Source organism: Streptomyces phaeolivaceus (assembly GCF_009184865.1).
Lineage (GTDB): Bacteria > Actinomycetota > Actinomycetes > Streptomycetales > Streptomycetaceae > Streptomyces > Streptomyces phaeolivaceus.
The window spans coordinates 6,365,379-6,421,747 of record NZ_CP045096.1 but is presented as its reverse complement, the minus strand read 5'-3'; the positions used below and the strand labels follow the sequence as shown (position 1 = coordinate 6,421,747).

Here is a 56,369-nt window from a genome sequence, read left to right as displayed (position 1 = left end):
GACGCGGCGACCGTCTTCCCGCTGCCCGAGGGCGTCGGCCTGCGGACGGGCGCCACGCTGCCGACCGTGCTGCCGACGGCGTACGCGCTCGTGCACACGGTGGGGCGGCTGCGGGCCGGTGAGACCGTGCTCGTGCAGGGCGCGGCGGGCGGGATCGCCACCGTGGTGGGGCAGTTGGCGAAGGCGGCGGGCGCGGGGGCGGGCCTGCTGCACACCTGTCTCACCCGGCTCATGTGTCCGACGGGCGACACGGGGGCGGCGCCGCGCACGTGAGCACGGCGTGTCGCGGGCAGAGTGGGGCCATGGACGACGTCACGGACGAGGTCATGGACCAGGCACGGGCGCGGGCGTGGCTCGCCGTCGCCGTGGAGGAGGCGCGGGCCGGGCTCGCGGAGGGCGGGGTCCCCATCGGGGCCGCGCTCTACGCGGCGGACGGGACGCTGCTCGGGCGCGGGCGCAACCGCCGGGTGCAGGACGGCGATCCGTCCACGCACGCGGAGACGGCGGCGTTCCGCGCGGCGGGGCGGCAGCGGACGTTTCGCGGTACGACGATGGTGACGACGCTCTCGCCGTGCTGGTACTGCTCCGGGCTGGTGCGGCAGTTCGGGATCTCGCGGGTGGTGATCGGGGAGGCCACGACCTTCCACGGCGGGCACGACTGGCTGGCCGAGCACGGTGTGGAGGTCCTGGTGCTGGACGACCCGGAGTGCGTGGCCCTGATGCGCGACTTCGTCGCCCACCACCCGGCCCTGTGGAACGAGGACATCGGAGACCCCAGTGACAGCGGAGACGCCCGTGACAGCGGAGATCCCAGTGACGACGGAGACGCCAGTGACAGCGAGCAGTAGGCCCCCTATCCCCACCATCGACCTGCGGCCCTGGGCCGACGGTGGGCCCGAGGAGCGTGCGCGGATCGCCCGGACCGTGGACGAGGCGCTCCAGACCGCCGGTTTCCTTCTCGTCACCGGTCATGGGGTCGATCCGGGGCTCCGGACGCGTATCCGGGAGGCCGCCCGCGCCTTCTTCGTGCTGCCGGTCGAGGCCAAGCAGGCGTACGAGGTGAAGGTCGGCGGGCGCGGCTGGCTCGGGCCGGGGGCCGAGGCGAACGGGTACTCGGAGGGTACGGAGACGCCGCCGGACCTGAAGGAGTCGCTGACGTTCGCGACACACGAGCCGTTCGACGACCCGGTGGTGAACGCGGAGTGGTACCGGCCGAACGTCTGGCCGAGCGAGGTGCCGGAGCTGCGGGCGCTGTGCGAGGAGTACCTCGCGCGGATGGGCGAGCTGGAGAACCTGCTGCTCTCGCTCCTCGGTGAGGCACTGGGCCTGGAACCGGACTTCTTCTCCCGGCACATGAGCCATCCCACCTACGGCTTCAACATCAACTGGTATCCGGGCACGGAGGTCGTCGGGGACCCGGCGCCGGGCCAGTTCCGGATCGGCCCGCACACCGACTTCGGCACGGTCACGATCCTGGACCGGCAGGCGGGCAAGGGCGGGCTCCAGGTGTTCACGGACGAGGGCGGCTGGGAGGACGCCCCCTACGACCCGGACGCCTTCACCATCAACATCGGTGATCTGATGTCCCGTTGGACGGGCGACCGCTGGCGTTCCGGTCGCCATCGCGTGCTGCCGCCGCCGGCCGACGAGCCCGCCGAGGAGCTGATGTCGCTGGTCTACTTCGGCGAGTGCACCCCGGGCACGATCGTCGAGTCCGTGCCCGCGCCGGTCGGCCGGGTGGCGCACCCGCCGGTCGACTCCCATGTGTATCTGCGGGCGCAGCTGGACTCGATCACCGTCGACTGACCGTTTCCGCCCCATCTTGTATCGAGGGTTTGACACAAGATGCCGCCCACGGCATCTTGTACTCGCTTGTACTGACCGCTTGATACAAGATGATCCGGGGGGATCTCCGTATGCTCGACACCGCCCCGCTCCAGCACCGGTTGCTCGACCACGCCGACCACTACGCCCGCTGGTCCGGGCTGGCCATCGGTCTCGTCGTCGCGCAGGCGCTGTCCACGCTGGGGCACGTCGAGTTCGAGCAGCGCGTCGTGTTCTGCCTCACCGCCTTCGGCCTGTGCGCGGTGGCCGGTGTCCTGCTCGCCGACGCGCTCACCCTGCGCCCCCAGGAGGCGGTCCGCACCGCGAGTCTCGCCCCGCGCCTGGTCAGAGACCACGTGCCACCGCACATGGGCCCCCTGATCGTCCTTCAGGGGGTCTCCCTCGCCGCCCTGCTGGTGATCACGGCCGCCACGGCGACCGTCGACCCCGACCGGATCCTGAGCACCGGGAAGGTCGTCGCCGTCACCTGCAACGGGATGCGCGCGACCCTCGGCCCCTGGCCCGGCCTGTACTACAGCCTCCCGATGTTCGGCGCGCTCGCCATAGCCACCCCGACCTGTGTCTGGGCGCTGCGCCGCATCGCCCACGGGCCGGGCGAGGAACAGCAGCGCCGTGACCGCGCCTGGGCGGTCACCGGGGCCTGGGGGCTGCTGGTGTCGAGCCAGCAGCTGTACGCCGTGCTGATGATCTCCGTCTCGCTGACGGAGACGGGCTGCGCCGGTGTGCTGGGCGCGCTCACCTTCTGGGTGTTCTACCCGCTGGCCCTGCTGAACCTGTTCACCGTCGTCTGGTCACTGGTCACCGTGGTGGCCCCCCGCGCGGTCGAGGTCGAGCCCGAGCCGGCCGAGGGCGAGACGGCGGCGGCGGCGGACGAGACCATCGAGGGCGGGGCACGCCGACGATGAGCGACCCCGCCGTCCGCGTGGACACCACCAGCCAGGTCCCGCCGTACGAGCAGATCCGCGCGCAGCTCGCCGCGCTGATCGTCACCGGCCGCCTGGGGGAGGGCGAACGGCTGCCGACGGTACGGCAGTTGGCGACCGACCTCGGGCTGTCCCCCGGGACGGTGGCCCGTGCCTACCGCGCGCTGGAGGCCACGGCCCTGATCCGCACCCGACGCGGCGCGGGCACCCGCGTGGCGGCCCCACCGGCCCGGCCGCCCAGCCCCGACACCCACCAACTCACCACGCTGGCCCGCGACTTCACCTCCTCGGCCCGCGCCCTGGGCGCGGCCCCGGAGGCGATCCTCACCGCCGTACTGGACGCGTTGGGGCCGGAACGGCCGCGCCCCTGACAGGTGTCGGCCCGCGGTCGGGGACCACGGGCCGACAGTGAGGCACGGATGCGGTCAGCAGCCGTTGCGGAGGCGGTTCCAGGTGATGGGGCCGATGACGCCGTCGACGCCTATGCCGCAGGCGGCCTGGAAGTCACGGGTGGCCGATCGGGTGTAGCTCCCGAAGTCACCGTCGACACCGGTCGGGCCGATGTAGAAGCCCCAGTACTGGAGCAGACACTGGGCCTCGCGCACGGCGCCTGCGCGTCACTCCATGCGAACGATCGCGGGCGCAACTCCACCAGGGGCGACGGCCGTACCGGAATGTCTGATACCCCGAACAGTCGTCACAGTGGCACCTCCTCCAGCGGCTCCAGCACCGAGTAGTCCCCGAAGCTCCGCCGGTAGCGCGGATGCCGGGTCTCCTGGGTGTGTACGCGCTGCCACTCCTCCACGGCCGCCGGATCACTCCGTACGCCCGACTCCGCGCCGCACTCCGTCTCGTCGCCCGACACACACCGCGCCTCGTACTCCGGCTCCGCCGTCGCGTCCTGCGCGATGACGTACGGCACGTACCGGAACACGCGGCGCGGGCGGACCGGCCCGACCGCGTGCTCGCGCCGCTGATGGTGACGCAGCAGCACGTTCGCGTCCGTCTCCGCGCTCCCGTCGTACCGCGCCCGCGCCTCGTCCCGCCGTACGGCCAACTCCGCGCACGCGGTACAACCCGTCACCGGAACGGGGGGCGGACCCAGGGGCTCAAGTTGACGCAACGTCACACCCTCCTCTTCGTACGGCGGTTGGCCGCGGCCACCTGCGCGCCGATCCGCTCCGCCGGAGTCACCGGCCGCAGCGCCGCCGGATCCGCCTCCCACTCCGTGCCACCGCCCACCGGACGCAGCAACGCGTACGGTCCGACTCTGTCCCGGTACTCACCCACGCGCCGCGTCCGCGGATCGTAGACAAGCTGCCCTTCTGGTTCCACGCGCACTCCACAGCCCTGTCTGTCACTCTGGGTGTACTCAGCGTTGCCGAAGGGAACGGTCGCAATCAACGCGGGACGTGTGGCACTGGGCTTTGGCACGCGCCGGACGCAAGGGGGACGTGACGATGAGGCGGAACGCGGAGGGGGCTGGCGGAGCCAGCAACGCCGCGCTGTTCGGCGAGGTGCTGCGCCACTACCGCGAGGCCGCGCTGCTGACGCAGGAGGCGTTGGCGAGGCAGATCCCGTGCGATCGGTCGCAGGTCGCGAAGATCGAGGCGGGCACGAGGGTGCCGAGCGATCAGTTCGCGAAACGGTGCGATGAAGTCTTGGAGACGGGTGGGGTGTTGGCCCGGATCTGGGCCAAGGTCGACTGGTATCCGCAGGTCGTGTATCCGGATTGGTTCGAGCGCCGGGTGCAGATGGACAACGAGGCCACCTCCATCCTGCAGTACCTGAACAACGTCGTGCCGGGTCTGATGCAGACCGAGGAGTACATGTACGAGTTGTTCAAAGGCGCCATCGGCGACACCGTGTCGGTCGAGGAACGAGTCAGGGCACGGCTCAGCCGACAACAGCGCATCCTGTCCCCGGACGGCCCGCTCTATGTCGCGGTGTTGGACGAGAGCTGTCTGCGCCGCGTGGTGGGCAGCCCCAGCGTCATGCGGAACCAGCTCGCCCACCTGCTGGCCGTCGGTCGACGTCCCAACATCCGCGTCCAGGTCCTCCCGTTCGACTCACCCGGGGTCGCCCGGCCCGCCACGCCCATGACGCTGATCAAGCTGCCTGACGGGCACGAGTGGTTGTACTCCGAATCCCTGGATCTCGGCCATTTCAGCGATGAGCCGGCCATCCTCGCTCGGCACCGGCGAACCTATGATGTGCTCAGGGCTGACACGCTGTCGGCCCGAGAATCAGCCGCCCTGATCAGCGACTTGATGGAAGGGTTCGACGACGGTGAACAGTCTGGATCTGAGCGCAGCAGTCTGGATCAAGAGCAGCCGCAGCGAAGTCAACTCCGGCGACTGCGTCGAAATCGCCCCCGCTATCCCCGGACTCGTCCCCGTCCGTGACAGCAAAGTCCCCCACGGCCCCGTACTGCTCATCAACCGTTTCGCCTGGCTCTCCTTCATAGGCCTGGTTCGGTCGGAGTCGTAAGCGAACGGGCAGAGTTCATCGCACTCCGAAACAACCGCCCCTCGCTCCCCCGCTGTTGATAACCACAGCAGCTATGACAACGGCAACAACACCGGCCCCCTTCATCGTGCTGGCCGGGACCCCCGGCCCCGGCCAGAGCATGGCGTTGCGGAAGCTGCGCGAGGCTCACCAGGGGCGTACACCCGCCGCGTTGATCGACGGTGCGGAGGCACAGTTCGACCGGCCACCGCCGCACCGGACGACGGAGTCTTGGTCGCCCGCGTACCAGGCGCTGCTGGTGATCGCGGAGCAGTTCGCCGAGCGCGCCGCGTTCCCGAGGCTCGCGTCGGGACTGCTCGCCGCCGCGGCCGGGGCGGAGGCGGAGCGTGTCCTGCGGCTGTGCGGACGGGCGACCGGGCGGCTGGCCGGGCTGATAGCGGACCGGGGGCCCGCCGCCGGGGCGATCGTGGAGGCGGTGGTGGAGGGCGCGGCGGAGGGGCTGTCGCCGTCGTGCCGCCGGCTGCGCAGAGGCGCGGCGTGGTACCGCGACTACCCGAACGCGCGCGGCAACCCGATGCGCGGGCTCACCCTGCTGTCGGAGCAGTTCCGGGCGGACGGCAACGCCCGTACGCACGCCGAGCGTCACCTCGTACGCGCGCTGCTGGCGGACCTCGACGCGCGCCGGGCGGGGCGGCGGCGGCCGGTCGTGCTGATCGACAACGTGCAGGAGACAGCCGGGCGGCGGCTGATGGAGTCGGTGCTGCGGGACCGGGCCGAGGGGATCGCGGACCAGGTGGTGTTCTACGCGGCGCTGCGGGGCGAGAGCCATCCGGCGCTGCGGAACGCGGCCCGCCGGACGGTCCTGCCCGAGCTGACGGGCGAGCGCGGTGAGGGCGGCTGGGCGCCGGGGGGCACCCCGTCGTCGTACGCGATGCTGGTGGCTCTCTCTCCCTGAACGGTGAACGCGCGGACACGCGGACACGCGGACACGCGGGCGTCCGGGGTTCGGTGACAGCGGTCACGGAACGCTCGTACGATCCCGAACGTTGTGGCGGGCGTGACATCAGAACACCGCCGTCTCAGCCCCGCCTTCCGGCTCTACTGGACGGCGCGCACCGTTTCCCTCACCGGTGACGGGCTGGTCAATGTCGCGCTCGTCTTCGCGGTCGTGGAACTGGGCGGGTCGGCGGCGGACATCGGGACCGTGCTGGGAGTGTCCGTCGTCGCCCGGGTCGCCCTGATGCTCGTCGGCGGAGTCCTGGCGGACCGGCTGCCCCGGCGCCGGATGCTGCTGGTGAGCGAACTGGTGCAGGCGGCCGTGCAGTTCGCCGTGGGGTTCCTGCTCCTCGTCGGCGCCGCGCGGATGTGGATGCTGCTCGCCGCGTCCCTCGTCTACGGCGCCGCGTCGGCGCTGTCCCGGCCCGCGCTCACGGGGATCGTGCCGGACATCGTCGGCACGGGCGGGGCGGACGCACTCCGGCGGGCCAACGCGATGCTGGGCGTCTCGCAGAGCGCGTCCCGCGTGGCCGGGCCGCTGATCGCCGGAGTACTGGTCGCCGTGGCCGGGCCCGGCTGGGTGTACGCGATCGACGGAGCCACCTTCCTGGTCAGCGCCGTACTGCTGGCCCTGGTGCGGCTGCCGCCGACCCGGACCGGCAACCGCGGCCTCGGCTCCCTGCGCACCGACCTCGCGGTGGGCTGGCGGGAGGTCAGGTCGAGGCGCTGGTACATGACCGGGCTGCTGGTGCAGTCGGCCTACAACCTGGTCACGGCGCCGTTGTACGTGCTGGGCCCGCTGCTGGTGGGCGGGGCGTCCGCGTGGGGCACGGTGTCGGCGGCCGGGGCGGTCGGCGCGGTGGCCGGAGCGGTGCTGGCGACCCGCTGGACGCCGGGCAGACCACTGACGGCCGGCTTTCTGCTGATGGTCCTCGGCGCCGCACCGCTGCTGGCCCTCGCGGCGGGTGCGGGAACCGCGGTCGTCGGGGCCGCCGCGGGGCTCGGGATGGTGAGCGCGGCGTACGTCAACACGGTGTGGGTGACCACCGTGCAGGGCCTGATACCCCGGGACAAGCTGTCCCGGGTCAGCTCCTACGGCCTGATGTCCACCCTGCTGACGCTGTCCGTCGGTTACGCGCTCGCCGGGGCCCTGGAAGAGCCGCTGGGCGCCGGGAACGTCCTGGCCGGCTCCGCCGTCCTGTTGGTCCTGGTGGTCGTACCGGGGGCGTTCCTGCCCTCCGTACGGACCGTGGGACAGCCGGTCAGCGGGTCGGAGCGAGCGCCTCGGCGCGGCTGACGCGCTGGAAGTAGTCCCGGAAGTAGCCGATCTTGGCGTCCCGGTCCGCCGCCCAGTTCAGCAGTCCCAGAAGATCGGGAGCGAGCCCGAAGTCGATGCCGAGGTCGTCGTAGGTCTCCCGGGTGCGCGTCCGGTACTGCCGCTCCAGGACCTCGGACACCTCCGAATAGGCCGGTGATCGTCCGGAGCTCTCGTAGAACTGGGACACCAGGTGCAGGGCGAGTTCATCGATCGCGTCCTCCCGGCTCATCGTCCTGATCGGCTGCCGCAGCGGGACGAAGGGGTGGTCACCGAGGACTCCGGCACCGCCGAGCATGAGGTCCGCCATATGCCGTGCCAGCAGGGGCGAGCAGTGGAAACCGTCCCGGTGGGTTCCCGACAGCACCCACAGGTTGTCCTGCCAGACCCTCCCGACGAGCGGGAAACCGTCGACACTCACCGGCCTGTTACCCACATGCCAGCGGATGATCTCGCTGCGGAAGAGGCGCTTGTCGAACTGCTCCATCATGCTGATCAGAAAGCGCACGGAACCGACGGTCTGGGACTCGTCGGGCTCCAGCGCCAGATCACCGGTCGCGCCCAGATAGACCGTTCCGTCGCTGCCCGGGACCATGTGCAGACCGCAGCCGCCCGCGCGGTTCGGTGTGCGGACCACGTGCTCGGCGCCCGAACCCGTGCCCCGGACGGTCACCGCGACGCCCTTGCCCGCGAGAACGGGCTGTAGCGGCATCGCGGCACCCTCCGCCGACTCGGCGGACTCGTTCAGCTCGGTCAGCAGCGAGTGGCTCGCCGCGCCGGCGGCCACCAGGAAGTTGTCCGCCTGGATCTCGGCCCCGGACTCGGTGACGACGGAGCCGATCCGGTCGCCGTTCCGCTTCCAGCCGGCCACGGTGTCGTCCAGGAAGACCACTCCGGCGCGTCGCGCCACGGACACGACCGCGTCGAGAACCTGACGCGCGTCTATGGACCCTTCGTCGGGAAGGTAGACGGCGCTCAGGGGGCGGGCGTCCACGCCCGGCTTCAGGTGCGGCACATCGCCCGACGGCACATGCTCGAATCGCTGCCGGTACCGCGTGGCCGCGTCCACGATGGCGTGGTAGTTGAGACTGTCCAACCGCCCCGCCCTGGCGTTCAGGATGACGTAGGTACCGTTGCGGATGGCGAGCCGGCGGTCCGGCGGCAGCTCAGCGTTGATCGCGTCCAGCCAGTCCGGCCATGCCTCCAGGGCCCGGATCGACAGGTCGAGCTTCGCTTGTCCGGCCGCCGTGGACAGTGTCCGGTGATTGACCTCCGCGACGCAGTTGAGCATCGCTCCCGCCGCCGTGGTGGCGGCTCCGGCGCGAGCCTCCGGGCCGACGACCGCGACCCTGAGGCCGCCGTCCCTGCGGACCAGCTCCAGGGCGGTGGCGCATCCGAGGATTCCGTTTCCCACGATGACCATGTCGTAGCTGGTCACACTTCTCCCTTTGATCATGGATGCGGGTGCGGCCGGCCTGTCTGTCTGCCTGTCTATCTGGCTGTCTGCCAGGACGGCCGCACCGGAGGCGTTCGCAGAGCGCGCGGGCCCTCGCCCTACATGGTGTAGATGTAGAGCGACACGCTCTCGGTCGTGAGACCCTCCAGCGCCGCGGCGAACTCGGCGCTCTCGAAAAGGATGTCGTCCGTGGTGTGCGCGGTGCCCGTGGTGTCCATGCCCATGGTGCCCATGGCGACGGTGCTCTCGGAGACCGGGCGAATCAGGGTGGCGTTCATGATGGGTTCCTCTCGGTTCGTGGTGCTGTCTCTGGTGTCACTTCTGGTGGTGCGTTTCTGTGGTGCGTTTCTGTGGTGCGTTTCTGTGGTGCGTTTCTGTGGTGCGTTTCTGTGGTGCTTTCCTTACTGCGGGCCGTCGGCGCGCAGGGGTCTGTGGGCGGCTTCACTCATAGCCGTACAGCGGCAGGAGGTAGCCGTAGCGCCGCTCGAACAGCGCGTGGTGTTCCGGTGTGAACTGCTTGTGCCAGGAGCCCGTCCGGCCGCTGCGGAACGTGTAGGAGTCCCGGTTGAACACCCGGCGGCCGAGGGCCTCGCGGTCGGCGGCGTCCATGTCGTCGGCCAGGCCCAGGAAGTCGGTGATCTTCTCGATCTCCGCCGCCTGGACGGCCGTGGAGCCGCCCCCGTCCGGGCCGACCAGGGCCTCGAACGTCACCTTGCACACCCTCGGATGACGGAGCAGCCACAGGGCGCGCTCGAAGGAGTCGCCGCCCGGGAAGCCGGGGTCCGTGAGCGCGATGCCGATGCGTTCCCGTACGTCCGGGACCTGCTTGAGGATGTCGCCGTAGACGACGTGGTCCGGGAATCCGCCGAGCCGTCCGGCGTCCTTCTCGGTCAGGAAGTTGACCATGGACAGCAGGACGTCGCGGGGGTCACGGTAGTTGAGGATGATCTTCGGGCTGTCGGCGCGCGACCACTCCAGCAGGAAGTTCTCGTCCACCCCGGTCAGATCCAGATCGTGGGTGAACCAGCACACGCCGCCCGGGAGGTCGTCGAAGCGGTAACCGGACGGCCGGGCCAGCTCCCTGGCGGTCAGCAGGTCGGTCATCGGATCACCGCCGGGCGCCGCCGCCGTACGCGGCATCCCGAGCCGCTGCCACCAGGCCCGGTTGAGCGCGGTGACGGCCCGGCCCACGCCACGGTCGATCTCCCCGCGGTCACGGGACCGCTTCAGCCCGGCGATCTCCTCCGACGTGTACACGGCGTCGAGGACACGCAGGGCCGCCGGCCTGCCGAGCGGGCGGGGTCCGGCATCCGCCGACGACACCGCGCCGTTCAGGGCATAACCGAGTCCCGACACCACCTCCTTGAGGAGGTGTGTCCCCGACTTGCGCAACGAGACGACGAGTACGTGTTCTGCTCTCACACCCGGAAAACGTTCGGGTCCGTACGTTCGTTCCCGGAATCCGGGCACCACTTCCGTGACTACGGTCACAGCGCCAACACGTTTGGCGCCGCGCGACTTTGACGGCGACTCAGGGCGGGCTCGGGACGGGCTCAGGGACGGCTCGGGACGGGCTCAGGGCGAGCCCGTCCGCCGTCTCTGACCGGGCGTCAGCGCAGCAGGGCCAGGCCCACGTCCGCGTAGGAGTGCTTGCCGCTGACGAAGATGTTGACGCCGTAGTAGTTGAACAGCCAGCAGGCGAACGCGGCGATGGCGATGTACGCGGCCTTGCGGCCCTTCCAGCCGGCCGTGGCACGGGCGTGCAGATAGGCGGCGTAGCAGACCCAGGTGATGAACGACCAGGTCTCCTTGGGGTCCCAGCCCCAGTAACGGCCCCACGCGTCGCCCGCCCAGATCGCGCCCGCGATGATCGTGAACGTCCACAGCGGGAAGACGGCGGCGTTGACCCGGTACGAGAACTTGTCGAGGGAGGCCGACGCGGGCAGCCGCTCCATCACGGACGTCGCGAACCGGCCGGGCCGGCCGCCGCTCGCGAGCTTGCTCTCGTACGAGTCCTTGAACAGGTACAGGATCGTGCCGACCGCGCCCACGTAGAAGACCGCGCCGCAGAAGATCGCGGTGGAGACGTGGATGTAGAGCCAGTACGAGTGCAGGGCGGGGACGAGCTGGTCGCTGGCGGTGTACAGGACCGTGACGGCGAGACCGAGGTCGAGCAGGACCGTCGTGATCAGCGGAAGCCCGAGCCAGCGGATGTTCTTCCGCAGCGCGAGCAGCGACAGATACACCCCGACGGCCACGGTCGAGAAGGTGATGTTGAACTCGTACATGTTGCCCCACGGCGCCCGCTGCACCGAGAGCGCCCGCGTGAGCACCCCGCCGAACTCCACGAGGAAGGCGAGCACGGTCAGGGACACGGCGATACGGCCGTAGAGGTCGCCCTGCTCGTCCCCGCCATGGGCACCGGGCCCGTCCGGCACGTCCCGGGCACCGGCGGCGGCCCGCACGACCACCTTCGGCCGCTCCAGCACACCGGTCCCACCGGCCGACTTCACCGTCACCGCGGGCGCGTCCGCCTTCGCGGCGCCCTTGGTGTCCTTCGACCCGGCGGTCAGCGCGGCGGCCGTCCGGCCCACCTTGCTCCGGCTCCCGAAGAGCCATTCGGCGATGTACGCGAAGAAGGCCAGGGTGTACACGGCCATCGCGGAGTAGATCAGCGTGTTGCTGATGTTCGCGAGGTTCTCATTGGTGGCGGCGGCGAGAGTCACTTCTCAGCCCCTTCGGAAGGTACGGCTGGGGTTTGGGGGGAGGGGGAATTCGAGCCCGCGTTCTCTGCGGGCAATCGTGCCGCTGGAGCGGCACGGGCAATCTCAACGACAGTAGGAGCCTCGTCATGCACGGCCGCAGCAAGGTCGCCCAGTTCCTCCGGCACCTTCGCCGACTCACTGCGCCCGAGGCCCGCCATCTCCACGACGGTCACCCCGTCCGGCCCGGCCACGGCGCGCACCCACACCCGGCGCCGCTGGATGAACAACGACCCGGCGAGACCGAGGATCGCGGTGATCGCCCCACCGAGCGCCCACCCGCTGCCGGGCTGCTGGGTGACCTGGAACCCGGCCCACTCCTTCACCCCGTCGAAGGTGACCGTCCCGTTCCCCCCGGGCAGCTTCATCGTCTCCCCGGGCTTCAGGTTCTCCCGTACCGTCGCGCCCTCGGAGTCCTTGTACGCCTTCAGCTTCCGCTTCTCCAGCCGGTACACGCTCTGCGGCACACCCGAGTCGACCCCGAGATCACCGTGGTACGGCTCCAGGTTGAGCACGGGGTTCAGGAGCGCGGGGAACTGCGAGACCACCGCCGTGTTCTTCCCGCCGTACGAAGGAAGGAAGAACGCCTGGAAGCCGAGCTGTTCCCGCTTCCCCTGGGCGTTGGTGTAGCCGTCCATGACCTTGATCGCGCCGGAGGAGGTGACATTGGAGTCCAGCGGCAGCAGCGGCGCGGCGTCACTGAAGACGACCTTGCCCTTGGCGTCCCGGACGGTGATCACGGGCGCGTAGCCGTGGCTGACGAGATAGACCTTGGAGTCGCCGATCTCCAGCGGCTTGTTGACCTCGATCTTGGTCGAGCGCTCCTTGCCGTCGGCGCCGACCGCGTAGTCGATGTACGCCTCGTAGATCCGGGGGGTGCCCTTGTTCGGCCCGCTGGTCTCGTACGTGCCCCGGAAGTTCTTGAGGTCGAAGCTGAAGGGGTTGAGGTCCTCGGCGGTGAAGAGGTTGCCGGACTTGAAGTCGTCGTACTGCGTGAGGGTGTTGGCGAAACCGTCGCCCTCGACGATCAGTTTGTTGCCCTCGGAGCGGTAGAGCTGGCCCCAGGCGAAGGCGATGAGCATCACGATCAGGGCGACGTGGAAGGCGAGGTTGCCCGCCTCCCGGAGATAGCCCTTCTCGGCGGCGACCGCGTCCCCGACGAGATGCGCGCGGAACCGGCGCTTGCGCAGCGCCTTCAGCGCGACCTCGCGCACCTCCTCCGGCGGGGCCGTCGTGCGCCAGGTCGCGTACGCGGGCAGCCGGGTCAGCCGCTTGGGCGCGCCCGGCGGACGGCCGCGCAGCTGGCCGACGAACTGCCAGGTGCGGGGCACGATGCAGCCGATGAGCGAGACGAAGAGCAGGATGTAGATCGCCGAGAACCACACCGAGCCGTAGACGTGGAACAGTCCGAGCTTCTCGTAGACGGGCCCCAGGGTGTCGTGCCGCTCCATGAAGTCGGCGACCTTGGTCTCGTCCTGCCCGGACTGCGGGATCAGCGAGCCGGGGATCGCCGCGAGCGACAGCATGAACAGCAGAAGCAGCGCGATCCGCATGGACGTCAGCTGCCGCCAGAACCAGCGGGCCCACCCGATGACGCCCAGCGAGGGCAGATGGGGCGCGTCCTCCTGCGGCGCGGTGGACAGCTGCGACCCGGCTGCGCCGAGGTCGTTGTCGGCGGCGGTGTCGGAATCGGAGGTGGGACCGGAGGCGGAGGAGCGGTCGGCGGTGGCAGCCGAAGCGGAATCCCGATCGGCGGCGGTGGCGCCGGGCGGCCCGCTCCGGTCCGTGGACCGGGCCGCGTCGGCCGGGCGGCCCTTGCCGCTGCCGGTGCGCTCGGCGGTGTTCTCTCGCTCGCCGGAGGCCTCGCGGCCGGAGTCGGTCGTCGTCATCGCTCAGATCCCAGGGGTGAAGCCGACGGACCAGACCTGCATCTCCTGAATGATGCGGTCCCAGGCGCCGGTCAGCATGAGCAGTCCGATCGTGATCATCATTCCGCCGCCGATGCGCAGCACCCACGCGTAGTGCCGCTTGACCCAGGCGAAGGCGCCGAGCGCCTTGCGGAAGGCCACCGCGGCGAGCACGAAGGGCAGGCCCAGCCCCAGACAGTACGCCACCATCAACAGCGCCCCGCGCCCGGCGCTGGCCTGTTCGAGGGCGAGCGCGTTGACCGAGGCGAGCGTCGGGCCGATACAGGGCACCCAGCCGATACCGAACAGCGCGCCCAGTATCGGGGCGCCCACCAGACCGGTGGCGGGCTTGGTGTGGAAGCGGAACTCGCGCTGGGTGAACCAGGGCATCAGCCCCATGAAGAACAGCCCCATGGCGATCATGAGCCCGCCGAGCACCTTGGTCAGGACGCCCTGGTGCTCCAGCAGGGTCTGCCCGAAGTACCCGAAGAGCGCGCCGCCGGAGACGAACACGAAGGTGAACCCGAGCACGAACAGCACGGCCCCGGCCGCCATCCGTCCCTTGCGGGCGTCGGCCAGATCGGTGCCGCCGACACCGGTGACGTACGACAGATAGCCGGGCACCAGCGGCAGGACGCAGGGGGAGAAGAAGGAGACGAGCCCGCCGAGCATGGCGATCGGCAGGGCCAGCAGCAGGGCACCGCTGAACACGGTCTCGTTCAGCTCGGCGGCGGTCGTGGTGAGCGCGGACATTCCCGACACCTTCACGTCACTTCTCCGCGAGGATCGGCTTGAGCATCTTGCGCAGCTTCTCCTCGCTCAGCGCCTGCTGGGTGCGCGCCGCGAGCTTGCCCTCCCGGTCGACGACCAGAGTGGAGGGGATCAGCTGCGGATTGAGCGAGCCCTTCTCGAAGCGCAGCAGCAGCTTGCCCGTGGGGTCGTACAGGCTCGGATACTCGACCTTGTACTGCTCCTCGAAGGCGACCGCCGGCCGGGTGCTGGTGTCACGGGTGTTGATGCCGACGAACTGCACGCCCTGGTCGGCGAGATCCTCGGAGACCTTCGCCAGATTGGGGGCCTCGGCACGGCAGGGCGCGCACCAGGAGCCCCACACGTTCAGGACGATGATCTTGCCCTTGAAGGTGGAGAGGTCCAGCTGTTCGCCGTCGATGGTCTTCCCGGAGAGGTCGGGCGCGGTGTCCCGGTCCCCCTTCTTCACCGTCGCGATCCCGTCGGAGCCGGTGATGAACCCGGTCTGACCGCCGCCGCCCTCGATGCCCCCGCCCGCGCAGGCGGACAGCGTCAGCGCCAGGGCGGCGGCCCCGGCGGAGAGCAAAGCGGCACGACTGCGGCTCGTACGGACACTCATGTGAAAAGTTTCGCATGCCCGTTTCGGGGGCTTACGGCGGGGTCGCCGACCCCTTGATGAGCACGTCAGGCCGCTGATCCGGCGCCCAGGAACTCCTTCCAGCTCCCCGTCGGCCGCTGTCCCACCCCGAGGGTCCGGAGCTTGGCGAGGACATCCGGTGTCTGCGCGTCCATCCAGTCCACGAACTGCCGGAAGGACACGATCCGTATCTCCCCGTCCGGCGCCTTCTCCTTGGCCCGCGCGATGTGCTTCAGCGCCTCCTCGACGGCGTCCATGTAGACCCCGCCGTTCCACTCCTCGAAGTGGTTCCCTATGAACAGGGGCGCCCGGTTCGTCTCGTAGGCGCGCTGGAACCCGGCGACGTACGCGCCGGTCGCCTGGGTGCGGTAGGCCGGGTAGTTGGCGGGCGGCGCCTGGGTGGAGTTCTGCGACTGGTTGAACATGATGTTGTAGTCCATCGACAGCACCTCGAAGCTGCGGCCCGGGAACGGCACGGACTGCAGCGGCAGATCCCAGATGCCCTCCTTCTTGTCGGGCCAGACCTGGAGACCGCCGGGCGAGGAGGAGTCGTAGCGCCAGCCCAGCTCGCGCGCGGTGGGCAGCAGGTTCTCCTGCCCCAGCAGACACGGCGTACGGCCGCCGATCAGCTCCTTGTCGTAGTCGAACGGCAGCGGTTCGACGTCCGTCCAGCCGCTGTTGGTCCTCCACTCCTTGACGAACGACTTCGCCTGGTCGATCTCGCTGCGCCACTGCTTCGGCGTCCAGTTGCCGACCGAGCCGCTGCCGCCGCAGAAGTGGCCGTTGAAATGGGTGCCTATCTCGTGACCGTCGAGCCACGCCGTCCGCACATGCCCCAGCGTCGACTTGATGTGTTCGTCCGTCAGATAACCGATGTCGGAGGCGCCCGGCGCGTTGTTCGGCGGAAGGTAGACGCGCTTTTTCGACTCCGGGAGGAGATAGATCCCGGAGAGGAAGAACGTCATATGGGCGCCGTGGTCCCGCCCGGCCTTCAGAAAGCGCTCGAAGAGACCGTTCCCGACGTCCCCGGCGCCGTCCCAGGAGAACACCACGAACTGCGGCGGTGTCTCGCCCGGCGCCAACGCCCGCGGCTTCTCCGGCTGGTTGGGCTGCTTCCCCGCGTACGAGGTCGACCCGTCACCCAGCGGCTTCGCGGTCTTCCCCGGCTTCTTCTTCCCGTTCGTCCCGGGCTTCCCGCCGCCCCCGGACCCACCGGCCCCGCCCGGCTCGCCCCCGAGCCCCGTGCCGCACCCGGTCAGCCCCAGGCCCGCCACCGCGCCCGCGCCGACAGCGAGCATTCCCCTTCGCGATACTTCGGGCATTACATCCCCCTTGGTCAGCTCACGCACCGGTTCACGTGAAGCACACCGTTTTAGAGGGATGAGAGGACGCGACGGTTCCTTTTGATCTCCGGGAAACGCGGACGCCTTTAGGGGCGCGGGGAACCGCGCGAGCAACCACAACAGACCCGCGGTTCCCCAACCACCTTATGCGCCAAAGGCCTTGTCCTTGCCCTTTACCGGCTTGGCGCCCGCCAGCAGATGCGGCGGCACCAGATCCCGCGCGGGCTCGCTGTACCCCACGGACACGATCTTGTCGCCCTGGTACGTGAACGTCGTCAGCGAGGCGAGCGTGCACTGCCGCCGCCGCGGATCGTGCCACAGCCGCCGCTTCTCGACGTACGACCGCACGATCCAGATCGGCAGCTGATGCGAGACGAGCACCGCCTCGTGCCCGCGCGCCGCGTCCTTCGCCGCGTCCAGCGCGCCCATCATCCGCACGACCTGGTCGACGTACGGCTCGCCCCACGACGGCTTGAAGGGGTTGACCAGATGCTTCCAGTTCTCCGGCCGCTTCAGCGCGCCGTCGCCGACGCCGAAGGTCTTGCCCTGGAAGACGTTGTCCGCCTCGATGAGCCGCCCGTCGGTGGCGAGATCGAGCCCGTGCGCCTTGGCGATCGGCGTCGCCGTCTCCTGCGCCCGCTCCAGCGGGGAGGCCACGACGTACGTCACGTCCCGGGGCGCCAGATGCTCGGCGACCCGGTCGGCCATCCGCCGCCCGAGGTCGGACAGGTGGTACCCGGCGAGCCGCCCGTAGAGAATCCCGTCCGGGTTGGCGACCTCGCCGTGCCGCATCAGGTGGACGACCGTGATGTCACTCATGCTGCCGAAGCCTCCGCCGCTGCCCGCGCCGCCGCCGGAAGGGCGTCGGCGATCCGCTGAACCGCCCGCTCGTCGTGCGCGGTCGACACGAACCACGACTCGAACGACGACGGCGGCAAGTAGACGCCCTGCGACAGCATCGAGTGGAAGAAGGCGTTGAAGCGGAACGACTCCTGCGCCTTGGCCTCCTCGTAGTTCCGCACGGGCGTGTCCGTGAAGAACACGGAGAACATGTTGGAGGCGCGCTGGAGCGTGTGCGCGACGCCTTCCTTGGTGAGCGCGTCGGTGACGAGCCCCTGGATCCGCTCGGACACCGCGTCGACGACGCCGTACGCCGCCTCGTCCAGCAGGCGCAGCTGCGCGAGCCCGGCGGCCGTCGCGACCGGGTTCCCGGAGAGCGTGCCGGCCTGGTAGACGGGCCCGGCGGGCGCGAGGCGGGCCATGACGTCGGCACGGCCGCCGAAGGCCGCGGCCGGGAAGCCGCCGCCCATCACCTTGCCGAAGGTCATCAGGTCCGGCTCGACCCCGTCGATCCCGAACCATCCGGCCCGGCTGGTCCGGAACCCGGTCATGACCTCGTCGGAGACGTAGAGGGCGCCGTTCTCCGCGCAGGCGTCCTTGAGGCCCTGGTTGAAGCCCGGCAGCGGCGGTACGACGCCCATGTTGCCCGGGGAGGCCTCGGTGATCACACAGGCGATCTCGCCGGGGTGGGCGGCGAAGGCGGCGCGTACGGCGTCGAGGTCGTTGTAGGGCAGCACGATCGTGTCGGCGGCCTGGGCGCCGGTGACGCCCGGGGTGTCGGGGAGCGCGAAGGTGGCGACGCCGGACCCGGCGGCGGCGAGCAGCGAGTCGACGTGACCGTGGTAACACCCGGCGAACTTCACCACCTTGGTGCGGCCGGTGAAACCGCGGGCCAGCCGGATCGCGGACATGGTGGCCTCCGTGCCGCTGGACACGAGCCGCACCTGCTCCAGCGGTCCGACGCGGTCCACCATCTCCTCGGCGAGCGCGACCTCGCCCTCGCCGGGCGTACCGAAGGAGGTGCCGCGCGAGACGGCGTCCTGGACGGCGGCGATGACCTCGGGACGGGAGTGCCCGAGGATCATCGGACCCCACGAACACACAAGATCCACATACTCACGGCCATCGGCGTCGGTGAGATAGGGACCGGTGCCGGAGACCATGAACCGGGGCGTACCGCCCACGGCGCGGAAGGCGCGCACCGGAGAGTTCACGCCGCCCGGCGTGACGGCCGCCGCACGCTCGAAAAGAGTCTGCGAGACCGGGGCTTCGTATGCGTAAGGTCGCTGGGGCATGACCTGCTCTCTCTCCAACTTCTCCGACTCCGTGGCTCGTGACGCCCTCAGCGTAGGCCAGCGTTCTCCGGCCACCGCGCGGAGGATCTCGGCCACTGATCAGCGGCGGCCCACTACCGGGACGATGCCCGCACCTCAGCCTTCGGCGGTCTGAGAGACTGGGGCTTCGTACGGATAGCTCACACAGGCCATGGTGTCAGAGGCTCCGAAGATCCTGCGGACTGGTGTTTCCGCGCACGTTTCGGCGGGCGGTCGCGGGGGAGGTCACTGACACGATGATCGGGTTGCGCGGCGGGGGTCACGCGGCCCAGAAATGCGTTCGGGTGGAGATATGCATCGCGGTGGCGGACTGGGCGAGGGGACCGGTGACCTCGGTCCCCGTCGTGCCCGGCGGGGCAGGCACCGGCGCGAGGCGGAGGAGGCCGCGGAGACACGGCAGGAGCGGGGCGGATCGAGCGACCGGGGCGGGCCCCCGGAGCGCGGCGCGTCCGCGGAGCGGAGCGCACCGGGCGAGCTGAGCGGATCGGCCGGGCCGGGCGCGGGTGCGTCGCCGGGCCCGCAGGGGTCCCTGCCGCCGCCACCGCCCGCGCCCCCCACACCGCCCGTGCCACCGGCGCCGGCCGTACCCCCCATCGTGGGGTCGCCGGGGTCACAGCCCCCGTACCCCCCGCAGGGTCGGCCGGGCGTGTACGGTCCGCAGAGTGCACACGGCACACACGACTCACACGGCGCGCGGGGCGACGGCGACCGTGCCGATCGCGCTGACCGAGCCGATCGATCCGACCGAGCCGCCCCGTCCGGTCGGACCGACGACCGATCCGACCGAAATGACCGATCCGGTCGTCCCGGCCGAGCCGACCGGACGAACAGGACGGACAGGATGGACAGGGCGGACAGAGCCGACCGGGCAGACCAGGCAGACCAGGCAGACCAGGCAGACCGAAATGACCGCTCGGAAGCGGGTGACGGCCGGGCCGAGACCGGTGGTGACCGCCTCCAGAGCGGTTCCGACCGGGTCCCGTCAGCTGGTTCCGACCGGATCCAGAGCGGTGGACCTGAGCGGATCGGGCGGCGCAGCCGTATGGACGGTATGGACCGTATGGATCGCGCCGATCATGTGGATCGTGTCAATCGTGTGGACGGAATGGATCAGACGGACCGGATGGACCGGCCTGACCTCGTGGATCGCAGGACTCGCGCGGAACGCAGGAGCCGCGCGGACCGCAAGGACCGTACGGACCGCGTGGAGAGCGCGGACCGTGTGGACGGCCTGGACCACGTGGTCAACCGGCTCCGGGCGGGGAGCGGGAATGGTGGTCGGGTGGGGGTGACGTACAAATACTTCGGCGCGCCCGACGGCGCGACCGCCGCCCGTGTCCCGATCTCGATGCGCCCCGAGGAACTCGGCGGTGACGAGCTGGGCATGAACGGCATGTTCACCAAGATCAAGCCGGAGACCATGGCCGCGATGGTGCTGACCGGCATCGAAGGCGTCCCCCTGCACAAGGTGCCCCCGCTCGAACTGGTCGTCCTCCACCCCGACTACGCCGTCGTGAAGCTCCCGATGACCGTCGTCGACCCGCTCAGAGGCATCGGCGAGGAAGCGGTCGGCGCGGCGGCCTTCATCTGGTCGACGGTCCCGGACCGCGGCGGCCCCCGCGACGCGTTCAACGTCTACCAACTCCTTCACGAATGGCAGGACTTCAGCCACCGCCTGCACGAGGCGGGACATCAGCCGTACTGCCTGGTGTGGCCCTGAGCCGGTAACTCATCCTGTGCGGGCGGAGCTTTCGGGCTCCGCCCTCGTCATGTGCGGGGAGGTGCCGGGTCGTCAGGCGGTGCGAGCGCGCAACCCGAGCCCTCGTGGAGCGGCGACGACACCGGCGACTCCGGCCCCGCAGACCACGATCTGCGGGAACGGCTTTTCGTGTGGGTCACTCACGCGGGCGCACCCTTGCCGGTGGCTGAAGTGATGCAGTTCGGGCAGGGCCGGGCGCTCCTGACATGCGTATTCGTCCGTACGTCTCATAATGCCCCGTCTGCCATAATCCCTTTCTCTGCCGACGGACCGGAAGACAGGGGGATACGCGGAGATGGGCGTGTTACGGGCGCTTCTGATCGCCGTGCCGGTGCCGGGCCTGGAGTTCGTCCGCGAAGATGTGAAGCACATCAAGGAGTCGCTGCTTCGGTCCGGTTACGCCGAGGCGGACGTGACCGTGCTGAACACCCTGGACGCCACACGGCGCGGGGAGATCTACGCCGCCCTTCGCAGGTTCTTCGCGAAGTGTCGGGACGGAGACTTCGCTCTGGTCCACTTCTCCGGCCACGGGGTACGGATCGGCGACCGTGAGTTCCTGGTTCCGGGGCACGTGAACGCCGACGCGGGGCGAGAAGGCCTCGTCGAGGTCGTGCCCGACGTGTTCTTCGAGCAACTCGACTCGCAGGCCACCGTGTTGATGTGCCTCGACTCGTGTCGTGACGAGGTGTCCGGGGACGGGGAGTTCAAGCCTCCGGCGGCCGTCCCGGCATCCTCGCGCTCACGCGAGAACGTGTTCATCATGCACGCATGTGCTCCGGGGCAGGCCGCGCTCGGCACGGCGGCGGGCAGCTTCATGAGCCGGGCACTGGCGGAGGCTCTCGCACCCGAGTCCACACCGAGAACCGTCAGGGACGTCATCACCTACGTACGGCGTCGCACCGGGGAGATCGCCCAGGACCACGGAGGCAACCGCCGCCACCAGCCCTACGATCGCTGGCTCGGACGGGACGACACGGCGAAGACACCCGCCGAGCACGACGAGCGCGTCATCTGCAAGAGCGGGCCGGGCACACAGAAGTGGGCCAGAGTCGTCCACGATTCGGCGCTGTGGGACAGGATCGCCGATCCGGGTGTGGACAAAGGCCGGTTGAAGGATTCCCTCGGCTTGCTGATCAACAAGGTCGTCGCCATCCGCCGCGATGCCGAGCTGCCGAACAGGGCGGGTCCTGACCCCTGGGACGACGCCGAGTTCCCCGAGCGGGTCGTCGCACGCCTCGACAGTCTGATCCCCGCCACGCCCGAGGGGCGGCTGAGCGCGCTGGAAGTGGTCGCGCTGCTGGCGACACCGTTCTTCCGGGAGGCAGCCGTGGCATGCGGCCGCCGGGCCCTCGCGGAGCTGTACCTCCGCGAAGCTCCTGGGAAAGAGGACAAGACAGGTCGTCAGACGCGTTCGTCGGACCGGGGAGACGACGTCAGGCCGCTGCTGCGCGAGGACATGGTGGATGTCCGCAGGGCGTACAAGAACATCGAGGCCAAGCGTCAACGGCTCCTCGAAGCCGGATCGCACTCCGCCGCCGAAGCCGTCGAGAGCTGGCTCCGCCACCGGCTGCTGGCCGACTGGGACCAGCTCTGGACCGCGGTCGCCGGTCCGGGGCCGGTCGTCGGCGCCCTGGACAGCCTGCGCGGCGTCATGGAACAGCTCCTGGAAGCAGCCGAGTCCGCCGCCGCCCTTGGGCCGCGGCCACCTGTGAGAAGCCGGGACCATCTGCGGTCGGCCCTCCTGCAGGTCATCTCGCAGATGCGCACCCCGCCTGCGGTCAGTGCACCGAACGGCGAGGAATGGCAGGGCGGACTTGACACCTTCCTGGGCCTGCGGCGCAGAAAGTGGTGGCGCCCCCGGGAACTGGCGGGCCTTGTGCACATCGCCGAGCTCCTGGCGATCGACCCCCGGGCACTGGACGGCATCGTCGTGGACCACCTCGGGGAGCTGCACCTCGGGGTGAACCCGAAGGAATTGATCGCACAGGTCCGTGGGAGCGAGTTCCACCCGGTGAACTACGCGGTGGGCCACGAAACCCCGCCGCCCTCCGGAACACCGGCACCGGACCAGCGCGTCGACTGGAGCCTGCACTCCGAATGCGGCAGTGCCGCCCTGCACGTGGCGCTGGAACGCCAGGCCCACGCCGCCGCGGCGGCCGCCCGCAACCTGTTCAAGTCCATGCCGAACGAGGCACTGTTCGACGCCCTGCCCAGACACGTCAACACGGATGCCCTGTTGACCGACGGGAACAGGAACTATGAGGCGCCCCCGCCACGCTTCCAACTCTCCGAGGACGGGGTCAAACCTCTCATCATGGGCACCCAGCTGTACGGCGACCGCATGCTAGCCGTCCGCGAGCTGTACCAGAACGCGCTCGACGCGTGCCGTCGCCGCTGGGCCCGCCAGAGGTACGCCCAGCAGACCGGGCTGAGCGATTTCGGAGGCTCAGGGGTCAAGCCGCTGGCCGAGCACACCATCGAGTTCACCGTCGGGCGGGACGACGACCAGCGGCTCTACATCGAGTGCGTGGACCACGGCATCGGCATGACCGAGGAGGAGCTGCGCGACCTCTTCGCGCGGGCCGGACGCCGCTACGAACAGTCCCCCACGCGAGTCCGGGAGCTGCGCCGCTGGCGCCGCGCGGGTATCGACCCCGAGCTGAACAGCCGCTTCGGAATCGGCGTCTTCAGCTATTTCATGCTGGCCGAGCAGATCACCGTCGTCACTCGGCCGGCCAACGAGTCCGGGCGCACCGCCGACGGTCGCGCCCACCGCGTCGACGTCGTGGCGGACTCGGGGCTCATGCACATCACGAAGGCCGAACTCGGGGACGCGGGCACCGTGGTCCGGCTGTATCTGCGGCCCGAGGCCTCCGCACGGCTCCGCTCGCTGATCAAGTTCCTTCGGAAGCAGGTCTGGCACTGTCCCACGACCCTTGTCGTCAATGAGTGCCTCGACAATCCCCGGGACGACCGTTGGGAACCGAACGAACTGAAGCCCGATGTCACGCTCGCGGTGCCCCAGGCAACGACGCCCGACGGCATCTGGTGGGTGCACGATCAGGGCGCACGCCTCGTGGACGGGATCTTCGTCGACGAGAACGACAGCCCCCACGGATATGTCATCAACCTGCGGCGCAGACACGCGCCCGACCTCAGCGCCAATCGCAACAAGTTGCAACACTTCGACAAGGACCTCGCGTACCAGGAACTGAGCGCGGCCGTGGACGCGTTGACGCAGTGGGATCCGATGCCTCTGAAGTGGCTGTGGGAACTCGTCCACAACGACCACCGACTGGGCGAGATCGTCCTGGAACGTCTGTTGGCCACCGACATCAAGGTTTCCGTGGACGAGTGGCACAGCAGCGGCACGCCAGCCATACACGACTCCCTGGCACGGCTCGGTTGCCTTCCTTACGACAGGTCCGCAGGGCGCTACAGCGGAGCATCGGGCTCCGGATTCCAGTTTTTCCAGACGTGGCGGGCGCAACTGTTGAGCGACGGCCTCAGACACAGAAGGGATGCACGATGGGTCATCGGGCAACCGGAAGGGTTCCCCGGACCCACCGCGCTTGACGCGCTGTTGTTCCGCGAAGAGGGCCATCTGGAACGCCCTTTGACGGCGGTCCTCCATATGTCCCGGGGTGGTGGACACGACCTGCGGACGGCATTGCGTACCCTGCGGCGGTACGCTGTCACCGGTATGGCCGTGCCCGAGGTGAACGACCTGCGGAAACTCGACGGGATGGAGGCTGACCCGCTCCATCCCGACCTGTACGGCGCATATGCGCTCAGTAGGGGAGGCCCCTTCCGTTCGGACGGCCTCGACGCGCCCCTTCATCTCCCGATTCTCCGCACCGCAGGCCAGTCGGGCAGACCCCTGGGGGAAATCGCCGAGCTCGTCCATGGGCTCCGAGTCCTCGATCCCGGGATTCCGGAACCCCCGGAACTCGGGGAGCTCGCAAGACACATACCCGACCGGGACGAAACGCGTGTTCTCCTCGGGGGCTCAGGATTGGGCGGACTTCCCGCTCTGGTGACCCCGGCCGTCGCCGCCTACGTCGCGGCGAACGCCGGCTTGCAAGTGTCCGACGTGCTGAACACCGCCCGCACCTTCGCACCGTTCGGATTCCGTATCACGGGGAAAGCGGGAACGAAAGACGAACTCGGCACGGTGAACGCCATACAGCCGGAGCTCAACGAATCCTTCCTATGGCCACGCCGTCTGAACGGGCCCCTCACTCTTCTGGGACTCGCCCGTCTCTCGGCGAGGCGGGACGACCCGGATGTCGGCACCACGGCCGAGTACCTGCGGGGGATCACCGGGTCACTGGGCCTGGGTGACGTCTCACCAGGCCCTCTCGAAGGGGTCAAGGCGTCAGCGTGGTGGACAAGCCTCCCCATGGTCGCGGAGCGGAACCATCAGCCGCTTAGTACGTGGACGACCCTGCGCACCATGGCGAACGCCTCCGCGAGCGAATCCCCGGAGAGCATGGTCAGGTCCGTCGAAGCCCTGGCCGCCGCGGGGGTGGTGGACGGCGCCGCCGTCGATGCCGTCCGCAGGTGGGTGGACATCCCGCGGGGTAATCGTCCGCATCTCCTCACGGATGACGAACGAAATCTTCGCTTCCGGGACCAGTCCTGGTCGTTTGGGATCGAATACGACCCCACCTCGAACCGCGTCGACCACCTGTTCCTCGTGGCACTCGCGGCCGAACGCCATGGCACCCTCGGTGACACCGCCGAAGCGGTGCGCGCGGAGGCCGAGCCCTACCGCATCGACGTCGCCGAAGTGCCCCCCGAGGCCCAGCATCTGGAACCGACCCTGATCGAGGTCGAAGCACTGAGCTCGGTGGAGACTTCTCACTGGAAGACCGAGATCACCTTTGCGGACATCGTCCCGTACGCGCACGCCCACGGCATCAGCGTGCCGGAGGCGATGGCGCGGCTGCGCGAGTACGAGCCCCTCGGTGCGCCTCCGGTGCCCCGCGCGGCGCCTCGCCCGGACGGACAGTGGGAGGAGCCGGACGAGCGGGCCGCCCTGGCCGTGGAGAGCCTGCTGTCGTACGAACCCCTGAATCGGGGGATCGTGACACCCCTGGCGCTGACCGTGACCGCGGTGCGGATGGGCCTGGGGCTGCGGTCGACCTTCCAGGCGCTCGTCCCGTACACAGCGTGCGGCGTCGTCGTCGAGTGCCCTGTGCCCGCGGACGACGACCACGCTCCCGACTGGCGCGACGTCATCGTCCTCACCCGTCGGCTCAGCGGCAGCGAGCCCGCTCTGGCGGGTGAAGTGCCGGACGAGCACATCCTGTTGGCGTCGGAGGAGACCGATCTGTCATGCGGTGAGGTGCGGGACCGCCTCGCCTACTACGCCCCCCTGTTCGCGTTCCGGCTGCCGCCGGAGAACTCCGGAGTCCCGGAGGAGAGGAGCACGCATGCAGCCCGTCCATGACGATGTCGCGTACAAGGAGCAGGAGGTCCAGCCGCCGCCGGACATCGACTCCCGTACGGACGCGGCCGGGCATCTGGTGTTCACGGGCACCTGTCCCGTATGCCACGGCTGGAACGAGTACACCCTGGTCGACGTCCGGCCCGGCACCATCCCGAAGGGGCTGCCGTGGCGGCGCAAGGCCACCGGCCAGGACCTCGAACGGCAGATGGACTGCTCCTGCCCGATCACCCACCCCGGGAACGACGATGAGTTCTCCGGCTGTGGCGCGTGGTGGCCCGTGCTGATTCCCGCCCAGGGAACTAGCTGATGCCCCCCGTCCGGCGCCGGACGGCCCGCTCGCTGCGGATGGAGGCGCAGGAGCGGCTCCACGGCATGCTGCAGTCGCAGTTGGAGATCGCTCGCCATCACGCGGAAGGCTGGCGCAACTTCCTGGCCACGGCCACCGCGCTCCTGGCAGCGGTGCTCGTGCTCAAGGGTCGTGAGAACGTGGCGGAACTGACGTCGGGTTACCGCCTGGGCGTCGTCCTGGCCATGGCGGCCGGGCTGCTGGCCCTGCTGACGTCGGCTTTCGCTGCCGCCTCGGCCGCACATGGACGTCCGGGCGCCGCGTTGACGCGCGCCGACGGTGCCCGGCTCCTGAAGTGGGAAGCCACTGAGACCCGACGAGTCGCGAAGTTGATCAACTGCGCCCGGTGGCTCGCCGTGGCAGGTGTTCTCGCGACGGCCACCGGGGTGATGGTGACCTGGCTGGCGCCTGCGGCCGACAAGGAGGCCATGTCCGTCACCGTGCACACGCGCGACGGGAGCGTGTGCGGGAAGCTCGTCGAACTCGACGACAAGGGGGTCACGCTGCAACTGAAGTCCGGCGGTGCCTCGGGCAAGGACTCGAAGGACACCCTGCGTAGGTTCGACTGGGGGTCCCAGGCCGTGAGCGCGAGCACCGGAGCGGCTTGCTGAACCGAACCGCGCGCGCACGCGGCGCTCGGGCAGCCCGTATGCGTCACCCCTGGTGGCTTCGTCCTGGTCACGTGACCTCGCGGGCGAGGGCGTTCCAGTGGTGGTCGACCTCGATGCGTACGGGGTAGCGCTGATCAGGATGGCCGCGAACTCGACGTCGATACCGACCTGTTGGGCCAGCATGAATCCGCGCTGCCGACCCGGGCGCCCATGCCGGGGACCGGCCCCGCGACCACACTGGCCGCCGAACCACCGCTGACGATGCTGGTGTTGACGATCCGCCCCCGGTGAGAACTCCGACGTCCCGGGTGGGGTGAGGGAAACCGGTGTTGCGGTGGTGACGTCCTCAGAGGCGGACAGAGATCACGACCGGACAGGGAGAAGACCTTGGAAACCACGGGATCACGGCCGGGCCGTCGTACGGTGCTCGGCCTCGGCGGGCTGACGGGGCTGGGCGCGACGGGTGCCCTGGGGGCGCTCGGGACACTCGGAACGGTGGGAACGCTGGGGACGCTGGGTGCCGGAACGGCGTACGCCTCCGCCCCCGGCGACGCGGGGCTGTCCCCCCGGCTGGCGGAACTGGAGCGCGAACACGCCGCCCGGGTGGGGGTGTTCGCCCATGACACGGCCACGGGGCGGACGGTGGCGTACCGCGCGGACGAGCTGTTCCCCATCTGCTCGGTGTTCAAGACGCTCGGCGCGGCGGTGGTGTTACGGGACCTCGACCGCGACGGCGAGTACCTCGCGAAGCGGATCCACTACACGAAGGAGTACGTCGAGGCGGCGGGCTACTGCCCCGTCACCAGTCGGCCCGCGAACGTCGAGGCCGGTATGACCGTCGCGGAACTGTGCGCCGCGAGCGTCTCGCACAGCGACAACGGGGCGGCCAATCTGCTGCTGCGCGAGGTGGGCGGGCCGACCGCGATCACCCGCTTCAGCCGTTCGCTCGGGGACCGGACGACCCGTCTCGACCGCTGGGAGCCCGCGCTGAACTCGGCGGAGCCGTGGCGGAAGACGGACACCACGACGCCCCGGGCCATCGGCGGGACGTATGCGCGGCTCCTCCTCGGCCGGGCTCTGCCGGACGCGGACCGGGAGCTGCTGACCGGCTGGCTGATCGCCAACTCGACCAACGTCGAGCGCTTCCTCGCGGGCCTTCCGGCCGACTGGACGCTCGCCGACAAGACCGGCGGCGGGTCCTCCTACGGCGTCGCCAACGACGTCGGCGTCGTCTGGCCGCCCCACCGCCCGCCCCTCGTCCTGTCCGTCCTCACCACCAAGCACGCCCCCGAGGGCCCCTCGGACAACCCGCTGGTGGCCGAGGTGGCGGGCCTGATCGCCGAAACGCTCACGCCGTAGGGAACACGGCAGGGCACACGGCAGGGCACACAGCGCCGCGGCGTGCGCCGCGGCGTACGCAAGGTCAGGGTGGTGAGTGTGGTGGCGTTCGAGGGCGACTGGGCGCGGGTCCATCACGCGTACGGGCGGGCGGGGGACGTCCCCGGGCAGCTGGCCGGGCTGGTCGCCGGCGATCCCGAGACGCGGCGGGCGGCGGTGTCGTTCCTGACCGGCAGCGTGTATCACCAGGGCACCCGGTGGCCCGCCAGCGCGCGGGTGGTCGGTCCGCTCGTGGCGCTGGTCGGCGCTCCCAAGACGCCCGACCGGGCCACCGTCCTGCACATCCTGCGCGCCGTGGCCCTCGGTGACGCGCGTGACGACGAACTGCCCTTCGATCCCGTACGGGCCTTCGCCGACGCGGAGCGGGTACGCCCGGCCGACGAGGCCGCGGTGCTGCGGGTGCTGTTCGAGGAGGACGACCCGGACGTCGACGGTGTGGCCGACATCGCCGACGCGGTGGCACTGCGCTGGGCCGCCGACGCCTACCGCGCGGCCCGGCGGCACACCGCCGCCTACCTGGACTGGCTGCGCGACCCCGACCCGGCCGTGGCGGCGCTCGCGGCGGGGCTGGTGGTCTGGTTCCCCGGCGTCCCGGGGGTCGGCGAGGCGCTCGCGGCGGTGGCGGGTGGTGCCGGCCCCGGCGGGCCGCGGGCCTCGGCGAATCTCGGACTGGCGCATCTGGACGGGCCCCTCGGGGAACGTGAACTCGGCGCCCTGACCAGGGGCTTGGGCTCCACCGACGAAGCCGTACGGGTCACCGCGGCCGTCGCCCTGGCCCGCCGCCTACCGGCCGCGCCGCCCGAGGCGGCCCTGACCGTACTCATCGACGCCGACGACCGGAACGTCCCCGGCGTCGTACCCGGCTGGGACCGCCCCCTAAGGGGCCACGTCTCGATCGCACTCCGACGACTCGGCCTGTGACCGGCGGCCGGTGACCCGGCAGCCTGCGCCCCGGCGGCCGGTGACCCGAGGGCGTGCGACCCGACCGCCTGCAACCCGACGGCCAGTGACCCGAGGGCGTGCGACCCGACGGCCTGCAACCCGACGGCCGGTGACCGGGCGGCCGGTGACCCGACGACCCGCGCCCCGACGGCCAGTGACCCGACGACCCGCGCCCCGACGGCCAGTGACCCGACCGCCTGCAACCCGACGGCCGGTGACCGGGCGGCCGGTGACCCGACCGCCAGTGACCCGACGACCTGCAACCCGACGGCCGGTGACCGGGCGGCCGGTGACCCGACCGCCAGTGACCCGACGACCTGCAACCCGACGGCCAGTGACCGGGCGGCCCGCGCCCCGGCCGCCGGTGGGCACCGCCCTGTCCGAACCCCGGTCGCCGCTGGCCCCCGGTCCCCTCCGCGCCGCAGCATGGGCGGCATGAGCGACACAAACAGCGACGCGAGCGCCAGGGGCACCACGAGCACCAGGGGAGCGAGGGGCACCAGTGGCGGAGAAAGCAGGGAGGGCGGCGAGGGCGGCGGCGTCGCCGGCGTGCGCGTCTCGCGCCGTGCCCAGGCCGTCGCCCCCTTCTACGCCATGGAGTTCGCCAAGCAGGCCGCCGCGCTGGCCGCCGAGGGCCGGGACGTCGTCCGGCTCAGCCTCGGCGAGCCGGACTTCGGCGCTCCCCCGGCCGTCGTGGAGGCGATGCGGGAGGTGATGGACGGGCGGCCGATGACATACACGGCGGCGCTCGGACTGCCCGCCCTGCGGGAGGCCATCGCCGGGTTCTACGGCGACCGGCACGGCGTCGAGGTCGATCCGGGCCGGGTCGTCGTCACGGCCGGTGCCTCGGCCGCGCTGGTGCTGGCCACCGCCGCGCTCGTCGACCCCGGTGACGAGGTGCTCATCGGCGACCCCTCCTACCCCTGCAACCGGCAGATCGTGGAGAGCTTCGGCGCCGACGTCACCCTCGTCCCCACCACCGCCGCGACCCGTTTCCAGCTGGACACGGCGGCGGTCCGGGCGCACTGGACGGACCGTACGCGCGGGCTCATGGTCGCCACCCCCTCCAACCCGACCGGCACCTCGGTCCCCGCCGCCGAGCTGGCCGCCCTCTGCGATCTCGCCCGCGAGCGCGACGCCTGGCGCCTGGTCGACGAGATCTACCTCGACCTCGGCGACCACGACGAGCGGGGCCGCCCGCCGCGCAGCGCGCTGTCGTACGACCCCGGGGCCGTGGTCGTCAACAGCTTCTCCAAGTACTTCGGGATGACCGGCTGGCGGCTCGGCTGGTGCGTCGTCCCCGAGCCCCTCGTACCGGCCCTGGAACGCCTCGCCCAGAACTACTTCCTCTGCGCCTCCGCCCCCGCCCAGCACGCGGCCCTCGCCTGTTTCACCCCCGAGTCACTCGCGGTCTGCGAGGCACGCCGGGTGGAGTTCGGCGAGCGGCGCGCGCTCGTGCTGGACGGGCTGGCGCGGATCGGGCTGCCGGTCCCGGTGCCGCCGGACGGGGCGTTCTACGTCTACTTCGACGTCGCCGGCACCGGCCTCACCTCCTGGCAGTTCTGCGAACGCGCGCTGCGGGAGGCCCAGGTCGCCCTCACCCCCGGCCGGGACTTCGGCAGCCACACCGCCGACACCCACGTCCGCCTCTCCTACGCGGCCTCGGCGGACGACCTGCGCGAGGGCATCGCCCGGCTGGGCAAGTTCCTGACCGCGCTGCGGGCAAGTTCCTGACCAGCCCGCGCCGAGCCGCGGCGTCCCGGCGCTTCAGGAGGACGCGACCCAGTACGTACGCGCGTTCGTGAACTCCCGGATGCCCGCGGCGGCCGGCTCACGGCCGTACCCGCTCCGCCTGGTGCCGCCGAAGGAAAGGCGCGGGTCGGAGGCGACGATCGCGTTGACGAAGGCGGCGCCGCTGGTGACGCGGCGGGCCAGGGCGACCCCCCGGCCGAGGTCGGCGGTCCAGACGCTCAGCCCGAGTCCGTACACGGTGGCGTCGGCGAGCCGTACGGCATCGTCGTCGTCGCGGACGACGGCGAGGGCGGCGAGCGGGCCGAAGGTCTCCTCGCCGAAGGCGGGCATTCCGGGGCCGGTGCCGGCGAGGACGGTCGGCCGGAAGAAGGCGCCGTAGCCCGGCAGCGGCCCGCCGCCCGGTTGCTTCCGGTGAGGGTGACGGCGGCGATCCGGTCGTCCTCGACGAGCCGGGCGGTCACATCGGGCACGTCCGCGTCGGCGATCACGAGGGCGGTCACCAGATGCTCGGGGAAGCCCGCCTCGCGGAGACGCGGAGCGGGCAGCGGGCCCGCCGCGCCGACCTGGCCGAACTCCTCGACCGGCCGCTCCTCGCCACGCTCGGTCTCGTCGACGCCGACGCCCTGCGCCACGCCTGCCTCGGCGTGCTCCCGCCCCGCCTCTCCCCCGTGACCCTCGAAGCGACCCTCGCCGTCGAGACCTGGCTCCGCGCGCAAACGGGCGGCACGGCGACCGCCCCGCCTCTCGGCAACGAGGCGGCGGCATGAGGCCGGTCGGAAGGAGCGACGGGAGCGGGCGTGGAAGCGGAAGTGGGCGTAGACGTGCGCATGGGCGTGGGCGTGCGCATGGGCGTGGGCGTGCGCATGGGCGTGGGCGTGCGCATGGGCGTGGGCGTGCGCATGGGCGTGGGCGTGCGCATGGGCGTGCGCATGGGCGTGGGCGTGCGCATGGGCGTGCGCATGGGCGTGGGCGTGCGCATGGGCGTGCGCATGGGCGTGCGCATGGGCGTGGGCGTGCGCATGGGCGTGGGCGTGCGCATGGGCGTGGGCGTGCGCATGGGCGTGGGCGTGCGCATGGGCGTGCGCATGGGCGTGCGCATGGGCGTGGGAGCGGCGTCGGTGGGACGGCTCTGGGGCGGCACGTCTCCGTGTCCGACGCGGTCCGGGTGCTGAGGGCGCGGTACGCGGTGTCCGAGGAACGGGCGGCGGCCGATGTCGCCGCGCCGACCGCCGAGTTGGCCGGGAACGGGCCGGTGGTGGCATGAGCGTCCCCTCCGCCGTTCAGCGACGCCGCCTGCCCCCGCACCGGCGGCCCCTCCCGCTGCTCGCCGTGGGCGCCGCCCATCTCATCGGCCGGCTCTCCCCGCAGCGCATCCGGCGCGTCCTGACCGCCTGCTCACGCGGCGGCCGGCCCGCCACGTACGCCGAGGCCGCCCGTGCCCGCGCCGAGATCGTCGCGGTCAGCGTGCGCTGCGCCGGGCAGGGCTGTCTGCCCCGGTCCATCGCCACCGCCCTGCTCTGCCGCGCCCGGGGCGCCTGGCCCACCTGGCGCACGGGGATGCGTACGGTCCCGACGGTCGCCCACGCGTGGGTGGAGGCGGAGGGGCGCCCGGTCGACGAGCTGCCGCTCACCCCGGGCATCCCCCCGATCATGACCATCGGGCCCTGGACACGCGTCTGACGGCCCCCGACGGGCGGGATGCCGTCGTCGGGGCGCGCCGACGCGTCTCGGGGTCGGCCCGCATATCTTGGCGCCCATGCAGTCCTACACGATCGGTCAGGCCGCCCGGCTGCTCGGGGTCAGCCCCGACACCGCGCGGCGATGGGCGGACGCGGGCCGGGTGGCGACGCGGCGCGACGAGAACGGGCGCCGGCTCATCGACGGGAAGGATCTCGCGGCCTTCTCGGTGGAGCTGGCCTCGGACACCTCCGACGAGGCCGACACGGCCCCCTACACATCGGCGCGCAACGCCTTCCCCGGCATCGTCACCGCCGTGAAGCTGGGCGACGTGGCGGCCCAGGTCGAGATCCAGGCGGGCCCGCACCGCCTGGTCTCCCTGCTCACCCGGGAGGCCGTGGAGGAACTGGGCCTGGAGGTCGGCATGGAGGCCACGGCCCGGGTCAAGTCCACGAACGTCCACATCGACCGCACATGAACACCCCCACACCCGACCTGTGACCACTCGACCACTCCCGCCCGTCAGGGGCCCCTGCCCCATGGGCACTCCCGACCGTCACCACTCGGAGGCGAGCGCCTCCGCCAAGCGGGAGGCGGCCACCGGATCCGGCAGCCTCCCCATCAGCCCCACCACCTGCCCGCCGGCGAACTCCCGCTGCGCGGCGGTCACTTCCGGATCGACCGCGCACTCGGCCTGCACCCGCACGTAGTTCAGCTCGGTCGCGAAGAGCATGGAGAACGACTCCACGCCCTCGACGACCCCGGGCCCGCCGGCGTCCACGTATCCCCGTACCAACCGCCGCGCGGAATCGGCGCGGAAGTCGTTGCCGCCGGCCCACACATGGACGGCTCGGGCGAGTTCCCGTCCCGCCGACACGGGCCCGGCGTTGTCCCAGTCGAGCAGGGCGGGCCCGGCCGGTCCCACGAGCACGTTCTGCGGTCGCATGTCGAGATGCGAGGTCACCACGTCCCCGCCGCCCCCGGACGGAGTGACGAACCCCGCCAACTCCACGGCCTCCGCGGCCGCGAACCGCTCCAACGCCGCCGCCCACGGCACCCCGGCCCGGCGGACCCGCTCGCACAGCTCCGCCCACTCCCCCGCCCCGGGACACCGCTCGTACCAGTCGTCCGGTGTCTCCGCGGTCCCCTCCCCGGCCCGGTGCAGCAGCGCGAGCGTCCGCCCGCACCAGTCGAGAAGCGCCGGATCGCCGGGATCCGCCTCGCTCCCCTCCACCCAGTCGTACAACTTCACATGCCCCCCGCCGATCGACTCCGGCAGCCGCGACACATACGCCCCGTCCCGGTCCGCGAAGAACCGGGGCGCCGAGATCCCCAACCCCTCCGCCGCGTCCCGCAACCCGGCCTCCCGCCCCACCTGCCCCTCGTCGCACCCGAACAACAACTCCTTGACCGCCCACACCCCACCGCCCCCCGACAGCCTCCAGACCTGCCCCAAGGCCCCCCGAGCAACAGGCACCATCTCCCACGCCCCACCGTCGAGCCCATACACATTCGCGATAAACCCGGCCCTGCTCCGCATGCGTTCACCCTCCGGTCGACCCACGGCAAGTAGTAACGGCATGTAATACGCGGGCACCGACGGACACAAACAGATTTGCGAACCAGCCTCACCTGGCCAGGGACACGCGCGGTGCCGCCAGGTCGAACCAGACCGCCTTGCCGTCGGGGTGGACGGGGCCGCCGCCGTCGGGGAGGGCGGCGGCGGTGCCCCAGCGGCCCTCGGTGAGGGCGTCCACGAGGTAGAGGCCTCGGCCGCCCTCCTCCCAGCCGCCCGGGGTCAGCTCCCTTATGACCGGCGGGTTCTCGTCACCGTCGTAAACGATCACTCTCACCCGCCAGGACTCCACCGCCAGCCAGAGAACCGATCCTCCACCCTTGGCGTGCACACAGGCGTTCGTGACCAGTTCGGACGTGCAGAGCGCCGCCGCGTCGACGAGGGTGTCCAGCCCGAGCGCGCGCAGGACACTGGTGACGAAGTCACGGGCGATGTGCGGGGAACTGTCCAGGGGCGGACAGAAGAGCGTGTACGTCGTCGCCGCGGGCGAGAGCCAGGGGGTGCCGCCCGGGATGGGGGCGGGGACTTGGGCGGGGCGGCTACCGGCGGTTTCGGTCATCGGTGATCAACTCCGTTGCGGCGAGAAGGGATTGCTCGGGTCCCTACCGCGTCGGTGGCTCCTCCTCGGATATCGACGGCGAAACGCGGGCGCAGGAGAGAGAGGAAGGGGGAAGAGGAGAGGGAGAGAGGGAGAGAGGGCGATCAAGGTGGGACGCAGGCGGCCGAACACCTTTGAGTAATCAAGCGTGCACTCTCCGTGAGCGCAGGAATGACCGTAGTCGGCGTGTTCGCGCCGCCGCAATGGGGTCGGGGGAAGTACTACGAAAGCACGTCGCCGGCGGCCCGGCAGCCCCGGCCCGACCCTCACCCTGAGTGGCCCGCGGCCCGGCCGGTCCGTCGTGTGATGATGGGCCGAAGGCGCCCGCGGGGAACGGGCGGCGTTCCCACGGGGCGCGGGGACGCACACGGATCAGAACGGGTACGGGGACGGAACTGCCATGACCAGTCGGCTGCTCATGTCGTACAACGCGCAGGTCAAACGGGCCGGTGCGCCTGCCAGTGAGCCGTCCTGCGTGGTCGGGTCCACGCGGGCCACGGCGATCCTGGACCACGACGACCCCCGGGTCGGGGCGGTCGCACGCCGGGCGCAGAGCGAGGCGACCCCGCGTGACGCGCTGCGCACCGCGCACCGGATCGTCGCGCGGAGCGTCCGCCCGGTGTACTCGGTCGAGGACGGCCGCCGGGTGTCGCTGACCCTTCGGCTGGGGCGCGGCTCGTGCAGCCAGCGGATGGCGGCACTGGAGGCGGTGGCGCGGGCCGTACGCGTACGGACGCGGGTGCGCGGGCTGCTCGTGGACGGGACGTACTGGTATCCGCGCTTCCCCCGGCTGAAGCCGTTCGTGCCGGAGCAGGTCCTGCTGGCCTGGCCGGAGTTCAGGATCAGCGAGGCATGGGTCCCGATCGGCGAACTCTTCGACACACCCGCGTCCACGTCCACGTCCACGTCCGCATTCACGCCCGCACCCGCCCCCACGTCGGCGTCCGCGCCCGCCTCCGGTCGTGGTGGTGACGGCTTCGTCAACAAGGGCGGCGAGACCCTCTTCGACGCGATCGCCCGTACCGGCGTCCGCTGGGACTCCTGCGGGACCGCTTCGGCCGCCGCCTGCGATCTCTCCGCCCAGGTCGTCGCCGACCTCGGCCACTTCGACGACCGCGACGACCTCTTCGCCCGCCGCGGCCAGACCCTCTGCCGCACGGCCCGCACCCTCACCGAACCGGTACTCGGCCGCTGGAGCGCGGGCGCGACCCGCTCGACCGCCTGACCGCCCGACCGCCCGACCCCCTTGGGGAGCCCCTGACCGGTCACACGGTCACAGAATGGCCACCCCTCTCACACTCCCCCCACATCGGGCCCCGCCGGGCACTACGGTCACTCCACCCGTAACACCCAGGGGGGACGAGATGACCAACCCGTACACCGGCCCGACGCCACCGCCACCACCCGTGCCCCGCCCGCCCGACACCCGCCCCCCGCACAAGCGGGTCCTCGTATGGATCGGCGGCGCGGGCCTGCTCATAGCCGGCTCGGTGATCGGTTCGGCCGGGAACGACGGGCAGGAGGCCGTCCAGACCACCGCCAAGCCCCGGACGACCGTCACCGCGACCGTGACGGCCACGCCCGAGCCCGGTCCGACCGTCACCGAGACCGTCGAGGCCGAGGCGAAGCCGCGCCCCACCGTCACGGTCACCAAGACCGCCACCGCGAAGTCGGCCGACAGCGCCGCCGACGGCCAGGACGACACCGGCACAGACGCAGGCACGGACACCGGCACCTGCTCGATCGTCTCCAACTCCGGCAACTGCTACTCGGCGGGACAGTTCTGCCGGAACAGCGACCACGGGGCCGTCACCACCACCGAGGACGGTACGGAGATCAAGTGCGCCTACAGTTCGAACGCCTGGCGCTGGACCTACGTCTGACCACCGCCCCTAGGGCCCTTCTGATGGATCTCCTAGCCCCGCCTACCCGTCCACCCCGCGCACCGTGAACCCGGTCACCAACCCCCCGCCCTCCCGCCGGAAGGCGAAGGGCGCCCCTCCGTGCGCGGCGGCCACAGCCCGGACGATCGACAGACCGAGCCCGGAGCCGGGCAGGCTGCGGGCGTCCGGGGCGCGATAGAAGCGGTCGAAGATACGTTCGAGGTCGCAGTCGGGGACGCCGGGCCCCCGGTCGAGGACCTCGACGCGGACCACGTCGGGGTCGTCACCGGGTTCGCCCGGCCGGGCGGACCCGCCGAAGTCGCCGGGATCCCCCAACTCTTCGTGCGCGCCCAGCCCTTCGAGTGCGCCCAGTTCGCCGAGGGCCCCCGCCGACCCGCGCGCCACGACGACCACGATCGCCCCCGACCCGCCGCGGTCGAACTTCGCCGCGTTCTCCACCAGGTTGGAGATGGCCCGCTGGAGCGCGCCCGCCCGCCCCTCGACGGTCGTGTCACCGGCCACCCGCACCACGACCTCCCGCCCGGTGCGCCGGCGCGCGGTCCCCGCGACCTCCTCCGCGAGGTCCGCCAACTGCACCCGCCGCACCGGCTCGGTGCTCGACTGCCCGGCCGCGAGATCCACCAACTCATTGACCAGGTCGGTCAGTTCGAGCGCCTCCTGGGAGAGGTCGTCGACGAGTTCCGCCCGCACCCGGGGCGGCAGCTCGTCGATGCGCCGGAGCAGGGAGATGTTCGTACGGAGGGAGGTGAGCGGGGTGCGCAGCTCGTGGCCCGCGTCCTGGACCAGCCGCCGCTGGTCCTCCTCCGACTGCGCGAGCCGGACCAGCATGCGGTCGAACGAACGGCCGAGCCGCCCCACCTCGTCCCGGCCCGCGACCGGCACCTGGATGCCGAGGTGCCCGGTCCGGGCCACGTCCTCCGCCGCCCCCGCCAACTGCACCAGCCGCCGTGTCTGCCGCCGGGCCAGCCACCAGCCGAACAGCCCGGCCGAGATCACGATCCCGGACACGAACAGCAGGGTCCGCTGCTGCAGTTCGCGCAGCAGATCCTCCGTGTCGCTGAACTCCTGCGCGACCTGCACCGCGCCCCGCCCGCCGCCGAGCGCCACGGTCACCACCCGGTAGCGGTCGCTGCCGACCTCGACCTCACCGTGCTCGACCGTCACCCCCGCCAGGGCCGCGTCGGCCGTACGCCGGTCCGCCTCGCGTACGGGCAGACCGGGGGCGCCCTTGTCGAGGATCTCCCCGTTGGGGCCGAGCACCTGGACGTCCGTACGGCCGGAGCGGATCAGGTCGTCGCGCGGGCCGCCGGTGTCGCCGGTCGCGAAGTCCTCCGGGGTCAGCGGGTCCTGCTCCACCAACTCCCGCAGATCACGCACGACCTCGGCGAACACGGTCTGCTCATCGACCCGCACCAGCCGCGCCGCCGCGCTGTAGCTGAGGATGCCGACAAGGACGGTGACGACACACGCCACCGCCACGAACGACACCGTGAAGGTCGCCCGCAGCGAGGGGACGGGCTTCAGCCGGGAGAGCCGGGACAGCAGCCGGGGCAGCAGCCGGGGCAGTGCCCGGACCGGGCGGGCCGGCGGCACGGCGCGCCGCCTCAGTCTTCCCGCAGCGCGTACCCGACGCCCCGCACGGTGTGGATCAGCGCGGGCGCCCCGGGCTCGTCGAGCTTGCGGCGCAGATAACCGACGTAGACGGCGAGGTTCTTGGAGCCCGGCCCGAAGTCGTAGCCCCAGATGCGGTCGTAGATCGTCGCGTGGTCGAGGACGATGCCCGCGTTGCGGACGAGCAGTTCGAGCAGGTCGAACTCGGTCCGGGTCAGCTCCAGTTCACGCGCGCCGCGCCATGCCCGCCGCGCCTGTGCGTCCATCCGCAGCCCGGCGGCCGTCAGCAGCCCACCGGCCTCCGGGGACGCGGCGCCGTTCGACGGCGGGGCGGCGGCCGACGACCGGGGCGGGGCGGTCGCGAACCCGTCCGCGCCGCCCGTGCGCCGCAGCAGCGCCCGCAGCCGCGCGAACACCTCCTCGACGTCGAACGGCTTGACGACGTAGTCGTCCGCGCCCGCGTCGAGACCGGCGATCCGGTCGGCGGTCTCCACGAGCGCGGTGAGCATCAGGATCGGCGTCCGGTCACCCTCCGCGCGCAGCACCCGGCAGACCTGGAGGCCGTCTATGCCGGGCATCATCACATCGAGTACGAGCACGTCGGGCCGGTGGCGATGGGCCTGGGCGAGCGCCTCGACGCCGTCGGCGACCGCCGTGACCTCGTACCCCTCCAGCGTCAGCGCGCGTTCCAGGGCATGGCGGATGGCACGGTCGTCCTCGGCGAGCAGCACGTTCTGGGGCACCCCACCAGTCTGCCAAGGTCACCGGCGCCCACCACCTCGTCAGAAGCACCGGGCGGCCCTTCTTACCGGCCTCTCACCCCGCCCGCGCGTCGGGCTTACCCCTCCGGAGCAGCGTGTCCGTGTGACACCCGCCCGCACGGGAACCCGGGCAGAGCGAGCAGATGGAGTACAAAGGGTCGCAACCATCCAAACCACCACCACCATGTACACCATCGGACAAGCAAGTCACCGCCAGACAACCGCGACCGCAATCAGACAACCGCGACCGCAACCGCATCGCTCACGCCGTCGGAAAGGCAGGGCCTTGAGCCGCCGCATGAAGATCGTGTTCCTGCTCCACAACGCGTACGCCATCGGCGGCACCGTGCGTACGACGCTGAACCTGGCGGCGGCGCTCGCGGACCACCACGACGTGGAGATCGCGTCGATGGCCCGCCACCTGGACGAACCCCGCTTCACGGTCGACCCCAGGGTCACGCTCGTCCCCCTCGTCGACATCCGCCCCTACAGCCCCGACCTGCGCGATCCGGCCCAGCTGAGCCCGGCCACGGACTTCCCGGCCGAGGACCGACGGCACCGCCAGTACAGCCGCCTCACCGACCTGAGGGTCCGCGCCTATCTGGCCCGCTGCGACGCGGACGTCGTCATCGGCACCCGCCCCGGCATCAACGTCTACGTCTCCCGCTTCGCCCCCCGCCGCGCCCTGCGCATCGCCCAGGAGCATCTGCGGCACGACGCCCACTCCAAACAGCTCCGCAAGGTCCTCGCCCGCCACTACCGCACCCTGGACGCGCTCGTCACGACCACGGCGGCGGACGCGGCGGTGTACCGCGCACGGATGAAACTGCCGGGCGTACGGGTGATGTCGGTGCCCAACATCGTCCCGCCGGCCGGGGTCGCCCCGTCGGACGGCACGGCCCCCGTCATCGCCGCCGCCGGCCGGCTCTCCCGGGGCAAACGCTTCGACCTCCTCCTGGAGGCGTTCGCGAAGGTCGCCGCGAAGGAACCGGAGTGGCAGCTGCGGATCTACGGCGGCGGCAAGCAGCACGACCGCCTGGAGACCCTGATCCAGGAGCTGCGCCTCACCGACCGGGCCCATCTGATGGGCCCGCACACCCCGATCGAGGAGGAGTTCGCGCGGGCCTCGATCGTCGTCAGCGCCTCGGAGGCCGAGTCCTTCGGCATGACCCTCGTCGAGGCCATGCGCTGCGGTGTCCCGGTGGTCAGCACCGACTGCCCGCTCGGCCCCGCCGAGATCATCACCGACGGCACCGACGGCCGCCTCGTCCCGGTCGACGACCCCGACGCCCTCGCCGAGGCCGTCCTCGACCTCACCGCCGACCCCGCCCTGCGCCGCGCGATGGGCCGCGCCGCCCTGGAGAGCGCCCGCCGCTACGACCCGGCCCCGATCATCGCCCGCTACGAACACCTCTTCGCCGACCTGCAAGAGACCAGGCTCCAGCGCACCTGGGAACGGGGATCGACACGGGCGAGGACCTGGCTGCGGCGAAGGGTGCGTTCATGGAAGAGGGCCACAGCAACTCCGGCAAGGGGCGCGGGGAACTGCGCGAGCAACCACAACCAGCCGGCAGCCTGACGACATCCGCACCCCTACGGCGGCGCCCCTCACCCCTTCAACGCCGCCAACTGCTCAGCGAAGGGAACAACAACAAACCCCTCCCGCTCAACCGGCGGAGCCACCCCCATCAGCCCGGCCAACTCCCCCGCCGCCCGCTCGATCCGCCCCGCGAGCCCCTCCGCACCCCAGTCCTCGGACGCGGCGTAGACACCCGTCGGCACCACGACGGCCCGCAGATGGGCGAACAACGGCCGCATCGCGTGCTCCAGCACCAGCGAGTGCCGGGCCGACCCCCCGGTCGCGGCGATCAGCACCGGCTTCCCGCCCAGCGCGTCCCGGTCGAGCACATCGAAGAAGGACTTGAACAGCCCGCTGTACGAGGCGGAGAACACCGGCGTCACCACGACCAGCCCGTCGGCCCCCGCCACCGCGTCCAGCGCGGCGGCGAGCTTCCGGCCGGGGAACCCGTTGGTGAGGTGGTGCGCGATCTCGACCGCGAGGTCCCGCAGTTCGACGACCCGCACCTCGACCGACGCGTCCCGCCCGACCACGGCGGCGGCGAGCCGATCCCCCAGCAACCGCGTGGACGACGGCACACTCAGCCCCGCCGACACGACGACGAGCTTCACGACACACTCTCCTTCTTCGCGCCCTTCTCCACGTCCTTCTCCGCGCCCTTCTTCGCGTCCTTCTCCGCGTCCTTCTTCGCGTCCTTCTCCGCGTCCTTCTCCGCGGCGGCCAGCAGGGACCCGTGGGTCGGCGCGTCCGGCACATCAGCCGGCCGCCCCTTCGCGAACTCCTCCCGCAGCACCGGCACGACCTCCTCGCCGAGCATGTCGAGCTGCTCCAGCACGGTCTTCAGGGGCAGTCCCGCGTGGTCCACGAGGAACAACTGCCGCTGGTAGTCACCGGCGTACTCACGGAACGCCAGCGTCTTCTCGATCACCTGCTGCGGCGACCCGACGGTCAGCGGGGTCTGGTCGGTGAAGTCCTCCAGGGAGGGCCCGTTGCCGTAGACCGGCGCGACATCGAAGTACGGCCGGAACTCCCGTACCGCGTCCTGCGAGTTCTTCCGCATGAACACCTGCCCGCCGAGCCCGACGATCGCCTGCTCGGGCGTGCCGTGCCCGTAGTGCGCGTACCGCTGCCGGTACAGCTCGACCATCCGCTTGGTGTGGTCGGCCGGCCAGAAGATGTTGTTGTGGAAGAAGCCGTCGCCGTAGTACGCGGCCTGCTCGGCGATCTCGGGCGAGCGGATGGAGCCGTGCCAGACGAACGGCGGTACGTCGTCCAGCGGGCGGGGCGTGGAGGTGAAGCCCTGGAGCGGCGAGCGGAACTTGCCCTCCCAGTTCACGACGTCCTCGCGCCACAGGCGGTGCAGCAGGGCGTAGTTCTCGACGGCGAGGTTGATGCCCTGCCGGATGTCCTGCCCGAACCACGGGTAGACGGGCCCGGTGTTGCCGCGCCCCATCATCAGGTCCACCCTCCCGTCGGCCAGGTGCTGGAGCATCGCGAAGTCCTCGGCGATCTTCACCGGGTCGTTCGTGGTGATGAGGGTGGTGGAGGTCGAGAGGATGAGCTTCTCGGTCCGCGCGGCGACATAGCCGAGCATCGTGGTCGGCGACGACGGCACGAACGGCGGGTTGTGGTGCTCACCGGTGGCGAAGACGTCGAGCCCGACCTCCTCCGCCTTCAGCGCGATCGCGACCATCGCCTTGATGCGCTCGCGCTCGGTCGGCGTCCGGCCCGTGGTGGGGTCCGGCGTCACATCACCGACGCTGAAGATCCCGAACTGCATCATCGCTGCCACCCTCCAGGTTGTTTACGATTCAACTATACCTGTGAACGAGGGCCCCGCTCCCCCTATTCCTCGTTCCTCCGGTGTCGCGGACGGGCCGTCGTCAGTGGTCGTTGTCAGTGGTCGTTGTCAGTGGTCGTTGTCAGTGGTCGTCCTTACGATCGCCTCATGTCCGCTCCACGCCGTGACACCCGGGGCATCGTCGACGCCTCGGAGCTCTTCGCCCGGGTCCGCTTCCGCCGCCGCGCACCCGCCGGGCCGCTGCGCCCGTATCTGGAGCACTACTGGCTGATCGACTGGGACCTGCCCGAGCCGTACGTCACCCAGGTCGTCCCGCACCCCTCGGTGAACATCGTCTTCCAGCGCTTCGAGGGCCGGGAGCCCTTCGTCGAGATCTCCGGCATCGGCCTCGGCCTCTTCACCCAGAGACTGGAGGGCAGGGGCCGGGTCTGCGGCGTCCAGTTCCGCCCCGGCGGCTTCCGCCCCTTCACCCCGGCCCACCCCGCGACCCACTGGACCGGCCGGCGGGTACGCGGCCCCGAGGCGTTCGCGGAGGCGTTCCCGGACCCGACGGTGGGCCCCGCCCCGGACCCGGCCGCGATCCTCGACCCGGACGACGAGGACGCCCGCGTCACCGCGCTCGACGCGTTCCTGACCGGGCTCGCCCCACGCCCCGACCCGCAGGCCGACCTCGCCATGGCCCTCGTCGACCGCATCCGCGCCGACCGCGCCATCCGCCGCGTCACCGACTTCGCCCGCGCCGAGGGCCTGTCCGTACGGCTCCTGCAGCGCCTGTTCTCCGCGTACGTGGGCGTCGGCCCGAAGTGGGTCATCCTGCGCTACCGCATCCACGAGGCCCTGGAACGCGCCGAGACCGACCGGGCCGTCGACTGGGCCGCCCTCGCCGCCGACCTCGGCTACGCGGACCAGGCCCACCTCGTCCGCGACTTCACGGCGACGGTCGGGGTGCCGCCGACGGCGTACGCGGAGGCCGTGGCGGCGCTCACCGCCGCTACTCCGCGTGCGTGACCGCGTAGATCATCACGAAGGCCACGATGTGGATGCCGAAGAGGAAGTAGGCGAGGTACCACCACACATACCGCTCGTTCCGCTTCTCCTCGGCGAGCCGGCGCTGCTCGGCGGTCGCCTCGCTCCCGGAGGTCGTCACAGCTCCCGGTGGACCTTCGTGTTGGAGGCCTGGGCGCGGGGGCGCAGGACGAGCAGGTCGACGTTGACGTGGCTGGGCCGGGTGACCGCCCAGGTGATCGTGTCGGCGACGTCGTCCGCGGTCAGGGGCTCGGCGACGCCCTCGTAGACGCTCGCCGCCTTCGCCGCGTCGCCGCCGAAGCGGGTCAGCGCGAACTCGTCCGTCTTCACCATGCCGGGCGCGACCTCGATGACCCGGACGGGGGTGCCCACGATCTCCAGCCGCAGCGTCTCGGCGAGGACGTGCGCGCCGTGCTTGGCGGCGACATAACCGGCGCCGCCCTCGTACGTCCCGAGCCCGGCCGTCGACGACACCACGACGACGGTGCCGTCACCGCTGGCGGTCAGCGCGGGCAGCAGGGCCTGGGTGATGTGGAGGGTGCCGATGACGTTCGTCTCGTACATGGTGCGCCAGTCGGCCGGATCACCGGTGGCCACCGGGTCGGCGCCGAGCGCGCCGCCCGCGTTGTTGACCAGCACACCGATCTTCTTGAACGCGGTCGCGAACTCGTCGACGGCCGCGCGGTCCGTGATGTCCAGGGTGTACGCCGTGGCCTGCCCGCCGGCGCCGTTGATCTCCTCGGCCAGCGCCTCGATCCGGTCCTTGCGGCGCGCGGTGAGGACGACGCGGTACCCCGCCGCGGCGAGCTGCCGGGCCGTGGCGGCGCCGATCCCGCCGCTCGCACCGGTGACGACGGCGATGCGGGAGGCGGCGGACGGTACGGCGGTGGCCATGAGCTGCTCCTGAGACGGTACGTATCAAGCACTACGGATCAAGCACTACGGATCGAGCACTACGGATCGAGCACTGCACAGATCAAACACGACGGTTCAAGCACAACGGAATCGAACACGTTCCGCCCGGCCAGGATAGGCGGGCGGTGGGACAATGGGATGGGTGATCCCCTGCACAGGAGGTGGATCATGGGACAGGCGCGCGAGCTGATGGACCAGCTCACCGAGGCTCTCACCACACACCAGGACCCCAAGACCGTCGCGAACCTCTTCGCGGAGGACGCGGTCGCCCACACCCCCGACGGCGGCGAGCTGCACGGCCGGGACGACATCGCCGAGTACTGGCGCCAGATGACGGACGCCGTGCCCGACGCGACCTATGAATCACTCGCCTCGTTCGAGGTCGGCGACACGGCCATCGACGAGGGCGTCTTCAGCGGCCGGAACACGGGCCCGCTGGCGTTCCCCGACGGCACGTCGCTCCCCGCCACCGGCAAGGACATCAGGATGCGCGGCGTGGACCTCGCCACGGTCCGGGACGGCCGGATCACCAGCTACCGGATCTACTTCGACCAACTGGAGTTCCTGAACCAACTCGGCCTGCTGCCGGAGGAGTTGACGCGCTAGACGCGCTAGCCGACAGCCGCTCCGCCCCTGCCGACGCCGCCGCCGAAGCAGTCGTGCGCGGTCGGCGTCAGCCCTTCACGCACACGACCTGCTTCAGCTTCGCCACCACCTCGACCAGGTCCCGCTGCTGGTCGATGACCTGCTCGATCGGCTTGTAGGCGCCCGGGATCTCGTCCACGACACCGGAGTCCTTGCGGCACTCCACGCCCCGTGTCTGCTCCTCCAGGTCCTTCGTCGAGAAGTGCCGCTTCGCCGCCGTCCGGCTCATCCGCCGACCGGCGCCGTGGGACGCCGAGTTGAAGGCTTTCTCGTTGCCGAGCCCCTTCACGATGTACGAACCGGTGCCCATGGAGCCCGGGATGATCCCGTACTCGCCGGAGCCCGCGCGGATCGCGCCCTTACGGGTCACCAGGAGGTCCATGCCGTCGTAGCGCTCCTCGGCCACATAGTTGTGGTGAGCGCTGATCTCGGGCTCGAAGGCCGGCTTCGCCTTCTTGAACTCCTTGCGGACGACGTCCTTGAGGAGCGCCATCATGATCGAGCGGTTGTACTTCGCGTACTCCTGCGCCCAGAACAGATCGTTGCGGTACGCCGCCATCTGCGGGGTGTCCGAGACGAAGACGGCGAGATCACGGTCGATCAGGTCCTGGTTGTGCGGGAGCTTCTGGGCGATGCCGATGTGATGCTCCGCCAGCTCCTTGCCGATGTTCCGGGAGCCGGAATGCAGCATCAGCCAGACAGAACCGGTCGAATCCGTGCAGATCTCAATAAAATGATTTCCTCCGCCGAGCGTTCCCATCTGCTTCTCCGCCCGGTCGTGACGGAACTTGACCGAATCCGCGACCCCGTCGAACCGCCCCCAGAACCCGTCCCACCCCCCGACCGCGAAGCCGTGCAGTTGTCCCGGGTCGATGGGGTCGCCGTGCATCCCCCGTCCCACCGGAATCGCCTGCTCGATCCTCGACCGCAGCCGGGAGAGGTCCCCGGGCAGGTCGTTGGCCGTCAGGGACGTCTTCACCGCGGACATTCCGCAGCCGATGTCGACCCCCACCGCCGCCGGACACACGGCCCCCCGCATGGCGATGACGGACCCGACCGTCGCCCCCTTCCCGTAATGCACGTCCGGCATCACGGCGAGGCCCTCGATCCAGGGGAGGGTGGCGACGTTGCGGAGCTGCCGCAGCGCCCCCTCCTCGACCGACGCGGGGTCGGTCCACATCCGGATGGGTACCTTCGCGCCCGGCATCTCGACGTACGACATATCTCTCTCATCCCCCTGAAAAACACATAAAAGTCTCAGAACGCAAAACCGGTGCCAAGGTCCATGAAAAGGGATGCCGGACCGGCGTCCACGGCGGTGCGTGCGATACACATGGTGCCCGGGGGTCACCCCCGGGCGGCAAATGAATAACCACAGGCCACAGGACAGAACACCGCAGGCGTCCCGAGGGACCCCGTCGAGAGGAGCCCCACCGTGCAGCGGAAGGCGTACGTACCCGGCGTCGCCGTGCTCCTCGCGGCACTGCTGGCCGCGTGCACGGGATCGAGCGACGACGGCTCCACCGACGACCCCCGTCCGGGGGAGGCCACCGCCTCGGCCACCGCCGCCCAGCCCGGCCGCTACGACACCCTCCCCGAACCCTGCGGCTCGGTCGACCGGAGCACCCTCGACACCCTGCTCCCCGGCATCAAGCAGCTCCCCGACGCGGCCCAGCGCGAGCAGGCGTACGAGGGCGAGGCCACCCAGACGTACGACACGGACCGCAAGGCCGGCTGCCGCTGGAAGGTGGAGTCCACAGACGCCACCCACTATCTCTTCGTCGACTTCGAGCGGATCGTCTCGTACGACAACGCCGTCAGCGACGACAGCAAGGCGCAGGAGGTGTACGGCGGCAAGGTCGAGGCGGCCGACCTCCCGGAGCCGACCCCGACCGCCTCCGAGGAGGAGAGCGAAGGGACGGACGAGGAGACGGACGAGCCCGGCGGGACGGAGACGACGGGCGGGGCCACCGCCGAACCGTCGACGAGCACCGAGGACTCCCCATCCGGTTCATCCGACTCCTCCGCACCCTCCGGCTCCTCGGGGTCTTCCGATTCCTCCGACTCCGCCTCCCCGAGCCCGTCCGGCACCCCCGCCTCCCTCCTCCCCCGCGTCCTCGACGGTCTCGGGGACGAGGCCTTCCTCGACGACGCGCTCGGCACGAGCACACAGCGGACCGTGACTGTGGTGTTCCGCACGTCCAACGTGATCGTGACCGTCGAGTACGAGGAGCAGCCGGCGACCACGACGGCGGTGCCCGACAGCGAGGAAACGCAGGACAGGGCCAGGAATCTGGCGGGACGACTGGCCGAGGCGTTCGACGACTGAGGTCCGTTCGGGGGTGGTTGGGGCGTCCGCGCGAACCACCTGAATCAGGGCCGCACTTCTTCATCACCGCGTACGGTGGCCTCTCGGAACCCCGATCCGATTGTCTGTTTGCCCGATTGTGTCCGATTGCGAAGGAACCATGCGACGAGCCGCAGAGTCAGACCAGCACCAGTCCCCGCGCAGCGAGCGTTCGCCACGGGTGGCGCGCGTCGGACGTCGCGGGCGTCCGGGCCGCTCCCGGGTCCTCGTGGGCGCGGCGGTCGTGCCGGCGATGCTGCTGGCGGTCGGCTGTTCGTCGGACTCCGGCTCGGACGGCGCCTCCGGTGACGAGACCCCGGCGGGGCTGAACCAGTCCGCGTCGGAGACCGCCACGCCGGAGGTGGTCGCGGCGAAGTACGCCGCGCTGCCGGACGCGTGCGAGGTGTTCTCCGGCAAGACGCTGAAGTCGGTGGTCCCGGAGGGCGTGAAGTCCGGGAAGGCGATCAACACCGCCGAGAAGAACGTGACCGGCGACTGCCGCTGGATCAGCCTCGACAACAACGGGGTGGACGGCTCCCAGTACCGCTGGCTGAGCGTGTCCCTGCACCTGCTGGCCTCGAACGCGGCGAACGGCCCCGGTGAGGACCGCGCGGCCAAGGCGTACGAGTCGAAGGTGACCGCGGCGAAGGCCGTGGACGGCGCGAAGAGCGTCAAGACGGAGCCGCTGACGGGCACGGGCGACCGGGCCACCGTGATCACGTACGACCTGAAGAAGGACGGCGACACCTTCAAGCAGCAGACGATCGTGGTGCGCACGGAGAACGTGGTCGTCTCGGTCGACTACAACGGGGCCGGTCTGGCCGGCGAGAAGACTCCGGACACGGCGGCGCTGCTGAAGTCGGCGAAGTCCGCCGCCAAGGAGGCCGTGGAGTCGATCGAGGACGCGAACGACGGCACGGACGCGTCGGCCTCCCCGTCGAAGAGTGCCTCGAAGGGCGCGTCGAAGGGCGCCTCGAAGACGCCGTCGGAGGAGGGGACGAAGGCCTCGTCCTCCGGTGGTTCGGGCGCGGACGTGAGTTCCGACTCGGGCGGCGACTCGGATTCCGATTCGGACTCGGGTTCGTCCGCCTCCGGCACCCGGAAGAGCAAGTCGTAGCTCCGTTTCACCTGGAGTTTCGCCGGAGCCCGGTCCCCGCGAGGGTCGGGCTCCGCGCCATCCGGCAACCCGTTTGCCGTACACATGTGCCACTCTGTTGCGCGCAACAACACGCAAGGGGAGGGGAGTACGGGTGTCCGCGCCAATCCAGCTGACTCGCATGCACCGCGTTCTCATCGGCGTGGTCGTGTTCGGCGCCGTCATCATCGCCGGGATCGGCTTCGCGGGTTCGTACGCGGCGGTACGGGAGCTGGCCCTCCAGAAGGGCTTCGGGAACTTCAGCTATGTCTTCCCGATCGGCATCGACGCCGGCATCTGCGTCCTGCTCGCCCTGGACCTGCTGCTGACCTGGATCCGCATCCCCTTCCCGCTGCTCCGCCAGACGGCGTGGCTGCTGACGGCGGCGACGATCGCGTTCAACGGCGCGGCGGCCTGGCCGGACCCGCTGGGCGTCGGCATGCACTCGGTGATCCCGATCCTGTTCGTCGTCTCGGTCGAGGCGGCCCGGCACGCGGTCGGCCGGATCGCCGACATCACCGCCGACAAGCACATGGAGGGCGTCCGCCTCACCCGCTGGGTCCTCTCCCCCGTGCCCACGTTCCTCCTCTGGCGCCGGATGAAGCTCTGGGAGCTGCGCTCCTACGAGCAGGTCATCAAGCTGGAGCAGGAACGTCTCGTCTACCAGGCCCGCCTCCGCTCCCGCTTCGGCCGCGCCTGGCGCCGCAAGGCCCCCGTCGAATCCCTGATGCCCCTCCGCCTCGCCCGCTACGGAGTCCCCCTCGCGGAAACGGCCCCGGCGGGCCTGGCGGCGGCGGGCATAGAACCGGCCCTGCTGCCACCGGTGACTCAGGTCGAGGTAGCCGCGGGCAGTCGTGCCGCTGGGGCGATGGGGGTCCCCCCGGCCGAGCGAAGCCGAGAGTGGGAGAGGGTGGGCGCAGCGGCACCTCCCAGCGAGCAGCGCGCCCAACTGGAGAGCACCCCCACCCACCAGCAGCCGGAGACCGCCGAGTACGGGGAGCAGACCCCGGAGGCCGACGCCCCCAACCCGGACGAGAGCCCCTGGCTGCACGCCCGCCGCCCGCAGGAGGTCCCCTACCAGGGCGGCTACGACCCCTCGTACGACCCCGAGGAACAGTACGAGGAGTGGTACGAGGACCAGGACCCGGAGCAGTACCAGGCGGACCAGCGGTACCAGCAATACCAGCAGTACCCCCAGTTCGAGCCGGACCCCCGGGACCCCCGCTACCAGCAACAGCAGTTCGAGGCGCCGGAACTCCAGGCCCAGAACGTCCAGGCCCAGAACCTCCAGGCCCAGAACCTCCAGGCCCAGAGCCTCCAGGCCCAGAGCCTCCAGGCCCAGGAGCCCTCTTCGGAGGAGACCGGCAGCTTCCCCATCCCGGCCGGCCCCGGTCGCACCCGCGAACTGGGCGAGGGCGGCGGCACCCCCGAACCCGCCGCCCCGGACGAGGAGTCGTACTACCAGGTCTTCAAGCAGTCGATAAGCCCTGGCAGCGGATATCCGACCCCCCGCGAGTTCAGCGACAACATCGAGGCCACCTACGGCGTCAGCGTCCTCGACGCCGAGGCCAAGCGCATGGTGCTGCGCTTCCAGAACCGCCACGCGGCGGAGCTGGAGGACGACCACATCGCCTGACCCGCGCACAGACGACGAGGAGGGGGCGCCCGGTGTTCGCCGGGCGCCCCCTCCTCGTCGTCACGCGCTGTCGGGCTACTCCCCGAGCAGGCCCCGCACCCGCTCCTGCCCCACCGCGAGCAGCAGCGTGGGCAGCCGCGGACCGGTGTCGCGCCCCACGAGCAGGTGGTACAGCAGGGCGAAGAACGTGCGCTGGGCGGTCTTGATCTCCGCCGGCAGCTCCTTGGGCGTGGCGTCCGCCGAGAACCCGGCCCGCACCTTGGGCACGCCGTAGACGAGATGCGTGAGCCCGTCGAGCGACCAGTGCTCGGCGAGGCCGTCGAGCAGCAGCCGCAGCGACTGCTGGGACGCCTCGTCGAGGGACTTCAGCAGCTCGGCGTCGGCCTCCACGCGCACGATGGTCCGCTGGTCGGCGGGGACGTGCGTGTTGATCCACGCCTCGGCCTTGTCGAGCCGCGGCCGTACCTCGTCGAGGCCGGACAGCGGGTCGGTGGGGTCGAGTTCGCTGAGGATGCGCAGGGTCTGGTCCTCGGCGCCCGCGGTGATGTCGGCGACGGACGCGAGGGTCCGGTACGGCATCGGGCGGGGCGTGCGCGGCAGCTCACCGGCGGCCGTCCGCACCGCGCGGGCGTGCGCGGCGACATCGGCGGGCAGGGCGGAACCGTCCGCCACCTTGGCGTCGAGCTTGTCCCACTCGTCGTAGAGCCGCTGGATCTCCTGGTCGAAGGCGATCTTGAAGGACTGGTTGGGCCGGCGGCGGGCGTAGAGCCAGCGCAGCAGCTGCGGCTCCATGATCTTCAGCGCGTCGCCGGGCGTCGGCACCCCGCCCTTGGAGGACGACATCTTGGCCATGCCGCTGATGCCGACGAAGGCGTACATCGGCCCGATCGGCTGCCTCCCGCCGAAGATCCCGACGATCTGCCCGCCGACCTGGAACGAGGACCCCGGGGACGAGTGGTCGACCCCGCTCGGCTCGAACACCACACCCTCGTACGCCCACCGCATCGGCCAGTCGACCTTCCAGACGAGCTTGCCGCGGTTGAACTCGTTCAGCGCGACGGTCTCGGAGAAGCCGCAGGCGGTGCAGGTGTAGGTCAGCTCGGTGGTGTCGTCGTCGTAGGCGGTGACGGTGGTGAGGTCCTTGCCGCAGCCCCCGCAGTAGGGCTTGTACGGGAAGTACCCGGCGACGCCGGAGCTGCCGTCGTCCTCACCGGCGGCGCCAGAACCCTCGGCGGCCTCGATCTCGGCATCGTCCAGCGGCTTCTGCTGCTTCTGCTGCTTCTGCTCCTGCTTGGCCGGGGCCTTCTTGGTGCGGTACTGGTCGAGGATCGCGTCGATGTCCCCGCGGTGCCTCATCGCGTGCAGGATCTGCTCGCGGTACACGCCGGAGGTGTACTGCGCGGTCTGGCTGATCCCGTCGAACTCGACGCCCATCTCGGCGAGCGCGTCGACCATCGCCGCCTTGAAGTGCTCGGCCCAGTTGGGGTGGGCGGAGCCCTCGGGGGCGGGGACGGAGGTCAGCGGCTTGCCGATGTGCTCCGCCCAGGAACCGTCGACGCCGTCCACGCCGTTCGGGACCTTGCGGTAGCGGTCGTAGTCGTCCCAGGAGATGAGGTGGCGGACCTGGTGTCCGCGGCGGCGGATCTCGTCGGCGACGAGGTGCGGGGTCATGACCTCGCGGAGGTTGCCGAGGTGGATCGGGCCGGACGGGGAGAGGCCGGACGCGACGACGACCGGTTTGCCCGGGGCCCGACGCTCCGACTCCTCGATGACCTCATCCGCGAAACGGGAGACCCAGTCGGTGGTCTCGGTGCTCTGAGCCACGATCGGCACGTCCTCTTTTTTCCTGGAGTTTCCATGGCCGCCGGTTACGGTCCCGGGCGACGGCCCCATTCTCCCAGCCTTTCACTCCGTGGGTCGAACCGGGCGCCCAATGACTCGGGGGTGCGGGTGCGTCGGGCGAGTGCGGCTCCGGTGGGGCTTCTCGCGCGGGGCCTGATCTTTTGGGGGCGCGGGGAACCGCGCGAGAAGCCCCACGCACCCGCGCCCTCACCCTCACCCGCACCCGCACCCGCACCCGCACCCGCCGACGCGCCCAGCCCCCACCCCCTGACGCGCCCCCGAAAAACCCCTTTACCCCCCGTGGGATACTGACGGCATCCACCCGTACCCCAAGGAGAACGGCACCCCCTGATGGCTTCGGTCACGTCCCTCACCGCCTCCGTCCACCAGCGCCTCGCGACCGCCCTCTCGGCCACCCTGCCGACCGCGGACGCGGACCCGCTGCTGCGACGCAGCGACCGTGCGGACTACCAGGCGAACGGGATCCTCGCCCTCGCGAAGAAGGCGAAGGCGAACCCGAGGGAGCTGGCCACCCAGGTCGTCGCCCGGGTGGAGTCCGGCGAGCTGATCAAGGAGATCGAGGTCTCCGGCCCCGGCTTCCTGAACATCACGCTCACCGACGCGGCGATCACCGAGAACCTCGCGGCCCGGTACACGGACGCGGCGGACCGTCTCGGCGTCCCCCTCGCGGAGCACCCCGGCACCACGGTCATCGACTACGCCCAGCCGAACGTGGCGAAGGAGATGCACGTCGGCCACCTCCGCTCCGCCGTGATCGGTGACGCGGTCGTGCGGATCCTGGAGTTCACCGGCGAGAACGTGGTCCGCAGGCACCACATCGGCGACTGGGGCACCCAGTTCGGCATGCTCATCCAGTATCTGGACGAGCACCCGCACGAGCTGGACCACAAGGACGCCGAGGTCAGCGGCGAGGAGGCGATGTCGAACCTCGACCGTCTCTACAAGGCCGCGCGGAAGCTGTTCGACTCGGACGAGGAGTTCAAGACGCGGGCCCGCCGCCGGGTGGTCGACCTCCAGGCCGGCGACCCGCGGACCCTCGCCACCTGGCAGAAGTTCGTCGACGAGTCGAAGATCTACTTCTTCTCGGTCTTCGAGAAGCTGGACATGGAGATCCGGGACCCGGACATCGTCGGCGAGTCGGGCTACAACGACATGCTGGACGAGACCTGCCGCATCCTGGAGGACAAGGGCGTGGCCGTCCGCTCGGAGGGCGCCCTCTGTGTCTTCTTCGACGACATCAAGGGCCCCGAGGGCAACCCGGTCCCCCTGATCGTCAGGAAGTCCGACGGCGGCTACGGCTACGCGGCCACCGACCTCTCCGCCATCCGGGACCGCGTCCACAACCTCAAGGCGAACTCCCTCCTCTACGTCGTCGACGCCCGTCAGTCCCTGCACTTCAAGATGGTCTTCGAGACCGCGCGCCGGGCCGGCTGGCTGAACGACGAGGACGTCAAGGCGTTCCAGCTCGCCTTCGGCACGGTCCTCGGCAAGGACGGCAAGCCGTTCAAGACCCGTGAGGGCGAGACGGTCAAGCTGGTGGACCTGCTGGACGAGGCGATCGACCGTGCCTCGGCGGTGGTCCGCGAGAAGGCCCAGGACCTCTCCGAGGAGGAGATCGCCGAGCGGGGCACCCAGGTGGGTATCGGCGCGGTGAAGTACGCGGACCTGTCGACGTCGGCGATCCGGGACTACAAGTTCGACCTGGACCAGATGGTCTCGCTGAACGGCGACACGAGCGTGTACCTCCAGTACGCCTACGCCCGTATCCAGTCCATCCTCCGCAAGGCGGGAGAGGTACGCCCGTCCGCGCACCCCGAGCTGGAACTGGCCGACGCGGAAAGGGCGTTGGGCCTGCACGCGGACGCGTTCGCTGAGACGGTGGCCGAGGCCGCCTCCGACTACGCCCCCCACAAGCTGGCGGCGTACCTGTACCAATTGGCGTCGCTCTACACGACCTTCTACGACAAGTGCCCGGTCCTGAAGGCCGAGACACCGGAGCAGGTGGAGAACCGCCTGTTCCTGTGTGACATCACGGCCCGCACGCTGCACCAGGGAATGGCGCTGCTGGGGATCAGGACGCCCGAGCGGCTCTGACCCGGACCTGAGCCGGCGTAAGGCCCTGTGCCCTACGTCGGCTCAGGCGCCCTGCTCTGCTCGCCGCCCTCCGCCCGACGCGGCTCGGCCTCTGTACTGCTCTGACGCGCCTCAGCAGCCTCTGCCTTGACGTTGCGCAGAATCTTCACCGCAACGCTGAGCATCTCCTGGGAGTGGCGGCTGGCATCCTCACGAGCCGTCCCGCGAATATCCTCGCCCTCGGCCACCGCGTCGGCGCGCAACCGAACGGCCTCGGCACGCAGCCGGTGGGCCTCCTCCTGCAGCTCGACCGTCTCCGCGCGGTACTCCTTGGTGTCGATCTGTGCGTCGCGGCGGATCCGCTCGGCCTCGAAGGCGGCGGCGTCCGTGATCTTCCAGGAGTCCTCCTCCGCCTTCTTGAGTATGTCCTCGACGGTCTTGGCCGCCTTGGCCAGCCGGATCGCACTCTCCTCGGCCGCGATCGTGCGGGCCTTCTCGGTGGCCTCGCTGCGGACCACACCCGTCCCACACCACCGGCGCCCAGCCGGTCGCCGATCCGAAACCGTCCGGCGAGCAGTACGCCCTGCACCGGCCCCCTCCCCCGTCGGCGGATCCGCACCGCCGCACGACGGTCTGGCCCAGAACTCCGTTGGCTCCCTTACGAGTTACGAGTACGGCGCCTTCACCCGCCCGACGAGTCGCCCGAGCTTCCGTGCGACCCACCCGCCTGGCGCCGTAGCCGCCGCGCCTCGTCCTCGATGCGGCGTACGACATCGCCCGCGCCCGTGCTGTCGTCCAGCCCGCCGTCGAGGAGCTGGGCGGCGAGCGAGAGGAAGTAGTGGCCGGCGGTGAGGAGATAGTCGTCCACGTCGACGCCCACCGTCGAGGCGGCACCCGGAGGGATACGGTTGATGTCGTCGAGGACGCGGTTGATCTGCAGGGTGATCTCGTCCCGGACATCCGGTGTCAGCGTCACCACCCGCCCGACCTGCGCGAGGATGGAGTGGCAGGAGCTCACGAGCTGCTGGAGCAGCCGGTCGTCGCGGTTGCGGGCGGTGCTCCCCGATGCGGCGGGGCTGTAGTTGCCGGACGCGATCCGAGCGTCGGCGAGTTGCGGCTCATAGCGCCGCAGGTCGATGGCGCTGGTCGCGCCGAGCGCCGCCCGGAAACACGCGTGGAGGTGGAACTCCGTCTCGTGCGGCTGGACCGGAAGGTCGTCGGCCCCCGAGAGCGCGGCGCGCGTGACGACGTACCCGGTGTTCTGGAAGAGCGGGAACAGGTTCTTCAGGAAGGGGTGCGCGACCAGGTACTCCACCGCCAGATCAACGCCTTGGCCGAGTCCCCGGGCAGCCCCTGCAGTTCGAACCGCCGGATCTCCTCCCCCGCCGCCTCGTCCGGGGTGACCAGGACCCTCCCGGCGAGGGCCGCGCCGTCCGCCGTCAACTGCATGCAGATGGCGCTCTTCCCGGACCCCTTGCGCCCGATGATCAGCATCTTGCGGCCACTGAGCGCGCCCCGGTACGCGGCGTTCGGCAGGAACCCACCGCGCAGCAACAACCCTTCCGTCACGTCCCGTTCGGCGTCCTCACGCCCGAAGTGGAGCCGCGCCAGCACCGGCCCGTCGGCCATCCCCGTCCCCCATCCCCGTCCCTCATCGATGTCGCCGATCACTCTGTCGACACCGTAGCGGGAGACCCCGGTCCGGCTCAGCCGCCTCGGGCGAACTCACCTCGGACGAACTCGCACCACACCACTTTCCCGAGTTCCCGCTCCCCCACGCCCCACTTGTCGCTGAGCGCGGCGACGAGAACCAGCCCACGCCCGCCCGCGCCCAGCCCCTCGCCCGCCCTGTCCGCGATCCGTGGGGTTCCGCCGCCGCTGTCGTGCACGGCCACCCGCAGCGCGTCCCCGCCGTACCGCAGACACAGCAGGAACTGCCGCCCCGGCGGCACCCCGTGCGCCAACGCGTTGGTCGCCAGCTCGCTCACGCACAGCAACAGGTCACCGCTGCGCTCGGCTTCGGCGAGCCCCCAGCCGGCCAGGGTCTCGTACGCGAACCGCCTGGCGGCCGGGACGGAACGGCGCTCACGCCGGAAGAACCTCTCGCGAAGGTGCGGGAGTCGGGTTGTCTCGTTCACGGGACGAGAGTTGCTGAGCGTCACTATCGTGGATCAGTGCGTGAACCCGTACGGATTTTTTGTACGGGTTCATACGGGGTCGGTACGGACAGGCACGGGGAGTTAGACCGGCATGAACTCCAGTAAGCAGCAGCCCCGAAAGCGGAACCTCTCCACCATGCGCATGGTCGGCGCGCAACTGCAGGCGGCCCGTAAGGCGGCGGGGTACACGCAGCGTGCGCTCGCCGAGGCGGTCCTGGCGGAC

The 56,369-nt window shown here is 70.8% G+C and carries 57 protein-coding genes and 1 pseudogene (2 of these 58 cut by a window edge); 30 read left to right on the top strand and 28 right to left on the bottom strand.

Annotation, left to right across the window (positions count from 1 at the left end; translation table 11 throughout):
* From F9278_RS29790 to F9278_RS29770, 5 genes and pseudogenes are all read left to right on the top strand, one after another.
* Positions 1-201, top strand: a pseudogene (locus tag F9278_RS29790) (quinone oxidoreductase family protein) (its annotated part extends 297 nt beyond the left edge of the window); the annotation flags it as partial.
* Between the two features lie 125 nt (positions 202-326).
* Entirely contained in the window at positions 327-848 is a 522-nt protein-coding gene (locus tag F9278_RS29785) for a nucleoside deaminase (RefSeq protein ID WP_193242047.1), read from the top strand.
* The gene (locus F9278_RS29780) at positions 832-1,806 is read left to right on the top strand and encodes an isopenicillin N synthase family dioxygenase (RefSeq protein ID WP_152171068.1); all 975 of its coding nucleotides are present in this window, start codon (positions 832-834) and stop codon (positions 1,804-1,806) included. Before F9278_RS29785 ends, F9278_RS29780 begins: the two co-directional genes overlap by 17 nt.
* Positions 1,807-1,916: 110 nt before the next feature.
* Complete coding sequence (locus tag F9278_RS29775; protein ID WP_226967023.1) at positions 1,917-2,750, top strand: hypothetical protein; 834 nt, start codon at positions 1,917-1,919, stop codon at positions 2,748-2,750.
* Positions 2,747-3,139: a GntR family transcriptional regulator gene (locus tag F9278_RS29770; protein ID WP_152171066.1), complete on the top strand. Its 393-nt coding sequence runs from the start codon at positions 2,747-2,749 to the stop codon at positions 3,137-3,139. Before F9278_RS29775 ends, F9278_RS29770 begins: the two co-directional genes overlap by 4 nt.
* A 54-nt stretch (positions 3,140-3,193) precedes the next feature.
* On the opposite strand, the gene F9278_RS29765 is transcribed toward F9278_RS29770, so the two are convergent.
* The 3 genes from F9278_RS29765 to F9278_RS29755 form a co-directional block, all read right to left on the bottom strand.
* The gene (locus tag F9278_RS29765; protein WP_226967022.1) at positions 3,194-3,373 is read right to left on the bottom strand and encodes a peptidoglycan-binding domain-containing protein; all 180 of its coding nucleotides are present in this window, start codon (positions 3,371-3,373) and stop codon (positions 3,194-3,196) included.
* 92 nt (positions 3,374-3,465) lie between these two features.
* Positions 3,466-3,852: a DUF7848 domain-containing protein gene (locus tag F9278_RS29760; RefSeq protein WP_226967021.1), complete on the bottom strand. Its 387-nt coding sequence runs from the start codon at positions 3,850-3,852 to the stop codon at positions 3,466-3,468.
* A 41-nt stretch (positions 3,853-3,893) separates the two neighbouring features.
* Complete coding sequence (locus tag F9278_RS29755; protein WP_226967020.1) at positions 3,894-4,058, bottom strand: hypothetical protein; 165 nt, start codon at positions 4,056-4,058, stop codon at positions 3,894-3,896.
* A 170-nt stretch (positions 4,059-4,228) separates the two neighbouring features.
* On the opposite strand from F9278_RS29755, the gene F9278_RS29750 reads away from it, so the two are divergent.
* From F9278_RS29750 to F9278_RS29735, 4 genes are all read left to right on the top strand, one after another.
* Complete coding sequence (locus F9278_RS29750; protein WP_152171063.1) at positions 4,229-5,173, top strand: helix-turn-helix domain-containing protein; 945 nt, start codon at positions 4,229-4,231, stop codon at positions 5,171-5,173.
* Positions 5,136-5,258 carry a DUF397 domain-containing protein gene (locus tag F9278_RS47510; protein ID WP_226967344.1) on the top strand — a complete coding sequence of 41 codons (123 nt, stop codon included), beginning with the start codon at positions 5,136-5,138 and terminating at the stop codon, positions 5,256-5,258. Before F9278_RS29750 ends, F9278_RS47510 begins: the two co-directional genes overlap by 38 nt.
* Positions 5,259-5,331: 73 nt before the next feature.
* Complete coding sequence (locus F9278_RS29740; RefSeq protein WP_226967019.1) at positions 5,332-6,192, top strand: hypothetical protein; 861 nt, start codon at positions 5,332-5,334, stop codon at positions 6,190-6,192.
* A gap of 102 nt (positions 6,193-6,294) precedes the next feature.
* Entirely contained in the window at positions 6,295-7,530 is a 1,236-nt protein-coding gene (locus tag F9278_RS29735; protein ID WP_193241701.1) for an MFS transporter, read from the top strand.
* Here F9278_RS29735 and F9278_RS29730 read toward each other — a convergent pair.
* From F9278_RS29730 to hemL, 10 genes are all read right to left on the bottom strand, one after another.
* Positions 7,496-8,986, bottom strand: a complete 1,491-nt coding sequence (locus F9278_RS29730; RefSeq protein ID WP_193241700.1) for an NAD(P)/FAD-dependent oxidoreductase — start codon at positions 8,984-8,986, stop codon at positions 7,496-7,498. The two genes, F9278_RS29735 and F9278_RS29730, sit on opposite strands and share 35 nt — an antisense overlap.
* 116 nt (positions 8,987-9,102) lie before the next feature.
* Positions 9,103-9,282 (bottom strand): hypothetical protein, encoded by a 180-nt coding sequence (locus F9278_RS29725; RefSeq protein WP_152171059.1) that lies wholly within the window; start codon positions 9,280-9,282, stop codon positions 9,103-9,105.
* A gap of 163 nt (positions 9,283-9,445) precedes the next feature.
* A complete protein-coding gene (locus F9278_RS29720) occupies positions 9,446-10,426 on the bottom strand; it encodes a sulfotransferase family protein (RefSeq protein WP_152171058.1) in 981 nt (326 codons plus the stop codon).
* A gap of 188 nt (positions 10,427-10,614) precedes the next feature.
* A complete protein-coding gene (ccsB, locus tag F9278_RS29715) occupies positions 10,615-11,730 on the bottom strand; it encodes a c-type cytochrome biogenesis protein CcsB (protein WP_152171057.1) in 1,116 nt (371 codons plus the stop codon).
* The gene (gene resB, locus F9278_RS29710; protein WP_226967018.1) at positions 11,727-13,655 is read right to left on the bottom strand and encodes a cytochrome c biogenesis protein ResB; all 1,929 of its coding nucleotides are present in this window, start codon (positions 13,653-13,655) and stop codon (positions 11,727-11,729) included. Before resB ends, ccsB begins: the two co-directional genes overlap by 4 nt.
* 3 nt (positions 13,656-13,658) lie before the next feature.
* A complete protein-coding gene (locus F9278_RS29705) occupies positions 13,659-14,426 on the bottom strand; it encodes a cytochrome c biogenesis CcdA family protein (RefSeq protein WP_152171056.1) in 768 nt (255 codons plus the stop codon).
* Between the two features lie 16 nt (positions 14,427-14,442).
* A complete protein-coding gene (locus F9278_RS29700) occupies positions 14,443-15,042 on the bottom strand; it encodes a TlpA family protein disulfide reductase (RefSeq protein WP_193241699.1) in 600 nt (199 codons plus the stop codon).
* Positions 15,043-15,107: 65 nt separating this feature from the next.
* Positions 15,108-16,358, bottom strand: coding sequence for a polysaccharide deacetylase family protein (locus tag F9278_RS29695; RefSeq protein ID WP_152171055.1), 1,251 nt, complete (start codon positions 16,356-16,358; stop codon positions 15,108-15,110).
* Positions 16,359-16,547: 189 nt separating this feature from the next.
* Complete coding sequence (locus F9278_RS29690) at positions 16,548-17,222, bottom strand: histidine phosphatase family protein (RefSeq protein ID WP_152171054.1); 675 nt, start codon at positions 17,220-17,222, stop codon at positions 16,548-16,550.
* Positions 17,219-18,538, bottom strand: coding sequence for a glutamate-1-semialdehyde 2,1-aminomutase (hemL, locus tag F9278_RS29685; RefSeq protein WP_152171053.1), 1,320 nt, complete (start codon positions 18,536-18,538; stop codon positions 17,219-17,221). Before hemL ends, F9278_RS29690 begins: the two co-directional genes overlap by 4 nt.
* A gap of 1,321 nt (positions 18,539-19,859) precedes the next feature.
* Here hemL and F9278_RS29670 point away from each other — a divergent pair.
* The 7 genes from F9278_RS29670 (at position 19,860) to F9278_RS29640 (ending at position 30,822) form a co-directional block, all read left to right on the top strand.
* The gene (locus tag F9278_RS29670; RefSeq protein WP_003974483.1) at positions 19,860-20,297 is read left to right on the top strand and encodes a hypothetical protein; all 438 of its coding nucleotides are present in this window, start codon (positions 19,860-19,862) and stop codon (positions 20,295-20,297) included.
* Positions 20,298-20,637: 340 nt separating this feature from the next.
* Positions 20,638-25,791, top strand: coding sequence for a caspase family protein (locus F9278_RS29665; RefSeq protein WP_193241698.1), 5,154 nt, complete (start codon positions 20,638-20,640; stop codon positions 25,789-25,791).
* On the top strand, positions 25,775-26,098 hold the full coding sequence (locus F9278_RS29660; RefSeq protein WP_152171051.1) for a hypothetical protein: 324 nt from the start codon (positions 25,775-25,777) through the stop codon (positions 26,096-26,098). The genes F9278_RS29665 and F9278_RS29660 overlap by 17 nt, the downstream gene beginning before the upstream one ends.
* Positions 26,098-26,748, top strand: coding sequence for a hypothetical protein (locus tag F9278_RS29655; protein WP_152171050.1), 651 nt, complete (start codon positions 26,098-26,100; stop codon positions 26,746-26,748). The genes F9278_RS29660 and F9278_RS29655 overlap by 1 nt, the downstream gene beginning before the upstream one ends.
* 387 nt (positions 26,749-27,135) lie before the next feature.
* Positions 27,136-28,107, top strand: coding sequence for a class A beta-lactamase (bla, locus tag F9278_RS29650; RefSeq protein ID WP_404818956.1), 972 nt, complete (start codon positions 27,136-27,138; stop codon positions 28,105-28,107).
* A gap of 42 nt (positions 28,108-28,149) precedes the next feature.
* Positions 28,150-29,067: a hypothetical protein gene (locus F9278_RS29645; RefSeq protein WP_152171049.1), complete on the top strand. Its 918-nt coding sequence runs from the start codon at positions 28,150-28,152 to the stop codon at positions 29,065-29,067.
* Between the two features lie 570 nt (positions 29,068-29,637).
* On the top strand, positions 29,638-30,822 hold the full coding sequence (locus F9278_RS29640; protein ID WP_152174207.1) for a pyridoxal phosphate-dependent aminotransferase: 1,185 nt from the start codon (positions 29,638-29,640) through the stop codon (positions 30,820-30,822).
* A 33-nt stretch (positions 30,823-30,855) separates the two neighbouring features.
* On the opposite strand, the gene F9278_RS47505 is transcribed toward F9278_RS29640, so the two are convergent.
* Positions 30,856-31,170: an aldehyde dehydrogenase family protein gene (locus F9278_RS47505; RefSeq protein WP_264300186.1), complete on the bottom strand. Its 315-nt coding sequence runs from the start codon at positions 31,168-31,170 to the stop codon at positions 30,856-30,858.
* A 173-nt stretch (positions 31,171-31,343) separates the two neighbouring features.
* Between F9278_RS47505 and F9278_RS47500 the strand changes: the two genes are divergently transcribed.
* The 4 genes from F9278_RS47500 (at position 31,344) to F9278_RS29620 (ending at position 32,995) form a co-directional block, all read left to right on the top strand.
* On the top strand, positions 31,344-31,607 hold the full coding sequence (locus F9278_RS47500) for a hypothetical protein (protein ID WP_226967407.1): 264 nt from the start codon (positions 31,344-31,346) through the stop codon (positions 31,605-31,607).
* Between the two features lie 30 nt (positions 31,608-31,637).
* A complete protein-coding gene (locus F9278_RS29630) occupies positions 31,638-32,012 on the top strand; it encodes a hypothetical protein (protein ID WP_152171048.1) in 375 nt (124 codons plus the stop codon).
* Positions 32,013-32,100: 88 nt separating this feature from the next.
* Positions 32,101-32,520, top strand: a complete 420-nt coding sequence (locus F9278_RS29625) for a lasso peptide biosynthesis B2 protein (RefSeq protein ID WP_152171047.1) — start codon at positions 32,101-32,103, stop codon at positions 32,518-32,520.
* Positions 32,521-32,596: 76 nt separating this feature from the next.
* Positions 32,597-32,995: a TOBE domain-containing protein gene (locus F9278_RS29620; protein WP_152171046.1), complete on the top strand. Its 399-nt coding sequence runs from the start codon at positions 32,597-32,599 to the stop codon at positions 32,993-32,995.
* Positions 32,996-33,073: 78 nt separating this feature from the next.
* On the opposite strand, the gene F9278_RS29615 is transcribed toward F9278_RS29620, so the two are convergent.
* Together F9278_RS29615 and F9278_RS29610 are read right to left on the bottom strand one after the other, a co-directional pair.
* Positions 33,074-34,057, bottom strand: a complete 984-nt coding sequence (locus F9278_RS29615; RefSeq protein ID WP_152171045.1) for a phosphotransferase — start codon at positions 34,055-34,057, stop codon at positions 33,074-33,076.
* A gap of 88 nt (positions 34,058-34,145) precedes the next feature.
* Positions 34,146-34,652, bottom strand: coding sequence for an ATP-binding protein (locus F9278_RS29610; RefSeq protein WP_152171044.1), 507 nt, complete (start codon positions 34,650-34,652; stop codon positions 34,146-34,148).
* A 439-nt stretch (positions 34,653-35,091) separates the two neighbouring features.
* On the opposite strand from F9278_RS29610, the gene F9278_RS29605 reads away from it, so the two are divergent.
* On the top strand, positions 35,092-35,916 hold the full coding sequence (locus tag F9278_RS29605; RefSeq protein WP_152171043.1) for a transglutaminase domain-containing protein: 825 nt from the start codon (positions 35,092-35,094) through the stop codon (positions 35,914-35,916).
* 139 nt (positions 35,917-36,055) lie between these two features.
* On the top strand, positions 36,056-36,574 hold the full coding sequence (locus F9278_RS29600; RefSeq protein WP_152171042.1) for a hypothetical protein: 519 nt from the start codon (positions 36,056-36,058) through the stop codon (positions 36,572-36,574).
* Between the two features lie 42 nt (positions 36,575-36,616).
* Here F9278_RS29600 and F9278_RS29595 read toward each other — a convergent pair whose 3' ends face one another.
* Both F9278_RS29595 and F9278_RS29590 read right to left on the bottom strand, forming a co-directional pair.
* Positions 36,617-38,188: a sensor histidine kinase gene (locus F9278_RS29595; RefSeq protein ID WP_193241697.1), complete on the bottom strand. Its 1,572-nt coding sequence runs from the start codon at positions 38,186-38,188 to the stop codon at positions 36,617-36,619.
* A gap of 11 nt (positions 38,189-38,199) precedes the next feature.
* Entirely contained in the window at positions 38,200-38,949 is a 750-nt protein-coding gene (locus tag F9278_RS29590) for a response regulator transcription factor (protein WP_152171041.1), read from the bottom strand.
* A gap of 316 nt (positions 38,950-39,265) precedes the next feature.
* On the opposite strand from F9278_RS29590, the gene F9278_RS29585 reads away from it, so the two are divergent.
* Entirely contained in the window at positions 39,266-40,546 is a 1,281-nt protein-coding gene (locus tag F9278_RS29585; RefSeq protein ID WP_152171040.1) for a glycosyltransferase family 4 protein, read from the top strand.
* Between the two features lie 29 nt (positions 40,547-40,575).
* Here F9278_RS29585 and F9278_RS29580 read toward each other — a convergent pair whose 3' ends face one another.
* Positions 40,576-41,157, bottom strand: a complete 582-nt coding sequence (locus F9278_RS29580; protein ID WP_152171039.1) for a CE1759 family FMN reductase — start codon at positions 41,155-41,157, stop codon at positions 40,576-40,578.
* The gene (locus tag F9278_RS29575) at positions 41,154-42,326 is read right to left on the bottom strand and encodes an LLM class flavin-dependent oxidoreductase (RefSeq protein ID WP_193242046.1); all 1,173 of its coding nucleotides are present in this window, start codon (positions 42,324-42,326) and stop codon (positions 41,154-41,156) included. Before F9278_RS29575 ends, F9278_RS29580 begins: the two co-directional genes overlap by 4 nt.
* Before the next feature lie 168 nt (positions 42,327-42,494).
* Here F9278_RS29575 and F9278_RS29570 point away from each other — a divergent pair, with 168 nt between their 5' ends.
* Positions 42,495-43,355 (top strand): helix-turn-helix transcriptional regulator, encoded by an 861-nt coding sequence (locus F9278_RS29570; protein ID WP_152171037.1) that lies wholly within the window; start codon positions 42,495-42,497, stop codon positions 43,353-43,355.
* Here the strand turns inward: F9278_RS29570 and F9278_RS46400 are convergent.
* Positions 43,339-43,494 carry a hypothetical protein gene (locus F9278_RS46400; RefSeq protein ID WP_193241696.1) on the bottom strand — a complete coding sequence of 52 codons (156 nt, stop codon included), beginning with the start codon at positions 43,492-43,494 and terminating at the stop codon, positions 43,339-43,341. The genes F9278_RS29570 and F9278_RS46400 overlap by 17 nt on opposite strands.
* Positions 43,491-44,267, bottom strand: a complete 777-nt coding sequence (locus tag F9278_RS29565) for an SDR family NAD(P)-dependent oxidoreductase (RefSeq protein ID WP_152171036.1) — start codon at positions 44,265-44,267, stop codon at positions 43,491-43,493. Before F9278_RS29565 ends, F9278_RS46400 begins: the two co-directional genes overlap by 4 nt.
* 189 nt (positions 44,268-44,456) lie before the next feature.
* Between F9278_RS29565 and F9278_RS29560 the strand changes: the two genes are divergently transcribed.
* Entirely contained in the window at positions 44,457-44,894 is a 438-nt protein-coding gene (locus tag F9278_RS29560; protein WP_152171035.1) for an ester cyclase, read from the top strand.
* Positions 44,895-44,961: 67 nt separating this feature from the next.
* On the opposite strand, the gene F9278_RS29555 is transcribed toward F9278_RS29560, so the two are convergent.
* A complete protein-coding gene (locus F9278_RS29555) occupies positions 44,962-46,155 on the bottom strand; it encodes an RtcB family protein (protein WP_152171034.1) in 1,194 nt (397 codons plus the stop codon).
* A 213-nt stretch (positions 46,156-46,368) separates the two neighbouring features.
* Between F9278_RS29555 and F9278_RS29550 the strand changes: the two genes are divergently transcribed.
* From F9278_RS29550 to F9278_RS29540, 3 genes are all read left to right on the top strand, one after another.
* A complete protein-coding gene (locus F9278_RS29550) occupies positions 46,369-47,262 on the top strand; it encodes a DUF3558 domain-containing protein (RefSeq protein ID WP_152171033.1) in 894 nt (297 codons plus the stop codon).
* A 139-nt stretch (positions 47,263-47,401) separates the two neighbouring features.
* Positions 47,402-48,397, top strand: coding sequence for a hypothetical protein (locus tag F9278_RS29545; protein WP_193241695.1), 996 nt, complete (start codon positions 47,402-47,404; stop codon positions 48,395-48,397).
* 160 nt (positions 48,398-48,557) lie between these two features.
* On the top strand, positions 48,558-50,051 hold the full coding sequence (locus F9278_RS29540; RefSeq protein ID WP_152171032.1) for a DUF2637 domain-containing protein: 1,494 nt from the start codon (positions 48,558-48,560) through the stop codon (positions 50,049-50,051).
* A 75-nt stretch (positions 50,052-50,126) separates the two neighbouring features.
* On the opposite strand, the gene lysS is transcribed toward F9278_RS29540, so the two are convergent.
* Positions 50,127-51,884, bottom strand: a complete 1,758-nt coding sequence (lysS, locus tag F9278_RS29535; protein WP_152171031.1) for a lysine--tRNA ligase — start codon at positions 51,882-51,884, stop codon at positions 50,127-50,129.
* 360 nt (positions 51,885-52,244) lie between these two features.
* Here lysS and argS point away from each other — a divergent pair, with 360 nt between their 5' ends.
* Positions 52,245-54,008 carry an arginine--tRNA ligase gene (gene argS, locus F9278_RS29525; RefSeq protein WP_152171029.1) on the top strand — a complete coding sequence of 588 codons (1,764 nt, stop codon included), beginning with the start codon at positions 52,245-52,247 and terminating at the stop codon, positions 54,006-54,008.
* Between the two features lie 32 nt (positions 54,009-54,040).
* On the opposite strand, the gene F9278_RS29520 is transcribed toward argS, so the two are convergent.
* The 4 genes from F9278_RS29520 to F9278_RS29510 all read right to left on the bottom strand — a co-directional run bounded on the left by F9278_RS29520 (position 54,041) and on the right by F9278_RS29510 (position 56,125).
* A complete protein-coding gene (locus F9278_RS29520; protein ID WP_193241694.1) occupies positions 54,041-54,505 on the bottom strand; it encodes a hypothetical protein in 465 nt (154 codons plus the stop codon).
* 164 nt (positions 54,506-54,669) lie between these two features.
* Positions 54,670-55,302, bottom strand: a complete 633-nt coding sequence (locus F9278_RS29515; RefSeq protein WP_226967016.1) for a hypothetical protein — start codon at positions 55,300-55,302, stop codon at positions 54,670-54,672.
* Entirely contained in the window at positions 55,272-55,616 is a 345-nt protein-coding gene (locus tag F9278_RS47495; RefSeq protein WP_226967015.1) for a P-loop NTPase family protein, read from the bottom strand. The genes F9278_RS29515 and F9278_RS47495 overlap by 31 nt, the downstream gene beginning before the upstream one ends.
* A gap of 77 nt (positions 55,617-55,693) precedes the next feature.
* A complete protein-coding gene (locus F9278_RS29510) occupies positions 55,694-56,125 on the bottom strand; it encodes an ATP-binding protein (protein WP_152171027.1) in 432 nt (143 codons plus the stop codon).
* A gap of 112 nt (positions 56,126-56,237) precedes the next feature.
* On the opposite strand from F9278_RS29510, the gene F9278_RS29505 reads away from it, so the two are divergent.
* On the top strand, positions 56,238-56,369 hold the 5' end (the start) of the coding sequence (locus tag F9278_RS29505; RefSeq protein WP_152171026.1) for a helix-turn-helix domain-containing protein. Its footprint extends 699 nt past the window's final position; the window shows 132 of its 831 coding nt (coding positions 1-132); its start codon is at positions 56,238-56,240; its stop codon lies beyond the right edge, outside the window.

What these genes read in the sequence shown, in the direction of transcription:
- F9278_RS29570 (WP_152171037.1), top strand. Translation starts at nt 42,495, where the DNA reads ATGTCCGCTCCACGCCGTGACACCCGGGGCATCGTCGACGCCTCGGAG.
- F9278_RS29785 (WP_193242047.1), top strand. Translation starts at nt 327, where the DNA reads ATGGACCAGGCACGGGCGCGGGCGTGGCTCGCCGTCGCCGTGGAGGAG.
- F9278_RS29695 (WP_152171055.1), bottom strand. Translation starts at nt 16,358, where the DNA reads ATGCTCGCTGTCGGCGCGGGCGCGGTGGCGGGCCTGGGGCTGACCGGG.
- F9278_RS29620 (WP_152171046.1), top strand. Translation starts at nt 32,597, where the DNA reads ATGCAGTCCTACACGATCGGTCAGGCCGCCCGGCTGCTCGGGGTCAGC.
- F9278_RS29585 (WP_152171040.1), top strand. Translation starts at nt 39,266, where the DNA reads ATGAAGATCGTGTTCCTGCTCCACAACGCGTACGCCATCGGCGGCACC.
- F9278_RS29655 (WP_152171050.1), top strand. Translation starts at nt 26,098, where the DNA reads ATGCCCCCCGTCCGGCGCCGGACGGCCCGCTCGCTGCGGATGGAGGCG.
- F9278_RS29770 (WP_152171066.1), top strand. Translation starts at nt 2,747, where the DNA reads ATGAGCGACCCCGCCGTCCGCGTGGACACCACCAGCCAGGTCCCGCCG.
- F9278_RS29725 (WP_152171059.1), bottom strand. Translation starts at nt 9,282, where the DNA reads ATGAACGCCACCCTGATTCGCCCGGTCTCCGAGAGCACCGTCGCCATG.
- F9278_RS29660 (WP_152171051.1), top strand. Translation starts at nt 25,775, where the DNA reads ATGCAGCCCGTCCATGACGATGTCGCGTACAAGGAGCAGGAGGTCCAG.
- hemL (WP_152171053.1), bottom strand. Translation starts at nt 18,538, where the DNA reads ATGCCCCAGCGACCTTACGCATACGAAGCCCCGGTCTCGCAGACTCTT.
- resB (WP_226967018.1), bottom strand. Translation starts at nt 13,655, where the DNA reads ATGACGACGACCGACTCCGGCCGCGAGGCCTCCGGCGAGCGAGAGAAC.
- F9278_RS29540 (WP_152171032.1), top strand. Translation starts at nt 48,558, where the DNA reads ATGCACCGCGTTCTCATCGGCGTGGTCGTGTTCGGCGCCGTCATCATC.
- F9278_RS47500 (WP_226967407.1), top strand. Translation starts at nt 31,344, where the DNA reads ATGCTCGGGGAAGCCCGCCTCGCGGAGACGCGGAGCGGGCAGCGGGCC.
- F9278_RS29705 (WP_152171056.1), bottom strand. Translation starts at nt 14,426, where the DNA reads ATGTCCGCGCTCACCACGACCGCCGCCGAGCTGAACGAGACCGTGTTC.
- F9278_RS29700 (WP_193241699.1), bottom strand. Translation starts at nt 15,042, where the DNA reads ATGAGTGTCCGTACGAGCCGCAGTCGTGCCGCTTTGCTCTCCGCCGGG.
- F9278_RS29555 (WP_152171034.1), bottom strand. Translation starts at nt 46,155, where the DNA reads ATGTCGTACGTCGAGATGCCGGGCGCGAAGGTACCCATCCGGATGTGG.
- F9278_RS29605 (WP_152171043.1), top strand. Translation starts at nt 35,092, where the DNA reads ATGACCAGTCGGCTGCTCATGTCGTACAACGCGCAGGTCAAACGGGCC.
- F9278_RS29600 (WP_152171042.1), top strand. Translation starts at nt 36,056, where the DNA reads ATGACCAACCCGTACACCGGCCCGACGCCACCGCCACCACCCGTGCCC.
- F9278_RS29775 (WP_226967023.1), top strand. Translation starts at nt 1,917, where the DNA reads ATGCTCGACACCGCCCCGCTCCAGCACCGGTTGCTCGACCACGCCGAC.
- F9278_RS29565 (WP_152171036.1), bottom strand. Translation starts at nt 44,267, where the DNA reads ATGGCCACCGCCGTACCGTCCGCCGCCTCCCGCATCGCCGTCGTCACC.
- F9278_RS29625 (WP_152171047.1), top strand. Translation starts at nt 32,101, where the DNA reads ATGAGCGTCCCCTCCGCCGTTCAGCGACGCCGCCTGCCCCCGCACCGG.
- F9278_RS47495 (WP_226967015.1), bottom strand. Translation starts at nt 55,616, where the DNA reads ATGGCCGACGGGCCGGTGCTGGCGCGGCTCCACTTCGGGCGTGAGGAC.
- F9278_RS29740 (WP_226967019.1), top strand. Translation starts at nt 5,332, where the DNA reads ATGACAACGGCAACAACACCGGCCCCCTTCATCGTGCTGGCCGGGACC.
- F9278_RS29690 (WP_152171054.1), bottom strand. Translation starts at nt 17,222, where the DNA reads ATGAGTGACATCACGGTCGTCCACCTGATGCGGCACGGCGAGGTCGCC.
- F9278_RS29615 (WP_152171045.1), bottom strand. Translation starts at nt 34,057, where the DNA reads ATGCGGAGCAGGGCCGGGTTTATCGCGAATGTGTATGGGCTCGACGGT.
- argS (WP_152171029.1), top strand. Translation starts at nt 52,245, where the DNA reads ATGGCTTCGGTCACGTCCCTCACCGCCTCCGTCCACCAGCGCCTCGCG.
- F9278_RS29545 (WP_193241695.1), top strand. Translation starts at nt 47,402, where the DNA reads ATGCGACGAGCCGCAGAGTCAGACCAGCACCAGTCCCCGCGCAGCGAG.
- F9278_RS29750 (WP_152171063.1), top strand. Translation starts at nt 4,229, where the DNA reads ATGAGGCGGAACGCGGAGGGGGCTGGCGGAGCCAGCAACGCCGCGCTG.
- F9278_RS29560 (WP_152171035.1), top strand. Translation starts at nt 44,457, where the DNA reads ATGGGACAGGCGCGCGAGCTGATGGACCAGCTCACCGAGGCTCTCACC.
- F9278_RS29610 (WP_152171044.1), bottom strand. Translation starts at nt 34,652, where the DNA reads ATGACCGAAACCGCCGGTAGCCGCCCCGCCCAAGTCCCCGCCCCCATC.
- F9278_RS47505 (WP_264300186.1), bottom strand. Translation starts at nt 31,170, where the DNA reads ATGCCCGCCTTCGGCGAGGAGACCTTCGGCCCGCTCGCCGCCCTCGCC.
- F9278_RS29575 (WP_193242046.1), bottom strand. Translation starts at nt 42,326, where the DNA reads ATGCAGTTCGGGATCTTCAGCGTCGGTGATGTGACGCCGGACCCCACC.